This is a genomic window from Pseudomonas sp. NPDC099000, assembly GCF_044759925.1.
Lineage (GTDB): Bacteria > Pseudomonadota > Gammaproteobacteria > Pseudomonadales > Pseudomonadaceae > Aquipseudomonas.
Genome location: NZ_JBIWAF010000021.1, coordinates 1 through 57,671, shown reverse-complemented (window position 1 = coordinate 57,671; position 57,671 = coordinate 1). Strand labels below are relative to the sequence as shown.

Genomic DNA, 57,671 nt, shown 5'->3' with positions numbered 1-57,671 from the left:
GAGAAACAGGTGCAACTGATCAAGGATTTCCAGCCAGACATCATCATGGTCACGCCGTCGTACATGCTCAACATTGCCGATGAAATCGAGCGTCAGGGCATCGACCCGCACAAACTGGCCCTGCGCCTGGGCATCTTCGGCGCCGAGCCGTGGACTGCCCAACTGCGCAGCGCCATCGAGAACCGTTTGGGCATTACCGCGCTGGACATCTATGGCCTTTCAGAAATCATGGGCCCGGGTGTCGCCATGGAATGCGCGGAAACCAAGGACGGGCCGACGATCTGGGAAGACCACTTCTACCCGGAAATCATTGATCCAATAACCGGCGAAGTGCTGCCGGACGGGCAGATGGGTGAGCTGGTGTTTACCTCGCTGAGCAAAGAAGCGCTGCCGATGATCCGCTACCGCACCCGCGACCTGACGCGTCTGTTGCCGGGCACGGCGCGGCCGATGCGGCGGATCGACAAGATCACCGGGCGCAGTGATGACATGTTGATCATTCGCGGGGTCAACGTATTTCCGACGCAGATCGAGGAACAGGTACTCAAAATAAAACAGCTTTCAGAGTGTTATGAGATTCACCTGTATCGCAACGGCAATCTGGACAGCGTGGATGTGCATGTCGAGCTCAAAGCCGAACATCAGCATTTGGGGGATGACCAGCAGAAGGCTGTTTGTGCCGAGTTGAGTCGGCACATCAAGACGTACATCGGGATCAGTTCACGGATCGTTTTGCAGCCGATGCATTCGATCAAACGCTCCGAGGGCAAGGCGTGTCACGTGATGGACAAGCGCCCGAAAGCATGACTGCTGCACCCTTTTGAGCCCCGCGTTTGCGGGGCTTTTTTTTGTGTAAACGCCCACCCTCTGTAGGAGCGAGCCTGCTCGCGATGGCGGCCTGTCAGCCGGCCTGACGTTTGCGGGTCCATCCAGCCCCCTGTGGGAGCTGTCGAGTGAAACGAGTCTGCGATCTTTTGATCAGGGATTGCGTGCCAGTGCACCATCGACATCGAAACGCTCATCTGCGCGGTGGAACTGCGCGCGCAAGCTTTCAAGATGCGCCTTCAATCCAATGATCATGCGATTCTTGCGCCGGGCTTCCTCGACGCGTGCAAGCAGGTAAACAATCAATCCCGAGGACAAGCCCCATGCACCAGAAACCCAGGTCGTGACGACGGTCAATATCAGACAGAGCAATAGCATCATGCCTCGGGATGCCGGGTGAATCAGTTGCCCAAACAGCCATTCCGCACTCGCCAAGGTGGCGCTTTGCGAAATGCTGTGATTGTGCACAAGGGTGGGAATGCTTTCCTTGCCGCTGCGCGTTCCGGCATAGACCACGGTGACTTCGTCACCCGGTCGATATCGGAAGTCCGGATTATTGAACACCAGTTCCAGTTCCAGGCCATCAGGCGTTCGTATCCAGTACTCATCCTCAATCTCGTAGGCAACAGGCTCGCTGCGCCGCTCACGGCTCAATATCACGCCACCCTGGGTCCAGAACCGGATAACGATATTGTCGTAGCTGTAGTCGTGCATCTCTATTCCCTTGAAAAATCACGATGCCGTGAGCCGAGCTCGAATCGAGATCAGTTCATCAGAGATTGCGCGACAGCGCCCTGCGCACGCTATCACTGTTCAGCGCAGGGCTTTGAGCCTCGACAGAGGTTTGCGCGGGTGCAGGGCTTTCGAGCTGAAAAGAGAGTTCAACCTGGACGGGGCTTTCAACTTGAACAGGGCTGGGCGCCTGAACATGACTGGCGACCAGAGCGTCCAGCTTCTCGATGTAAGCGTTCAGGTCGCTGACCAGCAGTTTCTTGCGCTGGGAGCCCTGATACAACGCGTAGCAAAGATACCCCCCCGCCGCCAGGAGGCCGAGCCCGGCGGTGGCAATACCGGCGACGCACAATCCCGACACGATCAGCACGGTCTTCCAGTTGAACGGCGTCAGCTCCAGCTCGGTATTCAGCGCGCTGGCGTCACGCAGGATCCAGCGCTTGGACGCCGTGTGGTTCAGCAGGATGGTGTGCAGGGCCGAACCGTCCTTTTTCAAGGCACTGATGAGCGAGATGTGCTGGCCCGTGCGCAACGGAATATCCACGCCGCGCAGCTTCACATCGTGCTCGACGCCATCCGGGGTCTTGACCCAGAACTCATGATTGATGATCGACACCGAACTGACGCGCACCGGCGTGAGATCCCCGTCCTTGCCGTTCACATGAACGCCGCCAGTGGTGGTCACGCGGGTCTCGCTTAGTTTTTCGCTGCCCACTACTTCACCGCTCAAGACAGTGAAAACAACGCTTTTATCGGCATGGGTGAACGTGTGCATTTCGATTCCTTTTTAGACCCACGTCGATCGACGCGCAGGAGAAAAATCCGTATGCCGCGGATGCTACTAAGTAGCCATTACGCTGTCCAGAATTCGACTCAATGTGTGACGCGGAGCGTCACGGGATGCATTGCTTTGCTGCGCGAGGGAACGATCAACGGCAACGGCAAGATCAACAGCTTCGCGAGCAAGCCCACCCCCACATAAAGCAAAGCAGATCGGCGCACAGCTTTTGCTTCTCACCACTCATCAGGCCGAGCGTTAGCTCGCCTGCAGCCTTTGATCTTGACGCACCGCCCCCTCGAGAGCATGCCGAGCCACAGCGAGGCACCGAACGTCAGGGGCAAAAGCGCTTGGTTACTTGGCGCTTTTCCAAGTAACCCGCCGTAAGGGCGGAACCATAAGCCGCCGTTACCGAGCAAACGGATATACACCCAAACCAACCAACCATCCCAAAGCGATACAAAAACACATACGACACGACATTTTCTGTTTGATATTAATTTATGTATCGCTTATAAAGTTCTCCATGCCTTCGAACAGATTCATGGCGGGAGACCCAAAATGTACGCACAGCTCGTAGAAACAGGCGTAAAGCGCATCAAGGACCTGTCGGAAATGTCCGAACAGGAACGCGCTTTCCAGGAAAAAATCGATTCAGAAATAAAGATCGAAGCCAAAAACTGGATGCCTGATGCTTATCGCCAGACCCTGATCCGGCAGATCTCCCAGCACGCCCACTCCGAAATCGTCGGCATGCTGCCCGAAGGCAACTGGGTCACCCGCGCGCCTTCGCTCAAACGCAAACTGCAACTGATGGCCAAGATCCAGGACGAAGCCGGCCACGGCCTGTACCTCTACAGCGCCATGGAAACCCTCGGTGCCGACCGCGACGAAGAAATCGCCAAGCTGCACAGCGGAAAGGCCAAGTACTCGAGCATCTTCAATTACCCAACGCTGAACTGGGCCGACATGGGCGCAGTGGGCTGGCTGGTGGACGGCGCCGCAATCGTCAATCAGGTGGTGTTGCAGCGCACGTCTTATGGCCCCTACTCCCGGGCCATGGTGCGGATCTGCAAGGAAGAAAGTTTCCACCAGCGCCAGGGCTACGAAATCCTCCTGACCATGATGCGCCACGGCAATCAGGCGCAAAAAGACATGGTCCAGGACGCGATCAACCGCCTGTGGTGGCCGTCGCTGATGATGTTCGGCCCCAGCGACGAACACTCCCCCAACAGCGCCCAATCCATGGCCTGGAAAATCAAGCGCCAGAGCAACGATGAACTGCGTCAGCGCTTCATCGACCAGACCATCCCGCAGCTGGAACTGTTGGGCTGCACCTGCCCCGATCCGGACCTGAAGTGGAACGCCGAACGCGGCCACTACGACTTCGGCGACATCCAGTGGAGCGAGTTCTACGAAGTGCTCAAGGGCAACGGCCCGTGCAACCAGGAACGCGTCGCCACCCGCCGCAAAGCCATTGAAGACGGCGCCTGGGTCCGCGGAGCCGCGGTTGCCCACGCGCGAAAAAAACAGAACAAGAACGCCGCCTGATCGGCCACCTGATGTGGAGTCACTGAAATGTCTGAATGGACCCTTTTTGAAGTCTTCGTGCGCAGCAAGCACGGCCTCAATCACAAGCATGTCGGCAGCGTGCATGCCGCCGACACCACCATGGCCATCGAGAACGCGCGCGAGTTGTACACCCGCCGCAGTGAAGGCGTGAGCCTATGGGTGGTGCCCTCCGCGCTGATCACCGCGTCGTCGCCGGATGAAAAAGACCCGCTGTTCGACCCGGCGGACGACAAGGTTTATCGCCACGCCAGCTTCTACGAGTTGCCGGCCGAAGTCGGGCACATGTGAGGTCGACCATGAACAACCAGACTGATCTGATCGAATACCTGCTGCGCCTCGGCGACAGCGCCCTGATCCAGGGCCAGCGCCTGTGCCAATGGTGCGGCAAGGCCCCGGCGCTGGAAGAAGAACTGGCGCTGATGAACGTCGGCCTCGACCTCGTCGGCCAGGCACGCAACTGGCTGGATTACGCCGCCGAACTGCTGGATGACGGACGTGACGCCGATCACCTCGCCTTCCGCCGTGATGAGCGCGCTTATCGCAACCTGCTGCTGGTGGAACAACCCAACGGCGATTACGCGGTGACGATCCTCAAGCAATTTCTCTACGACGCCTGGCACCTGCAAGTCCTCAATGGCCTGAGCCAGTCCACTGACGAACGCATCGCCGGGATCGCCGCCAAAGCGGTCAAGGAAGTCACCTATCACCTGCGTCGCTCCGGCGAATGGGTCGAACGTCTGGGTGACGGCACCGAGGAAAGCCACCAGCGCATGCTCGCAGCGATCCCTGAGGTCTGGCGTTTCACGGTCGAGCTGACCAGCGCCGACGACAGCGAACAACGCCTGTGCGCCGCTGGCATCATCCCGGACGCCGCGCAAGTCGCCGCCGCCTGGCAAGCCAAGGTCAACGAGATTTTCGCCAGCGCAACCCTGCCCATGCCCGCCACACCGAGCTATTTCTACCTCAATGCACGCAAAGGCCTGCACACCGAACACCTGGGCATTCTGCTGGCCGAGATGCAATTCCTGCCCCGAGCATACCCCGATGCAACCTGGTGAGCTGATCGCCAGCGACCTCGGCGCCCGGGCGGCTCAACCGACCGACCTGGCGGCCGCGTGGGCGACGTTGGCGCAGGTCATGGACCCGGAAGTGCCGGTGGTCAGCGTGGTCGACCTGGGCATTGTCCGCGATCTCGACTGGCAGGCCGGGCACCTGCATGTGGTGGTCACGCCGACCTACTCCGGTTGCCCCGCCACCGAAGTGATCGAAAGCGATATCCGCGACGCGCTGGAACTCGCCGGGTTCAAGGCACCGCAACTGGAACGCAAATTGACCCCGGCCTGGACCACCGACTGGATTACCGACATCGGCCGCGAACGCCTGCGCACCTACGGCATCGCACCGCCTGAGGGCAGCACCAGCAAGCGCAGCCTGCTCGGCGAAAGCCCGGTGGTTGTCTGCCCGCAATGCGGCAGCGCCCACACCGAGGTGCTCAGCGAGTTCGGTTCCACCGCGTGCAAGGCGTTGTACCGCTGCGTCGATTGCCGGGAACCGTTCGACTATTTCAAGTGCATCTGAGCGGCAATCGGCCGTCCCAGCAGGAGAACAATAATGAGTAAATTCCACAGCCTGACCATCAAGGACGTGCACGCCGAAACCCGTGACGCCGTGTCCATCGCCTTCGAGATTCCGCAGCACCTGCAGGACAGTTTTCACTTCACCCAGGGCCAGCACCTGGTGATGCGTATTCAGATGGACGGCGAAGAAGTGCGCCGCTCCTATTCGATCTGCACCGGGGTCAATGACGGTGAACTGCGCATCGCCATCAAGCGTGTGGCCGGTGGGCGTTTCTCCGCGTTCGCCAATGAACAGTTGAAGGCCGGGCACAGCCTGGAAGTGATGCCGCCCGCCGGACACTTTCATGTCGAACTCGACCCGACCCGTCATGGCAATTACCTGGCAGTCGCGGCGGGCAGCGGTATCACGCCAATCCTGTCGATCATCAAGACCACCCTGCAAACCGAGCCGCACAGCCGCGTGACGTTGTTGTATGGCAATCGCTCCAGCTCCGGCGCGTTGTTTCGCGAACAACTGGAGGACCTGAAGAATCGCTATCTGCAGCGCTTGAACCTGATCTTCGTCTTCAGTCGCGAACAGCAGGACGTCGACCTCTATAACGGCCGGATCAACGCCGAGAAATGCGAGCAACTGTTCTCCCGCTGGCTCGACGTCAAGGCCCTCGATGCAGCCTTCATCTGTGGTCCGCAGGAGATGACCGAGACCGTGCGCGACAGCCTGAAAGCCAAAGGCATGCCGCCTGAGCGCATCCATTTCGAGCTGTTCGCCGCCGCCGGCAGCCCGCAAAAGCGCCAGGCCCGCGAAGCGGCCCGGCAAGTGGATGCCGCTGTCAGCCAGATCACCGTCATCAGCGACGGCCGAGCCCTGGCGTTCGACCTGCCGCGCAACAGCATGAGCCTCCTTGATGCCGGCAATGCCCAGGGCGCCGAACTGCCCTACTCGTGCAAGGCCGGCGTGTGCTCGACCTGCAAATGCAAGGTCATTGAAGGCGAAGTGGAGATGGACAGCAACCACGCCCTGGAAGACTACGAAGTGGCCGCCGGCTATGTGCTGTCGTGCCAGGCATTCCCGGTCAGCGACAAAGTGGTGCTGGATTTCGACCAACTCTGATGCTTGACGCAGCCCTGTAGCAGCTGTCGAGCCCCAGCGAGGCTGCGTTCGGCTGCGCAGCAGTCGTGAAATCAGGCGATGCAGTACTTCAGGAAAACAGCGTACTCAGGTTTTACGACTGCTTCGCAGCCGAACGCAGCCTCGCTGGGGCTCGACAGCTGCTACAGGGCCGGACGCAGGTTTTGACAACGGTTAACGTTTCACCCCACAACAAAAACAACAACAGAGAGCGCGCCATGACACCTAAAGACGTAGAACTCATCCGCCAGAACCCCGACTTCATCCAGTTGGTACGCCGCAAACAAAACCTGTACTGGTCGCTGTCGCTGATCATGCTGGTGATCTATTTCGGCTTCGTCTTGCTGGTGGCGTTCTCCCCCAGCACCCTCGGGCAATCCCTGAGCGGTGGCGTGACCACCGTGGGCATGCTGGTCGGCGTGGTCATTGTGGTACTGGCCTTCGCACTGACCGGTTTCTACGTCTATCGCGCCAACAACGTGATCGACCCGTTGAATGAAAAGCTGAAGCAGGAGTGCGCCCGATGAGCCGTCTTCTCGCGTTATTGCTGCTGCCGCTGGCAGTGTTTACGGACCTTGCGGTCGCGGCCGACGGCGCGTCCCGCCCGCTGAACTGGAACGCCATCGGCATGTTCCTGGTGTTCGTGCTGTTCACCCTCGGAGTGACGCGCTGGGCTGCTTTGCGCACCCGCTCCGCCAGCGACTTCTACACCGCGGGCGGTGGCATGACCGGTTTTCAGAACGGTCTGGCGATTGCCGGCGACATGATCTCCGCGGCGTCCTTTCTAGGCATCTCGGCGATGATGTTCCTCAACGGTTATGACGGTTTGTTGTACGCGTTGGGCGTGTTGGCCGGCTGGCCGATCATTTTGTTTTTGATCGCCGAACGCCTGCGCAACCTCGGCAAATACACCTTCGCCGACGTGGTCTCCTATCGTCTTGAACAAACCCCGGTGCGCCTGACGTCGGCCTTTGGCACCCTGACCGTGGCCCTGATGTACCTGGTTGCGCAAATGGTCGGCGCCGGCAAGTTGATCGAATTGCTGTTCGGCATCGATTACCTCTACGCGGTGATGCTGGTCGGCGTGTTGATGGTCTTTTACGTAACCTTCGGCGGCATGCTCGCCACCACCTGGGTGCAGATCATCAAAGCCGTGATGTTGTTGTTTGGCACCTCGTTCATGGCCTTCATGGTGCTCAAGCATTTCGGTTTCAGCACCGAAGCGATGTTCGCCGGCGCCACCGCCGTGCACGCCAAGGGCAACGCGATCATGGCGCCCGGTGGTTTGCTGTCAAACCCGATCGATGCGATCTCGCTGGGAGTGGGCATGATGTTCGGCACCGCCGGCCTGCCGCACATCCTGATGCGTTTCTTCACGGTCAGCGATGCCAAAGAAGCGCGTAAAAGCGTGTTCTACGCCACCGGGTTCATCGGCTACTTCTACTTGCTGCTGATCATCGTCGGCTTCGGCGCGATCGTCATGGTCGGTACCGATCCAGCGTTTCGCGATGCCAACGGCGCAATCATCGGCGGCGGCAACATGATCGCCGTGCACCTGGCCCAGGCCGTGGGCGGCAATCTGTTCCTCGGTTTCATTTCGGCGGTCGCCTTCGCCACCATTCTGGCGGTGGTCGCCGGACTGGCGTTGTCCGGTGCCTCGGCGGTGTCCCACGATTTGTATGCCTGCGTGATGCGCAAGGGCCAAGCCACCGAGCAGCAGGAAATTCGCGTCTCGCGGATCGCCACGCTGTGCATCGGCGTGCTGGCGATCATCCTCGGCTTGCTGTTCGAATCGCAGAACATCGCGTTCCTGTCCGGCCTGGTACTGGCCATTGCCGCCTCGGTTAACTTTCCGGTGCTGTTCCTCTCGATGTACTGGAAAGGCCTGACCACCCGTGGTGCCGTGACCGGCAGCCTGGCCGGGTTGATCTCGGCGATTGTCTTGCTGGTGTTGAGCCCGGCGGTGTGGGTCAACGTTCTGCATCACGACAAGGCGCTGTTCCCTTACTCCAACCCGGCGCTGTTTTCCATGAGCCTGGCCTTCTTAAGCGCCTGGGTATTTTCGGTCACCGACACCTCGCCTCGAGCTGCCCTTGAGCGTGGCCGTTATCTGGCGCAGTTCATCCGTTCGATGACCGGCATCGGTGCCTCCGGCGCCAGCAAGCACTAATTAACGACCGATCTGATGTCAGGGAATAAAAATAATGAAGCCCGCGCGTATCGCACCCTACGAATCACTGTTTTCGTTAGCCGCCGCATTGAGTCTGCCCATGGTCGCCCCCAGCGCCATGGCCGACTTTGTCAGCGACAGCAAGGCCCGTATTGAAATGCGCAACCACTACATCAACCGCGATTTCCGTCAGGACAACGCGCCACAATCCAAGGCTGAAGAATGGGCGCAGGGGTTCACTGCGCGCATCGAGTCCGGGTTCACCGACGGCACGTTCGGCTTCGGCCTGGACGCGCTGGGAGAGTTGGGACTGAAACTCGATTCCAGCCCGGATCGCCGTGGCACAGGGCTTTTGCCCTACGGCCCGAACAGTCATGAACCGGCGGACGAGTTCAGCCAACTGGGACTGACCGGCAAGCTGCGGGTGTCCAAAAGCGTGTTGAAGCTCGGCACCCTGCAACCCTTGCTGCCGGTGGCGACCTACAACGACACCCGTTTACTGGGTTCGACCTTTGAGGGTGGCTTGCTCACCAGTCAGGAAATCAGCGGCCTGACGGTCAATACCGGGCGCCTGACCAAGGCCAACCTGCGTGACTCCTCCAGCAACGATGACATCGGCTACGGCGCCACCAGCAGCGAGCACTTCGATTTTGCCGGCGGCAGCTACGCCTTCAGCCCGCAACTGAACCTGAGCTACTACTACGGCCAGCTCGATCAGATTTATCGCCAGCAGTTCGTCGGGCTGGTGCATACCCAGCCCCTGGGCAACGGTTTCAACCTGCGCAGCGACCTGCGTTATTTCGACAGCCGCGGCGACGGTGCCGAACGCGCCGGGCGTATCGACAACCGCAACTTCAACAGCATGTTCACCGTGTCCCACGGGGCCCACAAGGTCAGTGCCACGTACCAGCAGTTGTCCGGCGACAGCGCTTTTCCGTTCCTCAACGGCGGCGATCCGTACGTGGTCAACCTGGTGACCTACAACACCTACACCCGCGCCGACGAGGACTCCTGGCAGCTGCGTTACGACTATGACTTCGCGGCGCAAGGCATCCCCGGCCTGACCTTCATGACGCGCTACACCGACGGTCGCCACGTCAAGGCTGGCAGCGTCGATAACGGCCGCGAGTGGGAGCGTGACACCGACATCAGTTACGTCATCCAGAGCGGCCTGTTCAAGGACGTCAGCCTGCGCTGGCGCAATGTGACCTTCCGTTCCGGCAATGGCTTGACTACCGCCATCGATGAGAACCGGCTGATTGTCGGTTACACCGTGGCGCTTTGGTAATCCCTGCATGGCGCGGTCGCGACCGCGCCGACATTTTTCATCACCAGGAGCAATCGTGATGCCCTCTTCACCTACACTGCATGCCCCTACCCTGCAAAGTTTCATCGCCGGTCGCTGGATCGGCCAACACGGCGCCCAGGTGCTGCGCAGCGCCATCGATGGCCATGAGATTGCGCGTACCCACGAAGAGCGTCCGGACTTCGCCGAAGCCATCGAGCATGGTCGTCGCCAGGGCGTCAGTGGCTTGATGGCGCTGGATTTCCAGCAACGGGCGCAGCGTCTCAAGGCCCTGGCCTTGTACCTCAGCGAACGCAAGGAACAGCTCTACGCGATTTCGCACCACAGCGGCGCCACCCGTGCCGACAGCTGGATCGACATCGAAGGCGGCAACAGCACGCTGTTCACCTACGCCAGCCTTGGTTCGCGGGAATTGCCGTCGGGCAACATCGTCCACGAAGGCCCGGCGATGCAACTGAGCAAACTCGGCACCTTCGCCGGCACGCATATCCTGGTGCCGCGAGGCGGCCTGGCGGTGCACATCAACGCGTTCAACTTCCCGATCTGGGGCATGCTGGAAAAATTCGCCCCGAGCTTTCTCGCCGGCATGCCGTGCATCGTCAAACCGGCCAGCGCCACCAGCTACCTGACCGAAGCCGTGGTGCGCTTGATGGATGAGTCCAGTCTGCTACCGGCGGGCAGTCTGCAATTGATCATTGGCGGCACCGGTGACCTGCTTGATCGCCTGCAAGGTCAGGATGTGGTGACGTTCACCGGTTCCGCCGACACCGCGGCCAAGCTGCGGGTCAACCCGAACCTGATCCGCAACTCGGTGCCCTTTAACGCTGAAGCCGACTCGTTGAACTGCGCGATCCTCGCTCCGGATGTCAGCCCGGACGACGAAGAGTTCGAGCTGTTCATCAAGGAAGTCGCCCGGGAAATGACCACCAAGGCCGGGCAGAAATGCACCGCCATTCGCCGCGCCATTGTTCCGGCCAAGCATATTGATGCGGTTGCCACGCGCCTGCGCGATCGACTGAAGAAAGTCGTGGTCGGCGACCCGTCGGTGGAAGGCGTACGCATGGGCGCCCTGGCCTCCCACGATCAGCAAAAAGACGTCGCCGAGCGTCTGGAAAGCCTGTTGCAGAGCAGCGATATGCTGTTCGGTGCCCGTGATGGTTTCGAGCCGCGCGGTGAAAACGTCAGCCAGGGTGCGTTCTTTGCGCCGACGCTGTTGAAATCCCGCGACCCGCACGCCGAAGGCGGTGCTCACGATATCGAAGCGTTCGGGCCGGTCAGCACCCTGATGGCTTATGACGATCTGGACGAAGCGCTGGCTCTGGCCGCTCGCGGCAAAGGCAGTCTGGTGGCGAGTCTGATCACCAAGGACCCACAGATCGCAGCCAAAGCAATCCCGGTCGCTGCCGCCTGGCACGGCCGTTTGCTGGTGCTCGACCGCGAGTCTGCCGCCGAATCCACCGGCCACGGTTCGCCCCTGCCACAACTCAAACACGGCGGCCCGGGGCGCGCCGGCGGCGGTGAGGAACTCGGCGGTCTGCGTGCGGTGAAACATTACCTGCAACGCGCGGCAGTGCAAGGCTCACCGACGATGTTGGCGGCGGTCACCGGCGAATACGTGCGCGGCGCCAAGGTCATCGAAACCGAAGTCCATCCGTTCCGCCGGTTCTTCCAGGATCTGCAGATCGGCGAATCGCTGCTGACCCACCGCCGCACCGTGACCGAGGCCGACCTGGTGAACTTTGGTTGCCTGTCGGGCGATCACTTCTACATGCACTTCGATGACATCGCCGCCAAGGAATCGCAATTCGGCAAGCGTATTGCCCACGGCTACTTCGTGCTCTCGGCGGCGGCTGGTTTGTTTGTCTCGCCTGCGCCGGGGCCGGTGCTGGCCAACTATGGCCTGGACACGTTGCGCTTCATTAATCCGGTGGGGATCGGCGACACGATTCAGGCGCGCCTGACCTGCAAGCGCAAGATTGATCAGGGCAAGAAGAGCCCGCAAGGGATACCGCAGGGGGTGGTGGCGTGGGATGTCGAAGTCACCAACCAACTGGGGGAGCTGGTCGCCAGCTATGACATTCTGACGCTGGTCGTTAAACGCGAGGACTGACCCCGACGGTTGATCACAAATCCTGTGATCAACCCGCCCCCTGTAGGCGCGAGTCTGCTCGCGAAAGCGGTATGTCAGTCGACATGGATGTTGAATGTCAGTCCGCATTCGCGAGCAGGCTCACTCCTACAGGGGAGATAGGTTGGCGGTTGGATCAGTGCTTGCGTAACCACTCGATGAACAACGCAAACAGTTCCGACTGTGAACCGATCTCCAACTTCAGATAAAGATTCTTGCGGTGCATGCGCACCGTCTCCGGCGAGATGCTCATCAGGCTGGCCGTGGACTTCACCGAGTGCCCCCGCAGCACCATGTGCGCCACTTCCCGCTCGCGCTCGGTCAGCAAATCGCAGCCGAACTGCTCGAAGGCTGACTGCACGCGTTGCTTGAGATCGTCACGCACGCCCTCATTGACGGCGCTGTGCTGCAAGCCCCGGCGTCCAAATTCGCTGATGAATTCGCGCACCAGCGGCTCGACCGCCCGCAGCAGGTTCAGCTGTTCAACCCGCAGGCTTTCCCCGCCAAAGCCTTGAAACAGGCTCACCGACACCTGGGTGTCATGGCCGGTATCGACAATGTAAAAACTGTCTTCCGAACTCCCGGCCTTCAAGTAGTAAGTCTTGTAGTACTCACTGTCGAAGAAGTTGTCCGGGGCGATGTCCTCCAGGTGATAAAACCCTTCGGCCAACCCCTGCTCCACCGCCAGGCAAAACGGGTCGAGCAGGTAGCCCCCGGAAAAATAGCGGTCGATGATCGACTCCCGGTATTTTTCCGGAATGCCGCGCTGATACAACAATTGTGGCGGGCGGTCCTTGTGTTCCAGGCTGATCATCACCGATTCGATGGACACCAGATGCCCGAAGGCCGACGCCAGGAAGCTCAGCGCATCGGGCTCATCGATATGGGCGAATGCCTGGCCCAGGTCGCCGTGCCATTTATGCAAGGCGCCGAAGGGCAAGGCGATCAATGTGTCATCGTTGGGTTTGCTCATGCCCCGCAGTCTAGCGGGTGAACCGGCCCCGGGTAACCGCAGATTCACCGAACTCATTGGCCGAAATACTGGCCGTTCTGCTCAAGTTCGCCCGCCACTTCAAGAATGCACACCCGCAGGATCTCGACGATTTCATCCACCTGGGCGCAAGACAGGATCAGCGGCGGCGACATGACATTAAGGTGCATGATCGGCCGCACCAGCAGCCCCCGGGCCTGCGCCCGGGAATGAATCATTTCGCCGATGTTGATCTCGTCGGCGAACAACGCCTTGGTGCGTTTATCGGCCACGAATTCCACGCAGGCCATGAACTTCTGGCAGCGCACATCGCCTACCAGCGGCAGGTCGCTGAGTGTGGCCAGACGCTGTTCCAGATAGGCGCCGACCACGTCGACATGCTCCAGCAGGTTTTCGCGCTCGATGATCTCGATGTTCTTCAACGCCGCCGTGCAGCAGACCGGGTGGCCGCTGTAGGTGAAGCCGTGGGTAAAGCAACGGCCTTTGCCAGGCTCGGCGATGACCTTCCAGATGCGCTCGGAAAAAATGCACGCGCCCAACGGCAAATATGCCGAGGTCAGACCCTTGGCCGTGGTGATGATGTCCGGCTGAACATCGAACACATCGTATGAGGCGAAGAACTTGCCCAGACGCCCGAACGACGTCACCACTTCATCGGCGACAAACAGAATGTCGTAGCGCTGGCAGACTTCCCACATGCGTTTCAGGTAGCCCTTGGGCGGAATGATCACGCCGCCGGAGCCCATGATCGGCTCGGCAAAGAAGCCCGCGACCTTGTCCGCGCCGATGGACAGAATCTTGTCTTCGAACTCCTTGATCAGAAACTCGAGAAACTGCGCCTCGTCCATGCCGTCCGGCGCCCGGTAAGGGTTGGGGTTGGAGACGTGGTGAATCTTGTCGTTGGCGTAATCGAACTCCGGCACGCGGTCGGCGGCCTTGTTGCCGATCGACATGGTCAAGGTGGTGGAGCCGTGATACGCGTTGAAACGGGCGATGACGTGCTTCTTTTCCGGTTTGCCACGGCAGTTCTGATAGTACTGAATCAACCGGTACGCGGTGTCCACGGCGGTGGAGCCGCCGGTGGTCAGGAACACGTGATCGAGGTCGCCGGGAGCCAGGCTGGCGAGTTTCTCGCATAACTGGATGGCGACGTTGTTGGACATGTCGGAAAACGGATTCGAATACGCCAGTTGACGGACCTGGTCGGCAATCGCCAGTGCCATTTCTTCACGGCCCAGACCTATATTCGTACACCACATGCCGCCGACCGCATCGAGAAACCGGTTGCCCTGGGTGTCGTAAATATAAGCACCATCACCGGCCACAATGTTCAGCGCACCCTGTTCGGCGTGTTCGTCGAACATGTGATAGCCGTGCATGTAGTGCGCTTTATCGGCTTTGACCAAGTGGGCATTATCGACGGTCGACAGCACTTTCTGAGTTGGAGTAGCCATACAAAAACCTCAAACCAAAGGGGTAAACAATCAAATCCCGCTCTTCACCGTGCTCCAGACGCGGGTCATGGCACGCATCTCTTTGGCATCCTGGGTTTTCTGCGGAAACAGGCGCTGGCGGGTTTCGTCATCGGGATAAATCGCCGGGTTGTTGCGCACATCGGCGCGCACCAGTGGCGTGGCCGCCGCGTTGCTGTTGGCGTAGTGAATGAAGTCCGTCACGTCGGCCATGACTTGTGGCTGCATCAAGTAATCGAGGAACTTGTGCGCGTTCGCCACGTGGGGCGCATCGGCGGGGATGTACAGGTTGTCGAACCAGATCAGCGAACCTTCCTTGGGAATGAAATAGGCCAGTTTGATCTTCAATTTGGCTTCTTCGGCGCGGGCCATGGCGGTCGCATAATCGCCCGACCAGGTCATGGCCATGCACACATCGCCATTGGGCAGGCTGGTCAGGTAGTTGACCGAGTCGAACTTGCGGATATACGGCCTGACCGACAGCAGCAAATCCTGGGCGGCTTTGAGGTCCTCGGGCGCGGCGCTTCTCGGGTCGCGCCCCAGATATTTCAAGGCCAGTGGAATGACTTCGGTCGGCGCATCGACCAGGGTCACGCCGCAATCGGCGAAGCGCGAGACGATTTTCGGATCGAAGATCATCGCCAGCGAGCCAATCGGCGCATCCGGCATGCGTTCTTTGATTTTGTCGACGTTGTACGTGATGCCATTGCTGCCCCAGGTATAGGGCGCCGAGTACAACGTGCCAGCATCAAATCCCTGCAAGTCCTGCAGGACTTTCGGGTCAAGGTTGGCCCAGCCGGGCAGCAACTTTTTATCGAGCGGCTGGAACACTTTGGCTTTGATCAGCGGTGGCGCGAGGGAGGCGTTCAACACCACCAGGTCATAGCCGGAATGGCCGGTGAGCAACTTGGCCTGAACCGTTTCATAGGCATCAAAAGTGTCGTAGATCACGCGGATGCCGGTGGCTTTCTGAAAGTCGGCAATGGTTTTTTCGCCGATGTAATCCGCCCAGTTGTACAGCCGCAACGTGTTGTTATCGTCCACTTCGGCGCCGTGGACGACTGCCGACAGCGGCAAAATCAACGCACCAAGCATCACCAAGAAGGCCTTGCGCATAGCAAATTCACCTTATCAAGCGAGTTCCGATCTGGATGAGCGGATGACTCCACTATTGGTCGATTCAGCCAACCGCGCCATACCCCGAATGGGTGTGTGGGCCTTGCGACGGCCCGACATGGCAAAAAGCAGCAGTTTCGTTGACTGGTTTTGTCATAGATCCAGCGCCGGTCCCGCGCTTAGAGTGCGCCCCATAGCGATCACCCAGGGCACGTACATGAACGACCTGATCAAACAAGAACGAAACGAAGGCGTCCTGACGCTCACCTTTGACCGACCCGACAAGCTCAACGCGCTGAATAACCGCATGTACACGCAGTTGGCCGACCTGTTGCTGGCCGCTGATGAAGACGCTGAAATCGGAGTGATCATTGTCACCGGTGGCGACACGTGCTTTACCAGCGGCAACGACCTGGCGGATTTTCTCCAGCATCCGCCGACCGATCTGGACAGCCCGGCATTTCGCCTGATGCGCGTGGTCATCCACCTGCAAAAACCGTTGATCGCGGCCGTGTGCGGAGCGGCCATCGGGATCGGCACCACCCTGCTGCTGCATTGCGATCAGGTGCTGGTCACGCGCAATGCCCGGTTGCGCATGCCGTTCGTGAACCTGGGCCTGTGCCCGGAGTTCGGCGCAAGCCTGTTGCTGCCGCGTCTGCTCGGTCATGCCCGGGCAGCGCGCTTGCTGCTGTGGGGCGACAGCCTGGACGGTGCGGCCGCCGTCGCGTGTGGATTGGCCAACGAACTGTTCGACGACGGGCCACAGTGCCTGGCGGCCGCAGAGCACATGGCTCGTCGGCTGCTAGCGCTCCCCCAGGAATCCCTGCGTCAGACCCGGCAACTACTCAAACAGGCATCGATGCCGGAACTGCAAGCCACCATTCGCCAGGAGAACTTGCTGTTCATCAAACGCCTGACAACCCCTGAAGCGCAGTCAGCGTTGAACGCACTGGTTAATCGCAGCACAGAAAAGAACCCATCCACAGGAAAGCCTTCATGAACACCCCAGACGTATTTGTTGTCAGCGCCGCACGCACCGCCATCGGCTCTTTTGGTGGCTCGCTCAAAGATGTCCCGCTGGCCGATCTGGCGACCACGGCCGTCAAGGCCGCCCTGGAGCGCTCCGGCGTGGACCCGGCGCAAATCGGCCATCTGGTGATGGGCAACGTGATCCCGACCGAAACCCGCGACGCGTACATTTCCCGGGTCGCCGCGATGAACGCCGGCATCCCGAAGGAAACCCCCGCCTATAACGTCAACCGCCTCTGCGGTTCCGGCCTGCAAGCCATCATCAGCGCAGCCCAGACCCTGCTGCTGGGCGACGCCGAGATCGCGATCGGCGCCGGTGCCGAGTCCATGAGCCGCGGCCCGTACCTGATGCCGTCCGCCCGTTGGGGCGCGCGCATGGGTAATGTCCAGGCCATCGACTACATGCTGGGCATCCTGCATGACCCGTTCCATGGCATCCACATGGGCATCACCGCCGAGAACGTCGCCGCGCGCAACGGCATCACCCGCGATATGCAGGACGCCCTCGCCCTGGAAGATCAAAAACGCGCCGCGTTCGCCATCGCCAATGGTTACTTCAGTGAGCAGATCGCTGCGGTCGAAATCCGAGGCCGCAAGGAAACGACGCTGTTCAGCATCGACGAACATCCTCGTTCCACTTCCCTGGAACAACTCGCGCAGATGAAGCCGGCGTTCAAGAAAGACGGATCGGTGACGGCTGGCAATGCGTCGGGGCTGAACGATGGCGCCGCGGCACTGGTCATGGCCACCGGCAGCGCGGTTCAGGTCAACAACCTGCGCCCTCTCGCCCGCCTGGTCAGCTATGCCCACGCTGGCGTAGAACCGGAATTGATGGGGCTGGGACCGATCCCCGCCACGCGCCTGGCGCTCAAACGCGCAGGCCTGACCGTGGCTGACCTCGACGTGATCGAAGCCAACATCGCCTTCGCCGCCCAGGCCTGTGCCGTCAGCCAGGAACTGGACCTCGACCCGGCCAAAGTCAATCCGAACGGCTCGGGCATTTCCCTGGGGCACCCAGTGGGTGCGACCGGGGCGATGATTGCTACCAAAGCCATCCACGAACTGCACCGTATCAACGGTCGTTATGCGCTGGTGACCATGTGCATTGGCGGTGGTCAGGGGATTGCGGCGATTTTTGAGCGGGTTTGAGTGTCAGCACCACGGTGATTGAATATGGGAGCGAGCCTGCTCGCGAATGCAGTGTATCAGACGAGAATTTTCTCGACTGTACTGCCGCTATCGCGAGCAAGCTCGCTACCACAGTGGGGTTTGCGATTTAGATGGTTTTCTCGTCGATCCCAGCCTGTAACGTTTGGCTGTCGTAATGACCACCAAGGGTGACAGGACCGAGCTTGACGCTGTGCTCACCCGGAGTTGAAACAACCGGTTTACCGGCTTCACCTTCTGCCTTTTCAGGCAAATCCAGACCGGCATTGAACCCGTAATCACGGTTGCTCACAGTCGCGGTGCTGACCTCGGAACCACCCAGGTCAACACGGCCTTCAGTGGCCGCAATGCGCGCACCGGTCAGTTGCGTTGCACCGCCTATCTTCAGGTTCACGCCTTGGGTGCCGCTGATACCGGAAGCCTGGCCGACGCTGTTTTTGTGCGCGTAACCGCCCTCCAGTTTCAGTGTCGGCTTGTAGTCAGTCCCGCCCAGCTTGGTGTTCTCGGCCACTTTATCCTTGTCCGCCGGCACAGCCTTCTTGCCCGTCAGGCCGAGGTCAACATCAACCTTGAAACGGGTCTGGCTGTCCTGGCGACTTTCCACGTTCAGGTCCCCGTCGACCTTGCCGCTGACGGTCGTCGCCTCAATCCGTGCCCCCGTCAGATGGGCATCCCCCGCGCTGCTCAACACCACGCCGTCTGCCTTGATCTGGCTGTTCTGCTGGGTCGTGCCTTGCCGGTAATCCACGCCGACCTTGGCCCCGGCATTGAAGCCGTGATCACTCGTGGCGACGTTCTTTTCATCCGCGACGACCGGTGTGCTATTGCTCAGGTTACCGCCAGCATTCAGTGCCACGTTCCAGTTAGTGCGGTTTTGTGTGGACTCGGCCGACTCCTGGAGGATGCCGCCGCGCTGCGCATCGAGGCTGACGTTCGGGGCGTTGACCTGGGTGCCTTGCAGGTGGATCGCGTCACCGCCGAGGGCGATGTTGTCCTGGCTGTTGAGTGTGCCACCGGTCAAGGTCCGGGTCGTTTCATTGACCCGACCGATATTGAAATTGCCGCTCACGTTGCCGCCCTGATCAGCACTTTTTTCCGTGCTGGTTTTGCTGCCGCCCACCTTGAGGCCGCCGCCGAGGTTGCTGCCGGTCGCGGTGTGGGTATCGGTTGCCGCTTGCAGATCGAGTCTGCCGCCAGCCTTCAGGTCAATGCCGCCCAGCGTGTCGACCTTGGTCCCTTGCAGGATCTGATCGCCGCCGCTGCTCAGCAGCACTGGACCTTTGCCCTGAATGCTCGCCACTTGGGCCTGACTGTCCTGAGTCTGTTTGTCGGCGTGATCAAGCTGGAAACCAGCGCCAAGATCGACATTGGTGCCGTTGGTGCCCGGCGCAGTGCCGACGCTCAACGAGCCGTTGCCGCGCAGGCTGGAGGTGTCGCTGCTCTGGCGATCAGTGGCCTGATTCAGCGCCAGTTCACCGCCGGTCTTGATCGAAACACCGCCCTGCCCGCCATCGAAATGGCTGCCTTCGAACTGTCCATCGCGACGCAGGTTGATGGTCACCCCTTCGCTGCCGGCATAGTTGCCGACTACCGCGGTGGACGTGTCCTTGCGCGTCTGGCTGCTGCCGCCCGCACCACTGCCAGCGACGTTCACGTCCTCACCGGTCTTGGTGTAGACCCGCACGTCAGCCTTGGCGTCCAGCGCCTGATCGGCGCTGTTGTGGGTGTTACTCGCGGCGGTTGCCACCAAGGTATCGGCGTTGATGTTTACCTTGCCCGCGCTCGCCTGGTACTGAGTGCCTTGGTCCAGCAGCGTCCCGGCCACGTTCACGTCCACGGTGCCGCCCTTGAACTGGCTGACCACGGCGGTGCTGTTTTGCTCGGTGTGGCTGGCGTTCTGATGACCGATTGCAACGTCGATGCCCACGTTGGGCTGACCGAGATTGGCCAGCGCATCCTTGTCCGGCACCTTGCCGGCCAGCACGTCCTTGACCGCACCGGCAATCGGCCGGGCAATGTCCTTGTACTCGACGTTGGCGCCGATGTCCGCCGACCAGTTGCTGTCTTTATGGGTGCTGCTGTCGGTGTTGTTCGCAGCGCGATTGTCGACCTCAGCGGCAGCGACATTCAGGCCTTTGCCGGCATCCAGACGCGCGCCTTCGGTGGTGAGTGTGCCGGCGTTGATGTTCAGGTTCCCGCTGCTCTGCACACCCGTGGTTTGCGCGGTGGTTTTGCCGGTGGTGTCTTGCGAGGTGGTGTGCGCGAAATCAATGCCACTGCCAGCGCGGTCGAGGCCGCCGGTGTAGTAGAAGCCGCCGCTGGTGCCGGTTTTATCGGTCGAGGTGCTGTGGCTGTCCTGCTCGGCCAGCAGCGAGACGTTCTTGCCGGTTAGCGTTGCGTCGCCGTGGGTGGCGTTGACCTCGGCGCCTTTGAGCGTCAGGTCGCCGCCCGCCGCCAGTTGCACAGTGCCGCCGCTGAGGCTTGAGCCCTGCTGCTTGATGTCGTTGCCGGTCACGGTTTGCTGCTTGTCTTCGTAATGCACACCGGCACGATACTGGCCGGCGTCGGGGCCGTTTTCCCTGGCGTAGGCATCGAAACCGCGCGTCTCGGTGGTCGTGCTGCTGTCGCGAGTGTCTTGTGCGGAATGCACCTTCACATCCCCCGCCGCGTCAGCACTCAGGGTGCCGCCCGCCTTGACCGTGGAACCGGCCACCTCAATGTCCTTGGCGCTCTTGAGCGTAAGGTTGCTGTCCGACGTCAGCTCGCTGCGCACCGTGCTGCTGTCCTTGGCGCTCTGCCGGGCTTCGTCCTTGGTAATGCCGAAGAACTTGCTGTCCTTGTCGTGGCTGTTGGTGTGAGAGGTGTTTTGCACGCCATCGATTACCAGCGAACCCTTGTCGCTGATGACGCTGGATTCGGTGCCGCCGCGCACCTGGCTGCCGCTGATGCGCACGTCGTCCGCCTTGACGATCAGCTTGCCGGCCGCGTTGATTTTACTGCCCTGGTGCTGAGTCTTGCCCTGATCGGCGTCTCCGGTTTTGCCGAAGAAACCGCCGCCCACCAGATCGCCCGAATAACGGTTGTCGCTGCTGCGCTGAGTGCGACTGCCGCTGGTGATTTCCACCTGTTTGCCCGCGAGGTGGATGTCACCGGCGCTGTTCAACTCAGCCCCTTCGGAGCGCAACAACGCGGCGGTCTGCAGGGCGATGTTGCCGCCCTTCAGTTGGCTGGTGATGCTGCGCTGTTCTTCGCTGCTCGTGTCCCAATTGGCTTTCCACAGGTGTTTACGGTGATTGCCCTGATCGGTCTGGGTGTGGCTTTCGGTGGCGGCGCTCAGGCGTAAATCGCCGCTGCTTTGCACGCTCAGATTTTTCGCTGCTTCGACCTTGGCCGCTTTCAGCTCGGTGTCACCGGCGGACGACAATTGCGCGTCTCGGCTGGCGAGAATCTGGCTGCCGTGCTGGCGTGAATCGCTGTCGGTCTGCGTGCGGTCGTAGGTTTCCCAGGTGATGCCGATGGTGCTGTTGTTCCAGTTTTCGCGTTTTTCCTGGAGACGGCGGCTTTCGACGGTGGTCAGGGTCAGGTTGCGTCCGGCGTCGAGTTTGACGTCGCGACCACTGACGTCGGCGGCCGCCAGGGTCAGGTCCTTGCCGCTGTGCAAGTCGACGTCGCCCTGGCTGCTGTGTACACCTGCCCGGACCACCTCGATGCTGTCGGAAACGGCTTGGCCACTGATGCTCAAATCGCCTGCCGAGCGAATCTGCACGCCCTCGCGGCCCGCGACCTGCACCGGCCCGACCCGCACACCCGCGCCTTCGGCGGTGCTGACGATGTTGATGCGTCCAGCCTGCATGGCGCCAAACAGGCTGGCGTCGATGCGTTGATCGGTGGTGTTGCCGGCCGGGTCCACGGTTTTCACCTGGCCCGAGGCGTAATCCACCTGATTGCGGCCGACGGTGAGGTTCAGTTGATCCCGGGCGTTGAGGCTGCCCTGACTGTCGATGCGCGGGGCGATCAGATTGATCGAGCCCTCACGGTTTTGCAGGCCCGCGCCCTGAATCTGCAACGTCCCGGTGGCATCACGGGTACTCAGGGCTTGCAGCTTGCCGTCGTTCAATTCGGGACGCCCGACTACCAGATTGGCGTTCGGTGTGTTGATGAAACTGCCGCCGTTCACCGAAATGCCGTTGGGGTTGGCCAACACATAATCGGCGGCGCGACCGAAGATTTCCTGGGCACCGTTGATAGCCGACGCGTTGCGGCTGACCACTTCGTTGAGGATCACGCTCGCAGCCTGGCCCTGGAGCTGCGGGTTGGCGGCCAGTTGCCCGGCGAGCTGGGATTGCCCGGCCTGCAAGGCGTTGTTCAACACCAGGCCCTGGCGATCGACGTTGTAGTCGAGGAACTGGTTATGCGACAGGCCCGAGCCATTGGGCGCAACGATATTGACGATCGGCACGCCGCCCTGGGTTTGCAGTTGCGCGGTGCCGCCGGGGCCCGGCGCGACCACCACGCCACCCGCGAGGGCGTTGGGCAGATGGGCAATCAGGAACAGGCTGGCAATCGCCCAGCGCAGTTTTCCCCGAGGGGAAAGATGGAACGCAAATGTTTGTTCAGGCATAGGAACCTCTCAATAAAAGTGCGGCATCACGTTGCGCGTTGGGATGAATGCCGAGGCTGTCGCGCACAGGTCCGACGGCTGAATGTGTGTCGGGGAAGTCGGTGGTCATATCTGCAACCCCACGCGCATCAGCCAGGTCTCTGGCTCGTGCCTTAAACCGCTGGGGGTGTTGAGGCTGCGTTGGTAATCGACGTCCACTTGCAGGTTTTTCCAGCTCAGGTTGACCCCGGCGCTGGCCCCGCTCAGGCGTTGCCCCTGGGCGCCGTGGTCGGCCTTGATCCAGCCGTTGTCCAGCCCCAGGCGCGGGGTGACCCGCACCGGCCAATCGCTGCGCAACGGCAGGCGCAAGGTGTTGCGCCAGATCGCGCCGCTGGCACCGGACGCACTGTTGACCCGGTAACCGCGTACGGCGGAATCGTCGGTGCCGAGCAGTTGTTCGATGGCCGGCAGCGGATCGGGGCTGTACTGCACGTTCAACTGGCTTTGCCATTGCCATGTCTGCTGACCGAACCGACCGTTGCGCCACTGGCTGAGACCGGCGCGGTACTTGCGAAACTGCGCCTTGGGCAAGTTGTTGACCTGGCGCTGTGCATCGTCATCGGCACCAAGCCAGCGCAGGCCCTGGGCGTAATTGACGTCCAGGTTCCACACGGCGCTGTTGAGCCAGAACAGGTTCAAACCGGCTTCGGCCACGGTCAGGGTCGGGCTCTGGATACCGAGGCGAATGTTCTCCAGATAACTGTCGACGTCTTTGTGGGCCAGTTGCAGGTTGGCGCTGAGCTGACGGCTTTGATCGCGCCACAACACCCGGTCCGCACGCACGCTGAGCTGGTCGGTGATGCCGCTGCTGTGGAATTTCAGGGTGCTGAGTTTGAACGGCGCGCGGTATTCGGCATGGCTGGCGAATACGCTGTAGGTCCAGTAACCGTAGGGAATGGCGTAATAAACGCTGGCGTTGCGGCTGTAGCGATCGCCGCGATTGAGGGTGTCGCTGACGCTCACGTTGAGGGCGTCATTGAGCTCCAGCGGACTGTCGAGGCTCAGGCTCAAGGTGTCGCGATCACGCCCGGTGCTGGCGCTGCCGAGGTTGTCGACGCCCAGGCCCAACGCCCAGCGAGACTGACCGCTGGTGCGCGAGCGCAGGATGATCCGCGAGGCGCCGGGTTGCGTGCCGGGGGCGATGTCAGCCGTCAGGTCAAGCGAACGCAAGCGGTTCAGCTGATCCAGACCTTGCTCAAGATCGCGCAGGTACAGCGGCTTGCCGAGCATTCCGGGGAAGGCCCCGCCGAGGGACACCGGCAGGCTCTGGTCGGCCAGTTCGATGGACTCGACGTAACCTTCATCGACCACGATATCCAGCGATTGCCCGGCGGCCGGAGCGCTGCGCAGGTAGGGCCGACTGGCGATGTACCCCGCGTCCACATACAGGCCGGTGATGGTCGCCAGCAGATGGTTGATCTGGCCGACGCCCATGCACGACGACAGTTGCGGCTTGATCCGCTCGTTGAGTGTCTGGCTGCTAATCAGGGAAACGCCACCGACGCGCGTGCCACTTAGGGGCCAGCAGCGTTCATCGGCGGGCACACTGGCGGGGACGGCTGGCACGACCGGCGCAGGACCAAAACTTCCGCGTTCCAGTTGCCGACGGCGCTGGTCCAGTTGCAGTTGTTGCAGGTCGCGCTGTTGCTGTTGTTGCTGGCGCAGCACTTCCTGGCCTGGTGCGGAAGGCTCTGCCGCCTGGAGTGCAGAAGCACTCAGGCTCAACAACGAAGCCAACAACAGCGTGCAAGCCGAGGAACTTCGACGAGGCACAACGCGAAACGAATACGGCACTCAACATCCTTGTCATTATCAAATGGCTTAATGCCATCCCATCAATGCGAGTGATAGTCAGATCGTTCCTACGCAAATGCAAGACGCGTCCTACAACGCTTACATTTCTTAAACAATTGGTTTCCTTGCTGACAACGCCAACAACAAGGCGAACGCGCCGCACAGCCACAAGGTCTCGCCCAACGCCTGGCCCCAGGCGGCGAGCATCAACCCACCGCCGATCAACAGGTAATAGAGCAAACCGAACAGCGCACCGGCCGTGCCCAGTCGATCGCCGTAGTGGGCCAACGCAGAGCCGAGGATGTTCGGGATCGCCAGGCCGAACGCCAGCACCACCAGCAGCATCGGCAGTACAAACAGCGCGCTTTCTTCCAGCAGCCATACGCCACTGGCACCTATCCACATCAGCGCACCCGCCAACTGGATCAGCTGCGGACCACTCGCGCCTCGACGCAGCAATCGTTTGTTGAGCCACGCGCCGAGGCCCGAACCCAGGGCCAGGATCACCCCGCTGTAACCAAACCATTGCGCACTCAAACCCAGCCGCTGAAACATGAACGGGCCGAGGCTGTAGTAGCTGAACAAGGCAATGTTGAACAGCGCCACCAACAGCGTCGCGCGCCAGATATCGCGGTCTTGCAGCATTCTCCACAGCGTCTCGAGCAGCGCGGGTGTCGTGACATTTTGCGGGCGGGTTTCCGGCAAGGTCCGCAGGCACCACAGCCATAACGCCGAGGACAACAGCAACAGGCTTACCAGCACGCCTCGATAGCCGAACGCTTGCACAAGACTCGCCCCGGTGAACAGGCCTATTGCAGGGCTGGCCGCCAGCGCGATGCCCATCACCGAAAACACCTGCGCCAGTTCTGCCCCCTTGAAGCGGTCACGCAACAGGGTTTGCGTGACGACCGAGCCTACCGCGGCACCGAACGCGGCCAGCGCCTGGGCCATCAGCAACGCATCGAATGTGCGGGCGTTCAGCGCCAGCACCGAGGCACCGGCATACAACGCCAGCCCGGCCAGCATTGAGGGGCGAAGGCCGATGCGGTCGCACATCCGCCCCCACACCACTACCCCGAAGGCGAATGCCAGAAAATACACCGACAGGGTTTGCGCCGCTTGTTGCGGGGCGACGGCAAAGGTTTGGCCGATATCCGCCAGTGCCGGGCTGTAAAGGGTTTGGGCGATCTGCGGAAACATCAGCAACGCAATCGCCAGAATCAACAGGCTTTTGGATTTCATAACGACTTCACTATTCAAGAAAAACTGGCGAGCAGCTTAAAGAGCGGTGACTGACGTATTATCCGAACCCTGACATTTAATCGTTGAAATCGGACAATCATGGCCTGGCTAGATGCACACACACGATTCAATCCCGACCGTTACTCGGCGTCGGTGGTCGGCATCGCCGCGACTTTGGGCGACCATGATTCCGGACTGCATCGACATGAGCGCGGCCAGTTGCTGTTCACCCGCCAAGGCTGCACGCGCATCACCCTCGCGCAGCAGTTGTGCCTGTTGCCGCCCTCCCGTGCGGCGTGGATTCCACCGGGGGTTGAACACCGCGCCGTGATGCAGCAAAGCGTCGACTACCGCTCCATTTATCTCACCGCGGATGTGTGCGCCGAGCTGCCGCAGCAGGTCTGCGTGATTGAAGTCAGCCCGTTGTTGCGAGCGGTGCTGGAACCGATCGCGCTCGCCGACTTCGACACCGATTGGCTGCAGGGCAAATTCGTTCACTTGCTGGGTCTTTGCCTGAGCGAAATTCGCGATGCGAAGCAGCAATCGATGCTGTTGCCTCTGCCGACGGACAAACGCCTGGCGCCGCTCCTGGCAACGCCCGAGCACCTGCCGCCGGAACTTCAGGTGCTGGAAAAACAGATCGGCGCCAGCGGCCGCACCATCGGGCGAATCTTCCAGCGCGAAACCGGCATGAGTTATCAGCAATGGCGCCAACAGTGGCGGCTGATGCGCGCCATGGAGCTGCTCGCCACCGGACGCAGCATCAGCTACAGCGCGTTCGAAACCGGCTTTGTCAGTGACAGCGCGTTTATCGCGTTTTTCAAGGACATGACCGGCATTACCCCCGGTAACTGGCTCAAGTAAGTACCTGAAGACCGGCAGCAGAAATCATTTGCCACAAAATATTACCTGCGTCATATTACATGCGTAATAAAGACCCGTTTCCCATAGGTATTCACTCAATGACCAGCATGCCCAGCCTCGAACCAGACGTTGCTGTCCCGGTGAGCACACCCAAGCCTCCCCTGCTCAAACGGTTGATCCTGCTGACGGCGGCCATCGCGGCCCTGGTGTTTGCCGGGCTGTACGCGACGCACTGGTGGACCGCCGGGCGTTTCATTGAAGAAACCGACGATGCCTATATCGGTGGTGATGTGACGGTAATCGGCCCGAAAGTCGCGGGGTACATCGAAGAAGTACTGGTCACCGACAATCAGAAGGTCAAGGCCGGCGACGTGCTCATCCGCCTCGACTCCCGTGACTACCGCGCCAACCTGGCCAAGGCCGAAGGCGCGGTGGCTGCCGAAGAAGCGTTGCTGGCCAACCTCGACGCCACCGAACAATTGCAACACGCGGTGATCGGCCAGGCCCGCGCCGGCATCGATGCCGCCGGCGCCGAAACCGCTCGCTCTCGGGACGACAATGCGCGCTACAAAAAACTGGTCGGCAGCAATGCGGTCTCGGTGGAAAGCGCCCAACGCGCCGACGCCACTTTCAAAACGGCTCAGGCCCTCAGTTCACGGGCCCAGGCCGAGCTACTGGCGGCGCAACGGCAGCTGAACGTGATCGCAACGCAAAAACAGCAAGCCCGCGCCGCGCTGATGCAGGCCCACGCCGAACGTGATCTGGCGCAATTGAACGTCAGTTACACCGAACTGAAGGCCCCGGTGGACGGCGTGATCGGCAATCGCCGGGCGCGAACCGGTGCCTACGCCCAGGCCGGTTCGCAACTGCTGTCGGTAGTGCCGTCCAGCGGTCTGTGGGTCGATGCCAACTTCAAGGAAGATCAACTGGCGCGCATGATTCCGGGGCAGCGGGTGGTCATTCATGCCGACGTGCTTTCCGGGCAGGAATTTCACGGTCATCTGGGCAGCCTCGCGCCGGCCAGTGGCTCACAGTTCAGTGTGCTGCCACCGGAAAACGCCACCGGCAACTTCACCAAAATCGTTCAGCGCGTGCCGGTAAGAATCATCCTTGATCCGGCCGATGGCGTGCTCGGCCATCTGCGTCCGGGCCTGTCGGTGACCGCCGAAGTGGACACCCGCAAAGAACCCGAATCCCCGGCCGTGGCCAGCGCGCCATGAGCCGCGCCCTCGCCGCCCCAGCGCAACCGTTCAATGCTGCCAGTATGGCGACGGCGACCAAGGTCTTCGCCTTCGCCACCATGTGCATCGGCATGTTCATTGCGCTGCTGGATATCCAGATCGTCTCCGCCTCGTTGCGTGACATCGGCGGCGGGCTCTCGGCCGGCACCGATGAAACGGCGTGGGTGCAAACCAGTTATCTGATCGCCGAGATCATCGTGATCCCGTTGTCGGGCTGGTTGTCGCGGGTGTTCTCGACGCGTTGGCTGTTTTGCGCTTCAGCGGTGGGTTTCACCTTGGCCAGCCTGCTCTGCGGCGCGGCCTGGAACATCCAGAGCATGATCGCCTTCCGTGCCCTGCAAGGCTTTCTCGGTGGTTCGATGATCCCGCTGGTGTTCACCACTGCATTCTTTTTCTTCACCGGCAAACAACGGGTGATCGCGGCCGCGACCATCGGCGCAGTGGCTTCGCTGGCCCCGACGCTCGGACCGGTGATTGGTGGCTGGATCACCGACATTTCGTCCTGGCACTGGCTGTTCTACATCAACCTGGTACCGGGGATTTTCGTCGCAGTGGCGGTGCCGATGCTGGTGAAAATCGACCAGCCGGAATTGTCGCTGCTCAAAGGCGCCGACTACTTGAGCATGGTGTTCATGGCGCTGTTTCTCGGTTGCCTGGAATACACCCTCGAAGAAGGCCCACGCTGGAACTGGTTCAGCGATAGCACCATTCTGACCACGGCATGGATCAGCGGACTGGCCGGCCTGGCGTTCATCGGTAGAACCCTGCACGTCGCCAACCCGATCGTCGATTTGCGCGCCTTGAAAGACCGTAACTTCGCCCTTGGCTGCTTCTTTTCGTTCGTCACCGGCATCGGCCTGTTCGCCACCATTTACCTGACGCCGCTGTTTCTCGGCCGGGTGCGTGGCTATGGCGCACTGGACATTGGTCTGGCGGTTTTCTCCACCGGGGTGTTCCAGATCATGGCGATTCCGCTGTACGCCTTTCTGGCCAACCGCATCGATCTGCGCTGGATCATGATGATCGGCCTTGGGTTGTTCGCGTTGTCGATGTGGGATTTCAGCCCGATCACCCATGACTGGGGGGCTAAGGAGTTGATGTTGCCGCAAGCACTGCGCGGGATTGCCCAGCAACTGGCGGTGCCGCCAGCGGTGACGTTGACCTTGGGTGGTCTGGCACCGGCGCGGCTCAAACATGCTTCGGGGTTATTCAACCTGATGCGAAACCTGGGTGGCGCCATCGGCATTGCCGCGTGCGCGACCATTCTGAATGACCGCACCAACCTGCACTTCACCCGGTTGGCAGAAAACCTCAACAGCACCAATGAAGCACTGAATCAGTGGCTGTCCCAGGTCGGCAACAACTTCGCCGCCCTCGGCCAAAGCGGTGACGTGGGCGTCACCGCCAGCCTGCATCAGCTGTGGCTGCTGACCTACCGCGAAGCGCAGACGCAAACCTACGGTGACGCGTTTTTGATGATTATGGTCTGCTTCATCATCGCCACGGCGATGGTGCCCTTGATGCGCAAGGTGCAACCACCGGCCGCGCCGTCAGCAGACGCTCACTGATCAGGCTTGAGGCATTTTGCGCAAACCTACCGCCAGACGGTTCCAGGCGTTGATCGTGGTAATGGCCACGGTCAAGTCGACCAGTTCCTTCGGGCTGAACTCGGACGCCGCCAGTTCGTAGTCCTCATCAGGCGCGTGAGTCTGGCTCAGCAGGGTCAAGGATTCAGTCCACGTCAGCGCCGCACGTTCACGTGGGGTGAAGAACGGCGTTTCACGCCAGGCCGACAATGTGTACAGACGGCGTTCGTCTTCACCGCCCTTGCGGGCATCGGCGCTGTGCATATCCAGGCAAAAGGCGCAGCCGTTGATTTGCGAAGTGCGCAGCTTGACCAGTTCGATCAGGGTCTTTTCCAGCGGCAGCTTCGAAACAGCGCCTTCCAGCGCGATCATGGCTTTGAGTGCATCTGGAGAGGCGGTGTAGAAATCGATGCGAGGTTTCACGGTGGACTCCAGTAGCAAGTGGGGGTGGAGCTAAGTTAGTCCCCCCCACGCCTCTCACAAATAGCCAACATCGCAGAAATCGAGGAGGCCATTGGATGTGCCGAGGATGGATTGGCGATCTGTGGTGAGCCTCTCACCAAAAATCCCTACGCCCGATTCCGCAACCACCGTAAAAACCCTTTCTTCTCCACCACCTTCGGCACTTCCTGGGTCAGGGTCTGCGCCTTGTGCAAGCGGAAATCCAGCAACGCCTTCATCGCTTCGCTGATGTCATGGCGCGCATCCAGGCACGGTTTGAGGTAGTCCTTCTCGATGCGATACAAGCTGCAGGCCGTCTTGGCGCTGAACGCCGCCGGCAACGCGGTATCGGACAAAATCCCGCCCTCGCCGATCACCTCGCCCGGCCCCATGCGCCCGGATTCGAACTTGACCCCGCCCCGGCTCAACTGCACCGATACCACACCCGATTCGATGATGAACAGGTGATCGCTGACCTCCCCCGCCGGCAGGATCATGTCACCGGCGCGGAAGGTTTGCAGGGTCATGTTCTGGCTGAAGGTTTCTTTCTCTTCCTGACGCAGGGTCGAGAAAATATTCGAGCTGTCCAGCAACGCCCGGGGCCGTGACAGGCCGGCCGGCGCGTTGGATTCGACGTTCGACAACAGACTGACACCGGACGCCTGTAAGTGCCGGTATGCCAGGTCGAACAGCAGATTGCGCACTATGCGCTTCTGATCCATGGAGACCACGAAGCCGCTGATTTCGTACTCTACACCACTGGCGCTGGAGCCTTTCAACGCGACACATGGCGCCGGTTTGCTCAGCAGATAACGGCAACCCTGCATCGCCCGCTCCAGCGCGTCGAGCACCGTTTGCGGGCGCGCGTGCGGGCTCAGTTGCAGGCTGATCGAGACGCCAAACATATCGCTCGGCCGGCTGAAATTGATGATCTTGGCCTTGGCCGCCAGCGAGTTGGGAATCACCGCCATGCTGCCCTGGGACGTTTGCAGGCGAGTGGCGCGCCAGTCGATGTCGGTGACCCGGCCTTCGGTGCCGTCGATGGAGATCCAGTCATCCAGTTGATAGGGTTTGGTGGTGTTGAGGACGATCCCGGAGAACACATCGCTGAGGGTGCTTTGCAAAGCCAGGCCGACGATGATCGCCAACGCACCGGAGGTGGCGAGCACGCCTTTGACCGGCAGTTCGAGCACATAGGCCAGGGCGGCGATGACGGCGATCAGAAAGATCACCGCACCGAGCAGATCCTGCAGCAACCGCCCGGTGTGCCCGACCCGTTGCATCATCAGCGCACCGATCAGCACCGTCAACGTGCGCGCGGCGAACAGCCACCAGCCTATCTGCAACCCCGTGGCCGCAAGGTGCAGTGGTACGTTGTCGGCCCAGGGTGCCGGCTCCAGCGGGTTCATGCCTTCGTTGAACAACAGGACGCTGAACAACGCAAAAATCACCAGCCGCACGACCAGTTTCCAGTTGCTGCCGTGGGCACTGATCAAGCGCCACAAGCCGAGATCGATCAGGATCAGGACCATTGCGCTGATCAATGGGTGATGGGTAAGCAGTGACAGCATCAAACAACTCCAGCGAGGGCCAATGGCGCGAAGATCTCACAGATTGGGCACAGTGTAGGAGTGTTTGATGCCGGGTTCTGGCAGCACAACAATAAGTTCAATCGCTCATCTGGCCGAAACGGCCGGACTGGAAGTCGGCAAAGGCCTGATGAATCTCTTGCTCGCTGTTCATCACGAACGGGCCGTGGCCAACAATCGGTTCGTCGATCGGCTCGCCGCTGAGCAGCAACACCACGGCGTCGTCATTGGCTTCCAGGCTGAGCTGGTGCCCATCGCGTTCGAACAACGCCAACTGCCCTTCACGCATAAGTTCCTGGCCGTTGACCTCAACCGTGCCGCGCAGCACCACCAGCGCGGTATTGCGACCTTCGTGCAGGTCGAGGCTCAACAACTTGCCGCCATTGAGGCGCAGATCCCAGACGTCGATCGGCGTGAACGTGCGCGCCGGACCGGTGTGTCCCTCAAACTCGCCCGCGATCAAGCGCAGGCTGCCGGCCCCATCCTTGAGCGGGAGGCTCGGGATGTCGCCATCGAGAATCGTCTGGTAACCGGCATCGGCCATTTTGTCCCTGGCCGGCAGGTTGACCCACAGCTGCACCATTTCCAGGGTGCCGCCGGTCTTGGCGAACCCTTCGGAGTGGAACTCCTCGTGGAGAATCCCCGACGCTGCGGTCATCCATTGCACATCGCCAGGGCCAATCTTGCCGCCGCTGCCGGTGGAGTCGCGGTGCTCCAGTTCGCCCTTGTAAACGATCGTCACGGTTTCAAAACCGCGATGCGGATGCTGACCCACGCCACGACGTTCGGTGGTCGGGGTGAATTGCGCAGGGCCAGCATGATCGAGCAGCAAAAACGGGCTGATGTGTTGGCCCAGGTTGTCGTAGGAAAACAGCGTGCGAACCGGGAAACCGTCGCCGACCCAGTGGGTCCGCGGGCTGGTGTAAATACCGATGATGTTTTTCATCCTGCCTCCAAATTCGTTGTGTGACGCAATGGACCCAGCTTAAGACCGAACCCTTTGATCCACTAGACTGCGAAAATCAGCCTGAGCGTTCTATCTGGAGAACGATGGTTAAGCTTTCGTCATTGCTTGAGGACTCGACACACGGAGCTGGCGGAGTTTTTATTTCGGACATAATATCGATCCGGATTACAACCATAATATCCGCTCCCGCCTGAGGACCTCATCATGCAAAGCCCCAACCGCGACGCCACCCTCGCCCAATGGATCGCCCAGGAACAGGCCATGCGCTCGCGCCTGGCCAAGCCGGGCAGCCTGTCCATGGCCGAGGTCAGCGCGCTGTCGCCCGCCGAGTTTTTCGAGGGCATCGGCGACGGAGCACTGCCTTCACCGCCCATCGGCGCCTTGATGGATTTCATCCCCATCAAATGGTCGGCCGGGCTGTTCATTTTCCAGGGCACACCGGATTCGCGGCACTACAACCCGCTGGGCAGCGTGCATGGCGGCTATGCGGCGACCTTGCTGGATTCGTGCATGGGCTGTGCGATTCATACGCAGCTGAAGAAGGGCCAGGGGTATACGACGCTGGATTTGCGCATCAGCTATGTCCGCGCGTTGACCGGTGCCAGCGGACCGGTTCGGGCCGAAGGGAAAATTGTGCATCTGGGCCGTTCCACCGCACTGGCCGAGGGGCGAATTTATGATGTGGATGGGCGGTTGTATGCGACGGGGTCGACGACTTGCATGATTCTTGAGGCTCGGGGATAAGTTCCGAGACCGAGTCGCGGCCTTCGCGGGCAAGCCTCGCTCCTACAAACGCAACGCCGCCCCCTGTAGGAGCGAGGCTTGCCCGCGAAGACGGCAGACCCGACACCCTCAATTCTCCAGGCGCCCCCCCGATTCATGACTTGCGGTAAACATTGCTTTGCCCATCCAGCGGTTTTTCCCAGGAAGGCAGCCGGGGATACTCCTGTCCATTCCCACTGCAACCCCTGGAGTCATTGATGTCTATTCCCGCATTCGGTCTCGGTACCTTTCGCTTGCAAGGCCAGGTGGTCATCCATTCGGTGAGCACCGGCCTCGCGCTGGGCTACCGGGTGATCGACACCGCGCAAATCTACGAAAACGAAGCCGAGGTCGGCGAGGCCATTGCCGCCAGCGGTATCGCCCGTGAAGAATTGTTCATCACCAGCAAAATCTGGGTCGCCAACTTCGCCAAAGACCGGTTGATCGACAGCCTCAAAGAGAGCCTGCGCAAACTGCAAACCGACTACCTGGACCTGACGCTGATCCACTGGCCGTCCCCGGAAGATCAAGTGCCGGTCGAGGAGTTCATGGGCGCCTTGCTCGAAGCCAAGCGACTGGGCCTGACCCGGCAGATCGGTGTCTCCAACTTCACCGTCGAGCTGATGCAACAGGCGATTGCAGCGGTCGGTGCCGAGAACATTGCCACCAATCAGATCGAGTTGCACCCGTACCTGCAAAACCGCAAGGTGGTTGAGTTTGCTCAGCGTCAGGGCATCCAGATCACGTCCTACATGACCCTGGCCTACGGCGAAGTATTGAAAGACCCGGTGATTCAGCAAATCGCCGAGCGCTTGCAGGCCACCCCGGCGCAAATCACGCTGGCCTGGGCCATGCAACTGGGTTACGCGGTCATCCCCTCTTCCACCAAACGCGCCAACCTGCAAAGCAATCTGCAAGCCTGTGCCCTGCAATTGAGCGAAGCCGACATGGTGTTGATCGCAGGCCTGGATCGCGGCCATCGATTGACCAGCCCCAAAGGCATCGCGCCGCACTGGGATTAAGCGTCAGCCCGACTCAAGGCTCTTATCGAGACTTAGCATGGCGTGCTGCAATCGATCGACGGCCTCGTCGATCAATGTCGCGCGCCCTTCGCCGCACGCGCGCTCCAGCGCCTCGCAACACTCGATCAGCCGTTGGGCCCGGACCATGCGCGCACCGCCCTTGATGCGGTGCGCCAGGTTTCGCAGATCAGGGAGATTGTTGCCGGCATGTGCTTCAAGCAGATGTTCACGGTCATCCCGATTGGTCACGGCCAGTTCACGCAGCAATTGATTGATCAACGTCCGGTCTTCACCGACGTATTGCTCCAGCTCGCTCAAGTCGATCGGCGACGACGAAGGTTGTTCGCGCGTCGTCTCTACAAACCTGTCGGCCAACCACCCACTCAGATCCGCCAGCCGAATGGGTTTGAACAGGCAGTCATCCATGCCCGCTTCAAGGCACCGGACCTTTTCCTCGCGCTGCGCATTGGCGGTAAAACCCAGGATCAGCGTCGGCGGCAGGCCTTGCGTGCGCTCTTCATCGCGTATCGCACCGGTCAATTCATAACCGCTGCGGTTCGGCATGTTGCAGTCAGTGATGACCACATCGAACTCGTGGCCACGCCACAGCTCCAGCCCTTGCTCGCCATCCTCGGCCTCCATCACGCGATGCCCCAGATAGCTCAATTGACTCGAGAGCAACAGGCGATTGGGCGGGTAATCGTCAACCACCAGAATAGTCAGTGGCCGGGTGGGTAACGGCGATCCTCCGTCCACTGATTCACAAGGTGGCAACGCTTCCAACACCATCAGCGAAAGACTGATGTCGACTTGCGAGCCCTGGCCGAGGACGCTGTGCAGCACCAGCCGTCCGCCCATCATTTCGCACAACGTGCGACTGATCACCAACCCCAGCCCGGACCCCTTGCGGGCGGATTGCTGGCTGTTGCCGCCCTGAACGAACGGACTGAACAACCGCTTCTGGTCAGCTGCGCTGATGCCAATGCCGGTGTCTTCAATGCGCACATTGACCGCCAGATGCCCCGACAATCCGGGCACCACACTCAACGTCAAACTCACCTCGCCTTCACGGGTGAATTTGATCGCATTGCTCAACAGGTTGGACAGCACCTGCTTGAAGCGCGTGGGGTCGATCAGCACGTCACGATCGCTGCGCGGGTCCAGCTCGACACGCCATCCCAGGTTTTTCTGCCGTGCCAACCCTTCGAAAACCCGGCAGACCGACTCCACCAGTGCCCGCAGATTCGCGCGTTCAGGCGTCAGGGATAAATGCCCGGACTCGATGCGGGCGATGTCGAGGATATCGCCGATCAACGCCAGTAACTGTTGCGCGGCCGCTGACGCGACTTCAAGGGCCGTACGGTCTGCCACGCCCTCTTCTGCCCGCTTCCAGGCCATTTCCAGAAACCCGATCAGGGCATTCATTGGTGTGCGGATTTCATGGCTCATGGTCGCCAGAAACGTGGTCTTGGCACGGTTGGCATCGTCCGCCGCGTCCTTGGCCTCCTGCAATTGCTGCACCCACTGCTGGCGCTGGCGAATCTGCCGACGCTGCCAGGCAATCCAGCCCAGCGCCAGCAACAACAACGCCCCGGCCGCGGCAAATGCCTGCAAAATACCTTGGCGATGACGCAGCCAATAACTGTCCTCGACCACCGCATCATTGCTCCAGCGGGCGACCAACGCATCCATCTCTTCGGGCGAAATACTCAGCAACGCCTTGTTCAAAATCGAGTGCAACTCCGGTTCATCGCGGGTGGTTGCCATGGTGATGCGCGCCGGTTCATCGCCCACGGTGCTGCTGATCCGTAAACGGCCCTGGTAATACCGGGCTATCAGGTAACGGGTGATGAACAATGAGCTGAGCGCGGCATCGGCCTGTCCCTTCGCCACCAATTCCAGTCCTTGAGACGGGTTTTGTACGTCCACCATCTGCACATCGGGTGCCTGTTCCTGAATAAACGCGCGCATCGGGTGACGGGGATAAATCGCCAGTCGTTTGCCAGCCAGATCGTCCAGCGTCTCCGGGCTACCGGAAGTTGTATTACGGACTAGCATGTACGGATTGGTCACATAGGACCGGGTAAAGTGCAGCTCACCGACGCCTTCGGTCGTGGGGATGATGGCGGGCAAGATGTCGATCTCGCCGGCCTTGAGTCGCTCGATCAGCTGATCCAGGGTCTGCCCTCGCACCACGTTGAAGTTCAAACCGCTGCGCTGACTGATCAGCTTCAGCAATTGCGCCGTCAACCCACTGAATCGCCCCCCGTGATCGTAGAACGTCAAGGGCGCAAAACCCTCCACAGCCCCCACATTGACGGTCGGATGCTGATCCAACCAGCGCTGTTCACTCTCACTCAGACTCACGCGCTGCTGTCCCGCCACCTTGGCCCTGCCGGCGCTCCAGCGCTGCTCGATGACCGAGCGCTGATCCATGGGGATCGCCGCCACCGCCTTGTCGATGAGGTCCTTCAGCGCCAGGTTGTCCCGAGCCAGCGCGAAGCCGAACGGGTTAGCGTCGAGGCCCGACGGCCCCATCAGTTGAACGTCATTGAGGTAGTTATTGTTGATCAGGTAATTGGCACTGAAGATGTCTACGAGGGATACGTCAACCTGCCCATACGCCACCGCCCCGAGCGCATCGAGCGTCGAGGGATAACGCTGCAGGCTGGCCTCGGGATAGAACGATTCAACGGTCTGCGCCGGCAGGTAATCATCGGCCATGGCGATGCGCTTACCCGCCAGATCCACGGGCATGTGTTCGTCCAGTCGGGTAACCAGCATCGGCTGATCTTCAGCATAAGCACTGGACAGGATCAGCTCGGGGTCGGCCAGTTCGAAGTTGTTTGAAGTCCCGAGCAGGTCCAGCTCGCCGTATTTAAGGGCTTCCATGGCCGCTTCACGCGTGACGTACCGCAACACCTCGATCTGCACGTCCAGCAGTTGCGCAACGAGCATGGCGTAATCGGCGGTGATGCCTTCCAGCTCGTCGTGATTGCGCGTCACCTCGAACGGCGGGTAATCCGGCCCGCTTACGCCGAGGCGCAAGACGCGCTTTTTGCTCAGCCATTGGCGATCCTGTTCATCCAGAAGGACCTCGTAGCCCTCCACCGTGGAACGCCCCAGCAGCTGCAAGCGCTCAGGCTCGCCGGCGATCCTGGCCGAGGCTGGCAGCACCAGGCACATCATCAGGATCAGCAGAATGCACCGCACGCTCTGGCGCACTCAGATCAGGTGATTGCGTATGGCGAAGTCCCGCAGATGCACCGCCGCCACAACCCCCAGTTTTATGATCAAGCGCGTCTTGTAGGTGCTGACGGTTTTGTGGCTCAGGTTCATGGCATCGGCGATCGCTTTGTTGGGGAAGCCTCGGGCAAGGTATTGCAAGATGGTCAACTCGCGGTTGGACAGTGTATCGATCAACTTTTTTTCGCTGTGTTGCAGCGGGTTCATCGGCCTGGAAAGCAACTGCGAGAAATAGGTGTAGCCCGCCATCAACGCGTGCACAGCCTTGTGTAATTGATCCAGGCTGTTGGTTTTTGAGACATACGCCAACGCGCCGCCGCGCATGCAACGCTCTTGGAAAAACAGCGGATCGAGCGAGGTGAAAACCAGCACCACGCATTTCCAGTCGCAGGACTTGATTCGCTCCAGCAGGTCCAGCCCGTTGCCTTTGGGCATCACCAGATCCAGGATCAGCAGATCGACCCGATGCTCACGGAGTATCGCCAACGCTTCACCCACGCTGGCCGCCTCATAAATCTGCTTGAAACCATCCCGCTCAAGTACAAGCTTGACTGCGGCACGAACCACCGGATGATCATCCACAATCATCGCTGACTTCATGGCAACTCCCTGTGCAAAGACTCGACGAATGCCCGTCGGATAACGCCGGGGCAGACGCAACGGCTGCGCCAAGACTCTTGCATGGGAGCAAGGCAGAATCTACCTGTCAGAAATGACAGTCCCGACGAACGGTAAGCCACAATCACCCGGCGTACCGCTGATAACGCTCCTGCGACGATGGATCAATGATCGTCATCAACATCTGGATACACTCCAGATCAGGCAGCGCCGCATGGCTCACCTCAATCCTCTGTTGTCCGCTGCCCGGGATCAGCGGCAACTGCGCCCGTTGGCCGTCGAAAATCAGTGCGTGGCGAACCTGCCGGTTATTGAGGAAGTAGCCGAGTAAATCCAGCTTGCCTGCCGCCAGCGCGGCATTGACGACCACCAGGTCGAACGGCTCGCAACCGTACTCGACAAGAGTCAGCATTGAAGCAAGGTCCTGCACCGGCGCCACGCGGTAATAATCGAGCTGATTGAACAACCGCTCGATCAGCATCCGGTGAAAGTGTTGCTCGTCGGCGATCAGGATGCGCAAGGCTTTGTTCGGCATCGGAGCCTCTCTGGAAATGGCAGATTCTGGGATGCGCGGAGGCTACGGGAGACGCGCAAGGGTTTCTGTAGGACTTTTCCTAAAAAACCGCATCTTCCGGCCATTACTGCCAACCGAACCGCCGAATGTAGAAACCCTTTACCGCCTGCGTCAGCCCCATGTACGCCCGCAGAATCACCGGCCAGGGTCGAGGTGATGAGCATCGGATGTTGTCGAGGTCCAGCGGATTGCCGGTGCCGCTGTCCTGCTGGTGCGGGAATTTTTCCACCGGCATCGATTCGCCCGTGATCGCCGCATGGCTGACGAAGAGGTCCTTGGCGCTGAGCACCCGGCAATCAGCAGGGATCATGTTACCGGCCGAGAGCACGATCAGATCGCACCTCCCCACTGAGGCTCTCCGCTATTGATGAAAACGCGCGAGGCTTACGCCCCGATTTCTGGAGAGTAAACGAAGGAACGGTGGGTGGCGGGGGAATTGCGGGGTTCTTCAGGAAGGGTTCAGCTTTCAACATTTTTGGTGTCTTTTAGGACCCCATCGCGGGCAAGCCCGCTCCCACAGGGATCTCACTGAACACAGACTTTGTGTACAACAGAGATTAACTGTGGAAGCGGGCTTGCCCGCGATGACGGCCTCACAGCCGCCACACATTTCAGCTGGCAGTGGCCAACAACAAATCCACCACCGAATGGCTATGCCCACGGTGCTTGCCATGGTCATACAAGGAACCTGCAATCTCATCCGCGCGAATTGGCAGGATCGACAACAGCGTGTCGCTCAAACCGTGGCTCGCCTGGCAGAAGCCCTGCATATAGATGCCGGCCTTGCAGCGCTCGTCGGTGATCAGCTTGTAGTTGCGATCCACCTCGAAATCACCCAGGTATTGCTCCAGCGGGGCCAGCAGTTTGCGGTGCATCTGGCGCTCGTAGCCGGTGGCCAATACCACGGCGTCGTACAGACGAACCGTGACTTCACCGGTGGCGTTGTTGCGCACCGCAAGTTCGATGCCGCGTTCGGTGGCGGTGGCTTTTTCGATGGTGGTCAGGGTACGGAAGGTGTGACGCGCGATACCCGAGACCTTCTGGCGATAGAAGGTGCCGTAGATGCGTTCGATCAGGTCGATGTCCACCACCGAATAGTTGGTGTTGTGGTACTCGTTGACCAGGCGCTCACGCTCGCTGCTCGCCTGCTGGAACACCAGGTCGGTGAACTCCGGCGAGAACACTTCGTTGACGAACGGGCTGTCATCCGCCGGCTTCAGCGCCGAGCCACGCAGGATCATGTCGACCTGCACCGATGGGAAGCTGTCGTTCAAATCGATGAAGGCTTCCGCCGCGCTTTGCCCGCCGCCGATGATCGCGATGCTCATCGGTTGATTGTTCACGCACGGCTGCTTGGCCATCTGCGCCAGGTACTGCGAGTGGTGGAACACGCGACCGTCATCCTTCAGCGCCTTGAACGCTTCGGGAATGCGCGGCGTACCGCCGGTACTGACCACCACCGAACGGGTGGTGCGTACCTGTTGATGACCCGTGGCGTCGCGAGAGATCACCCGCAGCGCTTCGACCTGCTGGTTGTGCAGCACCGGCTCGATGGTCAGCACTTCTTCGCCGTAACGGCTCTGGGCTTCAAACTGGCCGGCGACCCAGCGCAGGTAGTCGTTGTACTCCATGCGGCACGGGTAGAAGGTGCCGAGGTTGATGAAGTCCACCAGACGGCCGTGATGCTTGAGGTAGTTGACGAACGAATACGGGCTGGTCGGGTTGCGCAGGGTCACCAGATCCTTGAGGAAGGAAATCTGCAGCTCGCTCTGGGTCGACAGGGTATTGCCGTGCCAGCTGTAGTTGGGCTGCTTGTCGAGAAACAGAACATCCAGCTCGCCCTGGCTCGGCCCGCGCTCTTGCAGAGCGATGGCCAGCGCCAGGTTCGAAGGGCCGAAACCGACGCCGATCAGGTCGTGAACGATGGGCGATGCAATTGCCTGTGTCATTTCCAGTGTCCTCTGGATGAACCCCTCAACAAGGGGAATAAGCCTAAGTGACCTGATGCAGGACAGCAGGTCGTCTGTTGAGTAGGAACGAGGACAATGAAAAAAAATTTAGAGAGAAGGGATCAATGGGCGTCCCACTGGCGCATCCGCACGCGGCAATGCTTCATGGCATTGACGATGTGCTTCTCCACCAGCGCGCGCGAGATGCCCAGGTGCTCGGCAATTTCCGGGTGCGACAGGCCATCGATCTTGCGCAGCAGAAAACTTTCGCGACACAGCCGCGGCAACTCCGCCAGGGCACGCTGGAGCATCTCCAGGCGCTGGCCATGATCGAGGCAGTTGTGCGGGGATGGCGTGAAGTAACGCTCTTCGTTGTCGAGCACGTCCAGCGATTCGACCTGGCGCAAGGCGTTGCGGCGATGATCGTCGATCACCAGGTTCAGCGCGGTGCGATAAAGGAAGGCCCGGGGCTGCTCGATCGGCGTGTCACTGGAGCGCTCCAGCACCCGCAGATAAGCGTCATGCACCACATCTTCGGCCACCTGACGGTTGCCTAGCTTGGCGTTCAGGAAACACACCAGCTCGCGATAGTAGTTTTCCAACATGACTCCCGGCCGCACAGGGTGCGGTTTCTGTCCTTGAGCCACTTCGGCGACTGCCAAAAATGGGCAGTGGCAAGATGGTGGCAGTTCAAGGCGCGTAATTTATAGTAATTCTCATATAGATTTAAAGTGTTGCTTTGACTTACTCGAGAAATAGTCATGTGCTACACCTGTAACGCTATGTGTCCGCGCCTAAATTCCCCAAGACTTTCCTCGTTTACAGGACAGCTCCCCGTGTCTGTCGGCTCCCCGACAGCGTTCGGCTGTCGCCGGTTTATCTGCGCAGGTTGAACGACGGGCCGATACCCATTGGCCGGAACCCTGCATGAAACGTCCCCGACAAACCCGACGCGCCCTGCTTGTAGCACTTTGTCTGATCCCCGTTATCGCCATCGCCGCCTGGCAAGTGATCCCGCCTGGCCGGGATAAATTCGCCACCGTGCAAGTCAGCCGTGGCGACATTGAAAGCAGCGTCACCGCGCTGGGCACCCTGCAGCCCCGGCGTTATGTCGACGTTGGTGCCCAGGCGTCCGGGCAGATCCAGAAGATTCACGTGGAAGTCGGCGACGTGGTCAAGGAAGGCCAACTGCTGGTGGAGATCGATCCGTCCACCCAGCAGGCCAAGCTCGACGCCGGACGGTTCTCCATCGAGAACCTCAAGGCGCAGCTCCAGGAACAACGGGCCCAGCACGAACTGGCCCGGCAGAAGTTCCAGCGCCAGCAGAACCTCAAGGCCGGCGGCGCGACCCGCGAAGAAGACGTGCAAACCGCCCAGGCCGAACTGCGCGCCACCCAGGCGCGCATCGACATGTTCCAGGCGCAGATCCGTCAGGCCCAGGCCAGCCTGCGCAGCGATCAGGCCGAACTCGGTTACACGCGGATTTACGCGCCGATGTCCGGGACAGTGGTCGCCCTCGACGCCCGGGTCGGCCAGACCCTCAATGCCCAGCAGCAAACACCGTTGATTCTGCGCATCGCCAATTTGTCACCGATGACGGTGTGGGCCGAAGTTTCGGAAGCCGACATCGGCCACGTCAAACCCGGCATGACCGCCTGGTTCACCACCCTCAGCGGCGGCAACCGGCGCTGGAGCAGCACCGTGCGGCAGATTCTGCCGGTGCCGCCCAAGCCGCTGGACCAGACCAGCCAGGGCGGCGGCAGCCCGGCCAGTTCGAGCAAAAGCGGCAGCGCGCGCGTGGTGCTGTATACGGTGTTGCTGGACGTCGATAACGCCGACAACGCGTTGATGGCGGAAATGACCACCCAGGTGTTCTTCGTTTCCGATCAGGCGAAAAACACCCTGACAGCACCTGTTGCGGCGTTGCAGGCCGGCACTGAAGCCAATAGGCAAATTGCCCAGGTCGTCGCTGAAAACGGCAGCCTCCAGCAACGCGATGTGCGCACCGGCATCAGCGATCGTCTGCGGGTGCAGATCCTCGACGGTTTGCAGGAAGGCGATCACCTGCTGATCGGCCCGGCCGACGGGAGTGGCGGCTGAATGCAGACGCCTCTGATCGACCTGCAGGACATCCGCAAAGCCTACGGCGGCGGCGACTCACCGCAAGTTCACGTGTTGCGCGGCATCGACCTGTCGATCCACGCCGGGGAGTTCGTGGCGATTGTCGGTGCCTCCGGTTCCGGCAAATCGACGCTGATGAACATCCTCGGTTGCCTCGACCGTCCGACCTCGGGCGAATACCGTTTCGCCGGGCAAAACGTCGCCGCCCTCGACAGCGACGAGCTGGCCTGGCTGCGCCGCGAAGCCTTCGGCTTTGTGTTCCAGGGTTATCACCTGATCCCGTCCGGCTCGGCCCAGGAAAACGTCGAGATGCCGGCCATCTATGCAGGCTTACCGGCCGCCGAACGCCACGCCCGCGCCGCCGCCCTGCTCGACCGCCTCGGCCTCGCTTCGCGCACCGGCAACCGTCCGCATCAACTTTCCGGCGGCCAACAACAACGGGTATCGATTGCCCGCGCCTTGATGAACGGCGGCCACATCATCCTCGCCGACGAACCCACCGGCGCCCTCGACAGCCACAGCGGCGCCGAGGTCATGACCCTGCTCGACGAACTGGCGAGCCAGGGCCACGTGGTGATCCTCATCACCCACGACCGCGAAGTCGCAGCTCGAGCCAAACGCATCATCGAAATCCGCGACGGGCTGATCATCAGCGACAGCGCCCACGACAATCCTGAAGCACAGACCTCGGCCAACCCCGGCGCGCTGCAAGCGGTGGATCTGCGCAAGCGCCTGACCGAAGGCGCCGAAGCGACCGGGGCGTGGAAAGGCGAGCTGATCGATGCGGTGCAAGCGGCGTGGCGGGTGATGTGGATCAACCGCTTTCGCACGGCGCTGACGTTGCTCGGCATCATCATCGGCGTAGCGTCGGTGGTGGTGATGCTGGCCGTCGGCGAAGGCAGCAAACGCCAGGTCATGGCGCAAATGGGCGCCTTTGGCTCGAACATCATTTACCTCAGTGGCTCGTCGCCAAACCCACGAACGCCGCTGGGTATCGTCACCCTGGATGACGTCGCGGCGGTGGGAAGCCTGCCGCAAGTGACGCGCATCATGCCGGTCAACGGCCAGGAGGCCGGGGTGCGTTTCGGCAACCTCGACCACTTGAGTTACGTCGGCGGCAACGACACCAACTTTCCGGCGATTTTCAACTGGCCGGTGGTAGAAGGCAGCTATTTCACCCAAGACGATGAACGCAACGCGGCGGCAGTCGCGGTGATCGGCCACAAGGTGCGGACCAAGCTGCTCAAGGACGTGGCCAACCCGATCGGCCAATACATCCTGATCGAGAACGTGCCGTTCCAGGTGGTCGGCGTGCTCGCGGAAAAAGGCGCCAGCTCCGGCGACTCCGACAGCGACGACCGCATCGCCATCCCGTATTCCGCCGCAAGCGTGCGGTTGTTCGGCACCCACAATCCCGAGTACGTGGCCATCGCCGCCGCCGACGCGCGCAAGGTCAAGGAGACCGAAATCGCCATCGAGCAATTGATGCTGCGCCTGCACAACGGCAAGAAGGATTTCGAACTGACCAACAACGCCGCGATGATTCAGGCCGAAGCACGCACACAAAACACCCTTTCGCTGATGCTGGGCTCGATTGCCGCGATTTCGCTGCTGGTCGGCGGGATCGGGGTCATGAACATCATGCTGATGACCGTGCGCGAGCGCACGCGCGAGATCGGTATCCGCATGGCCACCGGCGCCCGTCAGCGCGACATCCTTCGCCAGTTTCTGACCGAAGCGGTGATGCTTTCGGTGGTGGGCGGCCTCGCCGGGATTGCCCTGGCGCTGATCGTCGGCGGCGTGCTGATCCTCAGCGAAGTCGCTGTCGCGTTCTCTTTGATAGCGGTGCTTGGCGCTTTCGGCTGCGCCCTGGTCACCGGTGTTGTCTTCGGCTTCATGCCGGCCCGCAAAGCTGCCCGACTCGACCCGGTCACGGCCCTTACCAGTGAATGATCTCTCCATGAAGCCGCAACTGAGTTTACTGACCCTCTGCCTGTTGCTCGGCGCCTGCGGCACGCCCGCCCAGCGCCCGGACAGCGGCATCCAGCCGCCCTCCTCCTGGCAATCGCCGCACACGCAAAGCGCCACCCGCAGCAACCTGCAATGGTGGACGCAGTTCGGCAGCCCGCAGCTGGATCAACTGATCGAACAGGCGCGGGTCGGCAGTTACGACCTGGCCGCGGCCATTGCGCGAGTACGCCAGGCGCAGGCTGAAACGGTGGTTGCCGGAGGTTCGCAACTACCCGAAGTCAAGGCTGCCATGAACGCCAATCGGCAAAAACTGCTGCGCGGCAACGGTTACAGCCAGCTCGACGCCGACAGCGACAACAAGGCCGTCGATTACTTCAACGCCAGCCTCAGTGCCACTTACGAAATCGATTTCTGGGGCGGTCAGCGGGCTTCCCGTGACAGCGCGCAATTCGCGTTGCAGGCCAGTGAGTTCGATCAGGCAACCGTGGAATTGACGCTGCTCAGCGGCGTTGCCAACACCTACGCGCAAGCCTTGTCGCTGCGCGAGCAAAGTCGCATCGCCGAGCTGAACCTGGCGAACGCGCAGAACGTGTTGAAACTGGTGCAGACCCGTTTCGACTCAGGCTCGGCAACGGCGTTGGAACTGGCGCAGCAGAAGAGCTTGGTAGCGGCGCAACAACGGCAATTGCCGCTGGTACAGCAACAGGCGCAGGACGCATTGATCGGCCTCGCCGCCCTGCTCGGCCGGCCGGTTCAGGAACTGGCGCTGGGTCAGGAGCGCTTTGATCAGCTGTCATGGCCGACCATCGCGGCCGGCGCACCCAGCGAACTGCTAACCCGCCGCCCGGACATCGCCCGTGCCGAAGCGCAACTGGCCGCCGCGCAAGCCGACGTCACCGTCGCCCGCGCGGCGATGCTGCCGAAGGTGACCTTGAGCGCCGAACTGGGGTCGGGGGCAGATCGGGCCGCCGACATTTTGCGCAGTCCGTTCTACAACCTCTCCGCCGGATTGCTTGCGCCGGTCTTCAACAATGGTCGCTTGGGTGCCGAGCGCGATAAAGCCACTGCCCGCCAGGAAGAACTGCTGGAGACGTATCGCGGGGCGATCATCAACGGCTTCGCCGATGTGGAAAAAGCCCTCAACAGCATTCGCGGGCTGGATGCACAGCGTCAGTGGCAAAGCGAAGAACTGAACCAGGCGCAGACCGCATTCACTATCGCGCAAAGCCGTTATCAGGCCGGGGCCGAGGATTTGCTGACGGTGCTGGAGACCCAGCGCACGTTGTACGCGGCGCAGGATTTGAATGTGCAGCTGCGGTTGTCGCGGTTGCAGGCGAGTATTGCGCTGTACAAGGCGTTGGGTGGCGGGTGGCAGGTTTTGTGATTTGAGTTGATCGTTCCCACGCTCTGCGTGGGAATGCCTCCACGGACGCTCCGCGTTCGGCTCCTGATGGGACGCAGAGCGTCCCGGGCTGCATTCCCACGCAGAGCGTGGGAACGATCATGTGACGATCGGCTTGGCCTTCAAATGCCTTGCATACCAAGGCCGCTGCGGCACTTTGCGGAACAGGTCCGCCAGTTTTTTCTCGTCCTCGCCAAAGGTGATGCGCAACGCCAGTTTCATGGTTTCCGGGTCCATCTCAACCGACTTGCCGGTCTGCAACCCCGGCGTCGTGCTGCAACCATGGGTACTCGGCCCCAGCCACGGATCCGCCACCTCGACCCAACGCCCCGGCGCAAACCACGCCACACCATTGACCTCCAGCCGACTGACCTCCCTCGGATGAAAGCGCTCATGGGCGCGGAACCAGTCTTCCAGACGATCATCGATCCAGCCGTGGAAATGCCAGAACACCGGGTTCACATGAGAGGAAAACGGGTCGCCGAGAAAGTCGTTCTCCGGCGCATACCAGCGCGCGGAAAAGTCCGCCGGATCCCGGGCAAAGGGCACCGGCTGGCCATTGGACGGATCACGCGGCACCGAGGCCCAGCGCATGTGCAGCCAGTCATGCAGCCCCAGCTCGACCTCTGAACCGAACTGACCCAAGGTGAGTTTCGACAGATAACGCGGATCACGGTAGCGCGACTCCCAGACCTGGAAGTTGCTGTGATACGTCTCGGCCGTCTTGATATCGCTGACCCATTGCGAATATTCGGCATCGTCGTCAGCCTGCCAGGTTGGCGGCAGCGCGGTGCCGTCGTGGTTGTCGCAGTAATTGGCGAAGCCGATGCGATCGCGCACCAGCTCCGGCTGCGGCAATGGAAAATGCTGCCACGACGGCAAGTCCTGCATCGACCGCGCCGTGCCCAGCATGTGACGGTGCATGAAGAAAAAGTCCACGCCCGAGCCGTTGCGATCCTTGCGCGCACCACGGGCATCACGCTCCTTGTCCCGTGGGCCGGGCTGCCAGCCAATGCCTCGCAGGGCGTTGCGCTTGTCTTCGGACAGGGTGTGCCATTTGTCCCGCGAGGCATGCCAGAGCTGGTGAAACAGTCGATGTTCGGCGGACACCAGCCACGCCAGCAGCGGTGCATTGAGACCGGCGCGCTCGCGGGCCTCGGGGAACACCCGCTTGACCGCGATGAAGCGATTGTCCTGCGCGGTCATCATCAGCGGCCGATCGAGGTTCAATACGCGGCCACTGAGGGTGCCGCTGCCGGCATTGCCGAAACCGGCCCAGACCTCGTCCAGCGACATGCTGAATTCGTAATCCGGCATGCCGTTGGCAGCGTTGGCACTGACCAGCCGCCAGCTCAACTCGGCCGGTTTGGCCTCTGCCAGATCGCCCAGCACCCGGTAGCGCGGTTCATCGCTGGAGCGCAAACGCTGGGCGGTGTCGAGGAACCCAATCAAGCCGCGCCCTTTGTGACCGACGTCGAGAAACACTTCCAGCCCGTCCCGTGGCAGGCCTTCGATCCCGGCGTCACGCCCTTCGAAACGAATCTGCCAGACACCGCGCAAGGTGTTCGCCAGATGCTGGCCGGCGACATCCGCCACATCGAATGAAGCTTCGCCGGGGGTGATCGTCGGATCCGGTTTCGTCCATTCGCGATGCCCATAAAAAGCCGCAGGCACGGCGGCGCCGGTCAGCGCCAGGCCTGCCATGAACCATCGTCGAGAAATCGTCATTGCCCTACCTGTGTCAGCCATGAAGCAGGCTTTATCCAAGCTAGAACGTTTGTTGCCTTTACAAATTTATGGTGCCCCCGAAAGATCGTTCCCTCGCTCTGCGTGGGAATGCCTCAATGGACGCTCCGCGTTCGGCTTTGGAAGGGACGCGGAGCGTCCCGGGCTGCATTCCCACGCGGAGCGTAGGAACAATCACGTCCAACTAAATTTCTTGGCCAGCCACTCGTTCTTCCCAGATAGCAAAGGCCCCTGCGCCCGCACCGGGGCGGCGAACCTGACTGAGATGGCAATGACAAAACCACGTTCGAAAAAGGCTCTCTACATCGGCCTGCCGCTGGCCCTGGCGATCAGTGCCGGGGCAGGCTTTGCAGCCTGGGATTACGGGTTCAAGGACAACCCCGGTTACCCGGTCAAAGTGATGAAACAGGCCGATGAGCTGCAAGAGCGCATCCTCTCCTTCGACAGCCACGTCACCGTGCCGCTGGATTTCGGCACCGCCGGCAATGAAGCGGACAAGGACGGCACCGGCCAATTCGACCTGGTCAAGACCGGACGCGGACGCCTGTCCGGCGCGGCCCTGACGATTTTCGGCTGGCCGGAAATCTGGAACGGCGCCAACGCCCCGCATCGCCCGACCGCCGGTTTCGTCGACGAAGCCCGGTTCGAACAGGAAACCCGCTACAAAATCATCAGCACCCTGGTTCGCGACTTCCCCAACCAGGTCGCCATCGCCTACACCCCGGACGATTTCCGCCGCCTGCATGGCGAAGGCAAGTTCGCGATCTTCATGAGCATGCTCAACGCCTACCCGCTGGGCAACGACCTGAATGCCCTGGACACGTGGGCCGCTCGCGGCATGCGCATGTTCGGTTTCAGTTACGTGGGCAACAACGCCTGGGCCGATTCGTCCCGACCCCTGCCGTTCTTCAATGATTCGCGCGACGCCCTCGGTGGCTTGTCGGAGATCGGCAAACAAGCGGTGCATCGCCTCAACGATCTGGGCGTGATCATCGACGTCTCGCAAATGTCGACCAAGGCCCTGGAGCAAGTCGCTCAGTTGAGCCGCACTCCGATGGTCGCCTCGCACTCGGCACCGCGCGCCCTGGTGGACATCCCGCGCAACCTCAGCGACCAGGAAATGCAGCTGATCAAAAACAGCGGCGGCGTGGTGCAGATTGTCGGTTTCCCGACCTACATCCGCCCGCTGAGCCAGGCCACTCAGGACAAACTCAACGCCCTGCGCGCACGCTTCGACCTGCAACCGTTGCAAGGCCTGGAGATGGCGCTGATGCCGGGCGACCCGATCATCACCGTCTGGTCCGAACAACGTTTCGGCGAGTACGCCAGCCAGCTCTACGCCATCGTCGACGAAGAACCGAAAGCCACGCTGAAAGATTACGGCGACGCGATCGACTATGCGGTGAAGAAAATCGGTATCGACCACGTCGGCATCAGCTCCGACTTCAACGACGGCGGTGGTCTGGATGGCTGGAAGGATGTCAGCGAAGCTCGCAACGTGACGGCCGAGCTGCTCAGTCGCGGCTACAGCGAGGCCGATATCGCCAAGCTCTGGGGCGGGAATTTCCTGCGGGTCTGGGACCAGGTGCAGAAGTCGTCCAGACCTGTGGCGAAAAACTGATGCCTTCTTTTGCAAAAGCGAACCGAACTCATGACTAACCGTCGTTCATTCCTAAAGCAGGCCGGTATTCTCGCGGCTGGCCTACCCCTGGCTTCTGCCGTGAATCTGCCGGCGCTGGCTGCCACTCCAACGCCGCTATCCAAGGACAAATGGGGGCAGTTGCGCCAACTGTTCGACCAGGATCCGGACTACCTGCACTTCGCCAACTTTCTGGTAACGTCCCACCCACGGCCAGTGCGTGAGGCGATTGAACGCCACCGCGCCAACCTCGACCGCAACCCGGGCCTGGCGATGGACTGGGACCTGGGCGAAACCGAAAAACGCGAGCAAGCGGTTCGCGTCTGGGCCGGCCGTTACCTCAAGGCCAAGCCCGAACAGATCGCACTGACCGGCAGCACCACGGAAGGCCTGTCGCTGATCTACGGCGGCATCCATGTGCGCCCGGATCAGGAAATCCTCACCAGCGAGCACGAACACTACGCCACCAACTACGCCTTGGGTTACCGCCAGCAAAAGGACGGGGTCAAGGTGCGCAAACTCAAGCTGTTCGAGAACAGTCACAAGGTGTCGGCGGATGAGGTGCTGGGCTCGATCGCCAAAGGCATCCGCCCCGAAACCCGTGTGCTGGGCATGACCTGGGTGCAGTCCGGCAGCGGCGTGAAACTGCCGATCGGTGAAATCGGCAAACTGGTGGAGGAGCAGAATCGCAATCGCGAGGAAAAGGACCGCATCCTGTATGTGGTCGATGGCGTGCACGGGTTCGGTGTCGAAGACCTCGATTTCCCCGACATGCACTGCGACTTCTTCATCGCCGGCACCCACAAATGGATGTTCGGGCCGCGCGGCACCGGGATCATCTGCGCCCGTTCCGCCGAGCTCAAGGATGTCACGCCGACGATTCCGACCTTCTCGGAAGCCACCACGTTCTCGACCATCATGACCCCGGGCGGCTACCACAGCTTTGAACACCGCTGGGCCCTGGACGAAGCGTTCAAGCTGCACCTGGAACTGGGCAAAGCCGAGGTACAGGCGCGCATCCACGCCCTTAACACCTATGCGAAAAACCGGTTGCTGGAACACCCGCAGATTGAATTGGTCACGCCAAAGAGCCCGGACCTGTCGGCCGGGTTCACCTTCTTCCGGATCAAGGACCGCGACTGCGAAAAAATCGCCGTCCAGCTGATGGAAAAACGCGTGGTCTGCGACTCGGTGGACCGCGACGTCGGCCCGGTGATCCGCATCGCCCCGGGCCTGCTCAACACCGAGAACCACATCGAGCGCTTCATGGCCTTGCTGAGCAAGATCGCCTGACGCAAAACGCATTCTGTGTAGGAGCGAGGCTTGCCCGCGAAGGCGACCTCAAGATTGCCTTCGCCGGCAAGCCTGGCTCCTACAGGTTTCGTTATCGCCACGCTTTTTATTTTGACTGAGACAACTCATGAACAGCAAACCAATAACCGTGCCCCTCAAGGCACTCGCCCTGACCGCCCTCCTCGCCGGCCTGCTGCCAACCGCCGCCCAGGCGGCCACCGCCCCGCAACCCGGCAAAGTGTTCAAGGATTGCCGCGACTGCCCTGAAATGGTCGTATTGCCCGCCGGCACTTTCACCATGGGCACGCCGGACGATGAGGTCGGTCGCGAACCCGACGAAAGTCCGATGCACGAGGTGACCTTCGCCAAGCCGTTCGCCATGAGCCGCTTCCAGGTCACCGCCGGTGAGTGGGGCAGCTACGTGCGCGAGAGTGGCGTGACCATCGCCAATGGCGACACCCGGCCGGGTCGCGAGTGCGCCGCCAGCAAACCGCGTTACCCGCAAGGCCCACGTCAGCCGGCGGTGTGCATGAACTTCGATGACGTAAAAAACTACGTCGCCTGGCTCTCGAAAAAGACCGGGCAGAAGTACCACATGGTCAGCGAAGCCCAACGCGAATATGCCGCGCGCGGCGGCACCCAAGGACCGTTCCCCTTCCCGTTCGATGAAGGCAAGGAATACAGCATCAGCCAACACGCCAACACCTACGGCCCGGCGGACGGTTACAGCTACAGCTCGCCGGTGGGCAGCTATGCACCGAACGCGTTCGGCATGTACGACATGCACGGCAACGTCTACGAATGGGTCGAAGACTGCGAGCATCCGAACTACGTGGGCGCGCCCACCGATGGCAGCGCCTGGGTAGAGCCCAACTGCGAAGCCGTGCGCATTCGTGGCAACGACTGGGGTGAAGCGCCGGTGTTCTCCCGCTCCGGCAACCGCAACAGCCAGTACCAGCAAGAGCGTGGCGACTGGATAGGGTTCCGTATCGTGCGTGATCTCTAAGCCACACCCCTTTGATCGTTCCCACGCTCCGCGTGGGAATGCATCCCGCGACGCTCTGCGTCACATTCACCAGCAGAACGCGGAGCGTCCCTGGCGGCATTCCCACGCGGAGCGTGGGAACGATCATCTGTGTAGTGACAGTAAGCACCACCAGTCGGCAACCTTGTAAATTAACCCCTCGATCAGACGTTCTACTGGGTATCTGCCTTTATACCCAAGGAACTGTCTTCCATGACCCAGCCTCCCCGTGGCGCCATCGGCGAGTTGTTCGCCTTGTTGAAACCGTTTCGACTCATCGTCTCCGCGTCCATTTTCCTGGGCATGGTCGGCGGCTTGAGCGTCACGGTGCTGCTGGCGACCATCAACAACGCCCTGCATTCGGACACCGGCCTGACCCAGGGCGTGGTCGCGTTGTTTGCCGGCCTGTGCCTGCTGGCGCTGCTGAGCTCGATCTGCTCGGACATCGGCACCAACTACGTCGGCCAGCACATCATTGCCAGGTTGCGTAAACAGCTCGGTGAAAAAGTCCTCTCGGCACCGATCGAACAGATCGAACGCTATCGCAGCCACCGCTTGATTCCGGTGCTGACCCACGACGTCGACACCATCAGCGACTTCGCCTTCGCCTTCGCCCCGCTGGCGATTTCCCTCACCGTGACCCTGGGTTGCATGGGTTACCTGGCGATCCTGTCGTGGCCGATGTTCCTGATCATGGTCGCCGCGATCCTGATCGGCACCGCGATCCAGGCCTACGCCCAGAGCAAGGGCGTGCAGGGTTTCATGGCCGCCCGTGACGCTGAAGACGAGCTGCAAAAGCACTACAACGCGATTGCCGACGGCGCCAAGGAACTGCGCATTCATCGTCCACGCCGCCAGCGCATGTTCGTTTCGGGGATCAAGGCGACAGCCGATTTCATCTGCAAGACCCAGGTGCGCTCGGTCAACACCTTCGTGATCGCCAAGACCTTCGGCTCGATGCTGTTCTTCGTGGTCATCGGCCTGGTGCTGGCGCTGCAATCCTTCTGGCCAAGCGCCGACAAGACCGTGATGAGCGGCTTCGTGCTGGTGCTGTTGTACATGAAAGGCCCGCTGGAACATTTGATCAGCACGTTGCCGATTGTCAGCCGCGCGCAGATTGCCTTCCGCCGGATCGCCGAGTTGTCCGAGCAGTTTTCCACCCCCGAACCGCACTTGCTGCTCAGCGATCAGGGCAACGTCAAACAAGCCGTGCATGAACTGAAACTGGTCGATGTGCGTTTCGCCTTCCCCGCTGTCGAAGGCGCAGCACCCTTCCAGCTGGGCCCGGTCAACCTGACGATCAAGCAGGGCGACATCACGTTTATTGTCGGCGAGAACGGTTGCGGCAAGACCACGCTGATCAAATTGCTGCTGGGCTTGTACACGCCGCAACAGGGCGAGATCCGGGTCAACGGCGAGGCAATCGATGCGAAGAACCGTGATGACTACCGCCAGTTGTTCACCACGATCTTCGCTGACTATTACCTGTTCGATGACGTGGTCCAGGGCGACACGCACATCCCCGAGGACGCGAACAAATACCTGCAACGCCTGGAAATCGCGCACAAGGTCAGCGTCAAGGACGGCAATTTCACCACCACCGACCTCTCCACCGGCCAGCGCAAACGCCTGGCGCTGGTCAATGCCTGGCTCGAAGAGCGCCCGGTGCTGGTGTTCGATGAATGGGCGGCCGACCAGGACCCGACCTTCCGCCGGATTTTCTATACCGAACTGCTGCCGGACCTCAAGCGCCTGGGCAAGACCATCATCGTGATCTCCCACGATGACCGCTATTTCGACGTGGCCGACCAGTTGGTGCGCATGGAAAGCGGCCGGGTCGTCACCGAGCTCGCGCCGGCCTGATAAATCGTACCTGTAGGAGCCAGGCTTGCCGGCGAAGGCGATCTTGAGGGCGCCTTCGCCGGCAAGTCGGATCGCCGCACCGCTGGCTCCTACAAAAGCCACTCTGCCGCATCGTTTCTTCTTTCTGAAATTTATTTGACGGGTTTCTTTCCGGTTTTTGGTTTGTGCCGCGTCTAATAATAATTCTTATTAACAAAAACTCTGCACAACACTTTTCAGGAGCTCAGGTAAGTAATGCGACCTCAACCACGCCGCACACCTCTCGCGCTGGCCGTACAGCGCCCGACATTGCATCGCACCCTGTTCACCAGCGTACTGCTGACCGCCACCTTGCTGGGGAGCTCGATGGCCAATGCTGCACCTGTAAAAGTGAATATCGCCGTGCAGCCGCTTTCCAACGCGCTGACCGAGCTGGGCATGCAAGCCAACCTGCAGATCCTCTACAACCCTGATCAGGTAGCGGGCATCAAGTCCCGTGCAGTGTCCGGTTCGCTGGAGCCGTCCGAGGCCCTGAGCGCCCTGCTTAAAGGCACCGGCATTTCGTTCCAGATCAATGGCAACAGCGTCACGCTGGTGTCCGGCGGCGGTTCGGGCCTACAACTGGGCGCGACCACGATTTCCGGCCAGGCCCTGGGCCTGACCACTGAAGACACCGGCTCCTACACCACCGGCGCCACCACCACCGCGACCAAGCTACCGCTGACCCTTCGCGAAACGCCGCAATCGGTGACCGTGGTGACCCGCCAGCAAATGGACGACCGTGGTGTACAGAGCGTCGGCGACGCCTTGCGCAACACCCCCGGCATCACGTCGCAGAAGTACGACAGTGACCGTACCGAATTTTCCGCCCGGGGCCAGGCCATCACCAACTTCCAGTACGATGGCGTCAACACCATCTACGACGGTGTGTACGGTGAAAACCCGAACAACAGCGACGACTCGGCCAGCCTCGACCACATCGAAGTCATCAAAGGCGCTACCGGCCTGATGACCGGCACCGGCGACCCGTCCGCCACGGTCAACCTGATCCGCAAGAAGCCGACCAAGGAATTCAAGGCCTCGGTCAGCGCCACCGCCGGCCGCTGGGACAAATACCGTGCTGAAGGTGACATTTCCGGTTCGCTGACCGATTCCGGCAACGTCCGCGGTCGCTTCGTGACCACGTATCAGGACGCCAATTCGTACCTGGATCACTACAGCCAGAAGAAAGACCTGTTTTACGGCGTCCTCGAAGCCGACCTGACCGACGACACCCTGCTGACCTTCGGCATCGACAAGTCCAGCGCGACCCCGCGCGGTTCGTCGTGGACCGGTAACCCGACGTACTTCGCCGATGGCGGCCGTACCGAGTTCCCGCGCCACTTCAATTCGGCTGCCGACTGGAGCCGTCGCGACTTCGACAGCACCACCTACTTCGCATCGCTGGAACAAGCGCTGGCCAATGACTGGAAACTCAAAGTCAGCCTGGACCAGAAAACCACCGATCACGACACCCAACTGGCCTCGGCCAGCGGCGGCAACCCGGACCGTGCCACCGGTGAAGGCATGTTCCTTTACTGGGGTCGCTGGGAAGGCCATCGCGTGCAGAACACCGCTGATGTGAACGTCTCCGGCCCGTTCAGCCTGGGCGGTCGCGAGCACGAACTGGTCGCCGGTGTCATGGCGTCCCACTCGCGCCAGACTGGCTCGACCTACGACACCAGTGCGTTCTCCCAAGTGCCAGGCAGCATCTATGACTGGAACGGCGAATTGCCGAAACAGGAGTTCCCGAAAAACGGCAAATACGAACGCACCCAAAGCCAGAACGGCGTTTACCTGGCCACGCGCCTGCGTCCGACCGACGACCTGTCGTTCATCCTCGGCACCCGCCTGAGCACCTTCAAGTACAACGAAGACTACAACTACAACCCGGGCGCCGGCCAGACCGATACCCACGCCAGCTACAAGGAACATGGCGTCGTCACCCCTTACGCCGGTGTGGTTTACGACCTCAACGACACGTACTCCGCTTACGCCAGCTACACCAATATCTACCAGCCGCAAATCTACAAGGACGCCAACGGTTCGACTCTGCAGCCGGTTGAAGGCAACGCTTACGAGACCGGTCTGAAAGCGGCCTACTTCGAAGGCAAGCTGAACGCCAGCCTGGCCTTCTTCCGCATCGAGCAGGACAACGTCGCTGAATCGATCGGCACCAACCCGGTCACCAACGAAGGCATCTACAAAGCCATCGACGGCGCGACCACCAAAGGTGTGGAACTGGAACTGGCCGGTGAACTGGCCGAGGGCTGGAACCTGTCCGCCGGCTACACCTACGCCCGGACCCGTGACCAGGACGAGCAACGGATCTTCGGCTACCCGCTGTCCACCACCCGTCCTGAACACGTCGTTCGTACCTTCACTACCTACCGTCTGCCTGGCGTGATGAACAAGTTCACCGTCGGTGGCGGCGTGAGCTGGCAGAGCGCGTTCTACGGCAAGATCTACAGCGCCAGCGCGGGCGACTACACCCAGATCAAGCAAGGTGGCTACACCCTCGTGGACCTGATGACCCGTTACCAGTTCGACGACCACCTGAGCTTCACCGTCAATGCCAACAACGTCTTCGACAAGAACTACCTGACGGGCCTGGGCAACTTCGATACCACGTTCTACGGCGAGCCGCGTAACGTGCAGGTCACCGCGAAGTATGAATTCTGAATCGTGAGCTGAAATGAAAAATGCCCGTGTCGTGAGATGCGGGCATTTTTTTGGGGGGGCAGATTTGTGTTGAATGTCAGGCCGTCATCGCGAGCAGGCTCACTCCCACATTGGATCTTCAGTGTTCACAAAATCCCTGTGGGAGCGGGCTTGCCCGCGATGGCGATTGCCGAGACAACAAAATGCCCTGAGCCGGACACAAAAAAACCGCCACCCCTGACCCAGGCATGGCGGTTTTTTTCATTTCAACTCAAACCCGCGAACGCACCCACCCCGCCACTTCCGAGTGAATCCCTTCCACTTCCCCCAACAACCCTGCCATGCGCATAAAGTCATGGGTCATCCCCGGCTGCTCCAGCAACGTCACCTCATTGCCCGCCGCGCGCAACAGATCGGCATACGCCCCCCCTTCGTCACGCAGCGGATCATGCCCGGCCAGGTACACCAGCGCCGGCGCCACGCCTGACAGATCCGCCGCCAGCAACGGCGAGCAACGCCAATCCGCCAGGTCATCCGGCGTGCGCCCGTAATGCGCGTAGAACCAGTCCAGCGTCGGCGTCTCCAGCAAGTAGCCCTCGGCGAAATCCCGGTGAGAGGCTCGTTTAGTCGTCGCATCCGTCACCGGGTAAAGCAACACCTGCGCCTTGGGTTTCAACGCCAGTTCCTCAGGTTCACGCACCGCCATGATCGACAACACCGTGGCCAATGTCGCGCCCACGCTGTCACCGACCAGCGCCACCCGTTTCGCGTCCAGCCCCCGCGCTGCGCCTTCACGCACCAGCCAGTTGCCGGCATCGCAGGCGTCCTGCACCGGCGTCGGGAAACGCCATTCCGGCGCCAGTCGATAATCCACGGTCAACAACGCAAACCCGCCTTGCGAGGCCAGTCGCCGGCACAGCGCATCATGGGAGTCCAGGCTGCCGACCACATAGCCGCCGCCATGGAAATACAACATCACCGGCTGCAAGCCATCGGCCGCCTGCCCATCGCGATACAGCCGCGCCGACAGGTTGTGGCCGTCCCGCGCGGCGATGGTGAAGTTCTCGCAGGCCACGTTGTCCAGCGGCACGTCGAGAAACCCGGAGGAAGCTTCAAAATCGATCCGCGCCTGTTGGGGCGACTGCTCATGCATCGCGCGACTTTTGCCGGTCATCCGGCCGAACTCGGCGAGTTCGAGAAATGCTTCAAGTTCTGGCAACACGGCCATGGGACGAATCCTTTAAATAAACAAGTAAAAAAATGCGAGAAGAGCCGTGATCTGTAGGAGCGAGGGGGGGGGGGGCGGGGGGGGGGGGGGGGGGGGGGGGGGGGGGCGGCCCCCCCCCCCCCCAAAAAAAAAAATAGTAGAGATCACAATGGGAAACA

At 61.0% G+C, this 57,671-nt stretch carries 43 protein-coding genes and 1 pseudogene (1 of these 44 running past the window's edge); 25 read left to right on the top strand and 19 right to left on the bottom strand.

Annotated features, from left to right (window positions below):
• Positions 1 to 807: the 3' portion of a phenylacetate--CoA ligase PaaK gene (gene paaK, locus ACIQV9_RS21460; protein ID WP_403105578.1), read on the top strand. Its footprint begins 519 nt before the window's first position; the window shows 807 of its 1,326 coding nt (coding positions 520-1,326); its start codon lies beyond the left edge, outside the window; its stop codon occupies positions 805 to 807.
• Between the two features lie 171 nt (positions 808 to 978).
• Here paaK and ACIQV9_RS21455 read toward each other — a convergent pair whose 3' ends face one another.
• Positions 979 to 1,539, bottom strand: a complete 561-nt coding sequence (locus tag ACIQV9_RS21455; protein WP_403105575.1) for a hypothetical protein — start codon at positions 1,537 to 1,539, stop codon at positions 979 to 981.
• 58 nt (positions 1,540 to 1,597) lie between these two features.
• The gene (locus tag ACIQV9_RS21450) at positions 1,598 to 2,332 is read right to left on the bottom strand and encodes a hypothetical protein (protein ID WP_403105572.1); all 735 of its coding nucleotides are present in this window, start codon (positions 2,330 to 2,332) and stop codon (positions 1,598 to 1,600) included.
• A 564-nt stretch (positions 2,333 to 2,896) separates the two neighbouring features.
• On the opposite strand from ACIQV9_RS21450, the gene paaA reads away from it, so the two are divergent.
• The 9 genes from paaA (at position 2,897) to paaZ (ending at position 12,199) form a co-directional block, all read left to right on the top strand.
• Entirely contained in the window at positions 2,897 to 3,886 is a 990-nt protein-coding gene (paaA, locus tag ACIQV9_RS21445) for a 1,2-phenylacetyl-CoA epoxidase subunit PaaA (RefSeq protein WP_403105569.1), read from the top strand.
• Positions 3,887 to 3,913: 27 nt separating this feature from the next.
• The gene (gene paaB / locus ACIQV9_RS21440) at positions 3,914 to 4,195 is read left to right on the top strand and encodes a 1,2-phenylacetyl-CoA epoxidase subunit PaaB (protein WP_003208899.1); all 282 of its coding nucleotides are present in this window, start codon (positions 3,914 to 3,916) and stop codon (positions 4,193 to 4,195) included.
• Positions 4,196 to 4,203: 8 nt separating this feature from the next.
• Complete coding sequence (gene paaC / locus ACIQV9_RS21435) at positions 4,204 to 4,965, top strand: 1,2-phenylacetyl-CoA epoxidase subunit PaaC (protein ID WP_403105565.1); 762 nt, start codon at positions 4,204 to 4,206, stop codon at positions 4,963 to 4,965.
• Positions 4,952 to 5,485, top strand: a complete 534-nt coding sequence (gene paaD, locus ACIQV9_RS21430) for a 1,2-phenylacetyl-CoA epoxidase subunit PaaD (RefSeq protein ID WP_403105562.1) — start codon at positions 4,952 to 4,954, stop codon at positions 5,483 to 5,485. Before paaC ends, paaD begins: the two co-directional genes overlap by 14 nt.
• Positions 5,486 to 5,518: 33 nt before the next feature.
• Positions 5,519 to 6,595, top strand: a complete 1,077-nt coding sequence (paaE, locus tag ACIQV9_RS21425) for a 1,2-phenylacetyl-CoA epoxidase subunit PaaE (RefSeq protein WP_403105559.1) — start codon at positions 5,519 to 5,521, stop codon at positions 6,593 to 6,595.
• 236 nt (positions 6,596 to 6,831) lie between these two features.
• On the top strand, positions 6,832 to 7,140 hold the full coding sequence (locus ACIQV9_RS21420) for a DUF485 domain-containing protein (protein ID WP_403105556.1): 309 nt from the start codon (positions 6,832 to 6,834) through the stop codon (positions 7,138 to 7,140).
• Positions 7,137 to 8,783, top strand: a complete 1,647-nt coding sequence (locus ACIQV9_RS21415; protein ID WP_403105553.1) for a cation acetate symporter — start codon at positions 7,137 to 7,139, stop codon at positions 8,781 to 8,783. The genes ACIQV9_RS21420 and ACIQV9_RS21415 overlap by 4 nt, the downstream gene beginning before the upstream one ends.
• Positions 8,784 to 8,817: 34 nt before the next feature.
• On the top strand, positions 8,818 to 10,071 hold the full coding sequence (locus tag ACIQV9_RS21410) for an OprD family porin (RefSeq protein ID WP_403105550.1): 1,254 nt from the start codon (positions 8,818 to 8,820) through the stop codon (positions 10,069 to 10,071).
• Positions 10,072 to 10,129: 58 nt separating this feature from the next.
• Positions 10,130 to 12,199 (top strand): phenylacetic acid degradation bifunctional protein PaaZ, encoded by a 2,070-nt coding sequence (gene paaZ / locus ACIQV9_RS21405; protein ID WP_403105548.1) that lies wholly within the window; start codon positions 10,130 to 10,132, stop codon positions 12,197 to 12,199.
• Between the two features lie 154 nt (positions 12,200 to 12,353).
• On the opposite strand, the gene ACIQV9_RS21400 is transcribed toward paaZ, so the two are convergent.
• The 3 genes from ACIQV9_RS21400 to ACIQV9_RS21390 are packed head-to-tail and all read right to left on the bottom strand — an operon-like array spanning position 12,354 to position 15,796.
• Positions 12,354 to 13,247, bottom strand: a complete 894-nt coding sequence (locus ACIQV9_RS21400) for a LuxR C-terminal-related transcriptional regulator (protein ID WP_403105545.1) — start codon at positions 13,245 to 13,247, stop codon at positions 12,354 to 12,356.
• Positions 13,244 to 14,662, bottom strand: coding sequence for an aminotransferase (locus ACIQV9_RS21395; RefSeq protein WP_403105542.1), 1,419 nt, complete (start codon positions 14,660 to 14,662; stop codon positions 13,244 to 13,246). The genes ACIQV9_RS21400 and ACIQV9_RS21395 overlap by 4 nt, the downstream gene beginning before the upstream one ends.
• Positions 14,663 to 14,692: 30 nt before the next feature.
• Complete coding sequence (locus ACIQV9_RS21390; RefSeq protein WP_403105539.1) at positions 14,693 to 15,796, bottom strand: polyamine ABC transporter substrate-binding protein; 1,104 nt, start codon at positions 15,794 to 15,796, stop codon at positions 14,693 to 14,695.
• 217 nt (positions 15,797 to 16,013) lie between these two features.
• Here ACIQV9_RS21390 and ACIQV9_RS21385 point away from each other — a divergent pair, with 217 nt between their 5' ends.
• The gene (locus ACIQV9_RS21385) at positions 16,014 to 16,796 is read left to right on the top strand and encodes an enoyl-CoA hydratase (RefSeq protein WP_403105536.1); all 783 of its coding nucleotides are present in this window, start codon (positions 16,014 to 16,016) and stop codon (positions 16,794 to 16,796) included.
• A complete protein-coding gene (locus ACIQV9_RS21380; RefSeq protein ID WP_403105533.1) occupies positions 16,793 to 17,974 on the top strand; it encodes an acetyl-CoA C-acyltransferase family protein in 1,182 nt (393 codons plus the stop codon). The genes ACIQV9_RS21385 and ACIQV9_RS21380 overlap by 4 nt, the downstream gene beginning before the upstream one ends.
• Before the next feature lie 127 nt (positions 17,975 to 18,101).
• On the opposite strand, the gene ACIQV9_RS21375 is transcribed toward ACIQV9_RS21380, so the two are convergent.
• From ACIQV9_RS21375 to ACIQV9_RS21365, 3 genes are all read right to left on the bottom strand, one after another.
• Entirely contained in the window at positions 18,102 to 22,613 is a 4,512-nt protein-coding gene (locus tag ACIQV9_RS21375; protein WP_403105530.1) for a hemagglutinin repeat-containing protein, read from the bottom strand.
• 105 nt (positions 22,614 to 22,718) lie between these two features.
• Positions 22,719 to 24,446, bottom strand: a complete 1,728-nt coding sequence (locus ACIQV9_RS21370; protein ID WP_403105527.1) for a ShlB/FhaC/HecB family hemolysin secretion/activation protein — start codon at positions 24,444 to 24,446, stop codon at positions 22,719 to 22,721.
• 108 nt (positions 24,447 to 24,554) lie between these two features.
• Positions 24,555 to 25,688 carry an MFS transporter gene (locus tag ACIQV9_RS21365; protein ID WP_403105524.1) on the bottom strand — a complete coding sequence of 378 codons (1,134 nt, stop codon included), beginning with the start codon at positions 25,686 to 25,688 and terminating at the stop codon, positions 24,555 to 24,557.
• A gap of 99 nt (positions 25,689 to 25,787) precedes the next feature.
• Here ACIQV9_RS21365 and ACIQV9_RS21360 point away from each other — a divergent pair, with 99 nt between their 5' ends.
• The 3 genes from ACIQV9_RS21360 to ACIQV9_RS21350 all read left to right on the top strand — a co-directional run bounded on the left by ACIQV9_RS21360 (position 25,788) and on the right by ACIQV9_RS21350 (position 29,361).
• Positions 25,788 to 26,552 carry an AraC family transcriptional regulator gene (locus tag ACIQV9_RS21360; RefSeq protein WP_403105521.1) on the top strand — a complete coding sequence of 255 codons (765 nt, stop codon included), beginning with the start codon at positions 25,788 to 25,790 and terminating at the stop codon, positions 26,550 to 26,552.
• A gap of 98 nt (positions 26,553 to 26,650) precedes the next feature.
• A complete protein-coding gene (locus tag ACIQV9_RS21355; RefSeq protein ID WP_403105518.1) occupies positions 26,651 to 27,772 on the top strand; it encodes an HlyD family secretion protein in 1,122 nt (373 codons plus the stop codon).
• Positions 27,769 to 29,361 carry a DHA2 family efflux MFS transporter permease subunit gene (locus ACIQV9_RS21350; RefSeq protein ID WP_403105515.1) on the top strand — a complete coding sequence of 531 codons (1,593 nt, stop codon included), beginning with the start codon at positions 27,769 to 27,771 and terminating at the stop codon, positions 29,359 to 29,361. The genes ACIQV9_RS21355 and ACIQV9_RS21350 overlap by 4 nt, the downstream gene beginning before the upstream one ends.
• Here ACIQV9_RS21350 and ACIQV9_RS21345 read toward each other — a convergent pair whose 3' ends face one another.
• From ACIQV9_RS21345 to ACIQV9_RS21335, 3 genes are all read right to left on the bottom strand, one after another.
• A complete protein-coding gene (locus ACIQV9_RS21345) occupies positions 29,362 to 29,802 on the bottom strand; it encodes a carboxymuconolactone decarboxylase family protein (RefSeq protein WP_403105512.1) in 441 nt (146 codons plus the stop codon).
• A 146-nt stretch (positions 29,803 to 29,948) separates the two neighbouring features.
• Positions 29,949 to 31,391: a mechanosensitive ion channel domain-containing protein gene (locus ACIQV9_RS21340; protein ID WP_403105510.1), complete on the bottom strand. Its 1,443-nt coding sequence runs from the start codon at positions 31,389 to 31,391 to the stop codon at positions 29,949 to 29,951.
• Positions 31,392 to 31,488: 97 nt separating this feature from the next.
• The gene (locus tag ACIQV9_RS21335; RefSeq protein ID WP_403105507.1) at positions 31,489 to 32,355 is read right to left on the bottom strand and encodes a pirin family protein; all 867 of its coding nucleotides are present in this window, start codon (positions 32,353 to 32,355) and stop codon (positions 31,489 to 31,491) included.
• A gap of 225 nt (positions 32,356 to 32,580) precedes the next feature.
• Between ACIQV9_RS21335 and ACIQV9_RS21330 the strand changes: the two genes are divergently transcribed.
• Positions 32,581 to 33,120: a PaaI family thioesterase gene (locus tag ACIQV9_RS21330; protein ID WP_403105504.1), complete on the top strand. Its 540-nt coding sequence runs from the start codon at positions 32,581 to 32,583 to the stop codon at positions 33,118 to 33,120.
• A 236-nt stretch (positions 33,121 to 33,356) separates the two neighbouring features.
• Positions 33,357 to 34,160, top strand: a complete 804-nt coding sequence (gene dkgB / locus ACIQV9_RS21325) for a 2,5-didehydrogluconate reductase DkgB (protein WP_403105501.1) — start codon at positions 33,357 to 33,359, stop codon at positions 34,158 to 34,160.
• Positions 34,161 to 34,163: 3 nt separating this feature from the next.
• On the opposite strand, the gene ACIQV9_RS21320 is transcribed toward dkgB, so the two are convergent.
• The 6 genes and pseudogenes from ACIQV9_RS21320 to ACIQV9_RS21295 form a co-directional block, all read right to left on the bottom strand.
• On the bottom strand, positions 34,164 to 37,349 hold the full coding sequence (locus tag ACIQV9_RS21320) for a transporter substrate-binding domain-containing protein (protein ID WP_403105677.1): 3,186 nt from the start codon (positions 37,347 to 37,349) through the stop codon (positions 34,164 to 34,166).
• 36 nt (positions 37,350 to 37,385) lie between these two features.
• Positions 37,386 to 38,006: a response regulator gene (locus tag ACIQV9_RS21315; RefSeq protein ID WP_403105463.1), complete on the bottom strand. Its 621-nt coding sequence runs from the start codon at positions 38,004 to 38,006 to the stop codon at positions 37,386 to 37,388.
• A 142-nt stretch (positions 38,007 to 38,148) separates the two neighbouring features.
• The gene (locus ACIQV9_RS21310; RefSeq protein WP_403105460.1) at positions 38,149 to 38,559 is read right to left on the bottom strand and encodes a response regulator; all 411 of its coding nucleotides are present in this window, start codon (positions 38,557 to 38,559) and stop codon (positions 38,149 to 38,151) included.
• Between the two features lie 205 nt (positions 38,560 to 38,764).
• A pseudogene (locus ACIQV9_RS21305) lies at positions 38,765 to 38,935 on the bottom strand (hypothetical protein); the annotation flags it as partial.
• A 274-nt stretch (positions 38,936 to 39,209) separates the two neighbouring features.
• Complete coding sequence (locus ACIQV9_RS21300; protein ID WP_403105457.1) at positions 39,210 to 40,547, bottom strand: lysine N(6)-hydroxylase/L-ornithine N(5)-oxygenase family protein; 1,338 nt, start codon at positions 40,545 to 40,547, stop codon at positions 39,210 to 39,212.
• Between the two features lie 122 nt (positions 40,548 to 40,669).
• A complete protein-coding gene (locus ACIQV9_RS21295; RefSeq protein WP_403105454.1) occupies positions 40,670 to 41,152 on the bottom strand; it encodes a sigma-70 family RNA polymerase sigma factor in 483 nt (160 codons plus the stop codon).
• A gap of 322 nt (positions 41,153 to 41,474) precedes the next feature.
• Between ACIQV9_RS21295 and ACIQV9_RS21290 the strand changes: the two genes are divergently transcribed.
• From ACIQV9_RS21290 to ACIQV9_RS21280, 3 genes are read left to right on the top strand one after another with little or no spacing between them, the layout of a single operon-like run.
• The gene (locus tag ACIQV9_RS21290) at positions 41,475 to 42,647 is read left to right on the top strand and encodes an efflux RND transporter periplasmic adaptor subunit (protein ID WP_403105451.1); all 1,173 of its coding nucleotides are present in this window, start codon (positions 41,475 to 41,477) and stop codon (positions 42,645 to 42,647) included.
• Positions 42,648 to 44,621: a MacB family efflux pump subunit gene (locus ACIQV9_RS21285; protein WP_403105448.1), complete on the top strand. Its 1,974-nt coding sequence runs from the start codon at positions 42,648 to 42,650 to the stop codon at positions 44,619 to 44,621.
• 7 nt (positions 44,622 to 44,628) lie between these two features.
• Positions 44,629 to 46,023, top strand: coding sequence for an efflux transporter outer membrane subunit (locus ACIQV9_RS21280; protein ID WP_403105445.1), 1,395 nt, complete (start codon positions 44,629 to 44,631; stop codon positions 46,021 to 46,023).
• Between the two features lie 117 nt (positions 46,024 to 46,140).
• Here the strand turns inward: ACIQV9_RS21280 and ACIQV9_RS21275 are convergent, their stop codons facing one another.
• Positions 46,141 to 47,769, bottom strand: coding sequence for a PvdJ/PvdD/PvdP-like protein (locus tag ACIQV9_RS21275; RefSeq protein ID WP_403105442.1), 1,629 nt, complete (start codon positions 47,767 to 47,769; stop codon positions 46,141 to 46,143).
• A gap of 289 nt (positions 47,770 to 48,058) precedes the next feature.
• On the opposite strand from ACIQV9_RS21275, the gene pvdM reads away from it, so the two are divergent.
• The 5 genes from pvdM to ACIQV9_RS21250 all read left to right on the top strand — a co-directional run bounded on the left by pvdM (position 48,059) and on the right by ACIQV9_RS21250 (position 56,306).
• On the top strand, positions 48,059 to 49,408 hold the full coding sequence (pvdM, locus tag ACIQV9_RS21270) for a pyoverdine-tailoring dipeptidase-like protein PvdM (RefSeq protein ID WP_403105439.1): 1,350 nt from the start codon (positions 48,059 to 48,061) through the stop codon (positions 49,406 to 49,408).
• 30 nt (positions 49,409 to 49,438) lie between these two features.
• The gene (locus ACIQV9_RS21265; RefSeq protein WP_403105436.1) at positions 49,439 to 50,719 is read left to right on the top strand and encodes an aminotransferase class V-fold PLP-dependent enzyme; all 1,281 of its coding nucleotides are present in this window, start codon (positions 49,439 to 49,441) and stop codon (positions 50,717 to 50,719) included.
• Positions 50,720 to 50,846: 127 nt separating this feature from the next.
• Positions 50,847 to 51,725: a formylglycine-generating enzyme family protein gene (locus ACIQV9_RS21260; protein ID WP_403105433.1), complete on the top strand. Its 879-nt coding sequence runs from the start codon at positions 50,847 to 50,849 to the stop codon at positions 51,723 to 51,725.
• 231 nt (positions 51,726 to 51,956) lie between these two features.
• The gene (locus tag ACIQV9_RS21255; RefSeq protein ID WP_403105430.1) at positions 51,957 to 53,606 is read left to right on the top strand and encodes a cyclic peptide export ABC transporter; all 1,650 of its coding nucleotides are present in this window, start codon (positions 51,957 to 51,959) and stop codon (positions 53,604 to 53,606) included.
• A 234-nt stretch (positions 53,607 to 53,840) separates the two neighbouring features.
• A complete protein-coding gene (locus ACIQV9_RS21250) occupies positions 53,841 to 56,306 on the top strand; it encodes a TonB-dependent siderophore receptor (protein ID WP_403105416.1) in 2,466 nt (821 codons plus the stop codon).
• A 250-nt stretch (positions 56,307 to 56,556) separates the two neighbouring features.
• On the opposite strand, the gene ACIQV9_RS21245 is transcribed toward ACIQV9_RS21250, so the two are convergent.
• Positions 56,557 to 57,513, bottom strand: coding sequence for an alpha/beta hydrolase (locus ACIQV9_RS21245; protein WP_403105414.1), 957 nt, complete (start codon positions 57,511 to 57,513; stop codon positions 56,557 to 56,559).
• Between the last annotated feature and the right edge of the window lie 158 nt (positions 57,514 to 57,671).

What these genes read in the sequence shown, in the direction of transcription:
- ACIQV9_RS21400 (WP_403105545.1), bottom strand. Translation starts at nt 13,247, where the DNA reads ATGAGTTCGGTGAATCTGCGGTTACCCGGGGCCGGTTCACCCGCTAGA.
- pvdM (WP_403105439.1), top strand. Translation starts at nt 48,059, where the DNA reads ATGACAAAACCACGTTCGAAAAAGGCTCTCTACATCGGCCTGCCGCTG.
- dkgB (WP_403105501.1), top strand. Translation starts at nt 33,357, where the DNA reads ATGTCTATTCCCGCATTCGGTCTCGGTACCTTTCGCTTGCAAGGCCAG.
- ACIQV9_RS21285 (WP_403105448.1), top strand. Translation starts at nt 42,648, where the DNA reads ATGCAGACGCCTCTGATCGACCTGCAGGACATCCGCAAAGCCTACGGC.
- ACIQV9_RS21295 (WP_403105454.1), bottom strand. Translation starts at nt 41,152, where the DNA reads ATGTTGGAAAACTACTATCGCGAGCTGGTGTGTTTCCTGAACGCCAAG.
- ACIQV9_RS21360 (WP_403105521.1), top strand. Translation starts at nt 25,788, where the DNA reads ATGGCCTGGCTAGATGCACACACACGATTCAATCCCGACCGTTACTCG.
- ACIQV9_RS21310 (WP_403105460.1), bottom strand. Translation starts at nt 38,559, where the DNA reads ATGCCGAACAAAGCCTTGCGCATCCTGATCGCCGACGAGCAACACTTT.
- ACIQV9_RS21280 (WP_403105445.1), top strand. Translation starts at nt 44,629, where the DNA reads ATGAAGCCGCAACTGAGTTTACTGACCCTCTGCCTGTTGCTCGGCGCC.
- ACIQV9_RS21255 (WP_403105430.1), top strand. Translation starts at nt 51,957, where the DNA reads ATGACCCAGCCTCCCCGTGGCGCCATCGGCGAGTTGTTCGCCTTGTTG.
- ACIQV9_RS21265 (WP_403105436.1), top strand. Translation starts at nt 49,439, where the DNA reads ATGACTAACCGTCGTTCATTCCTAAAGCAGGCCGGTATTCTCGCGGCT.
- paaZ (WP_403105548.1), top strand. Translation starts at nt 10,130, where the DNA reads ATGCCCTCTTCACCTACACTGCATGCCCCTACCCTGCAAAGTTTCATC.
- ACIQV9_RS21315 (WP_403105463.1), bottom strand. Translation starts at nt 38,006, where the DNA reads ATGAAGTCAGCGATGATTGTGGATGATCATCCGGTGGTTCGTGCCGCA.
- ACIQV9_RS21300 (WP_403105457.1), bottom strand. Translation starts at nt 40,547, where the DNA reads ATGACACAGGCAATTGCATCGCCCATCGTTCACGACCTGATCGGCGTC.
- ACIQV9_RS21290 (WP_403105451.1), top strand. Translation starts at nt 41,475, where the DNA reads ATGAAACGTCCCCGACAAACCCGACGCGCCCTGCTTGTAGCACTTTGT.
- ACIQV9_RS21415 (WP_403105553.1), top strand. Translation starts at nt 7,137, where the DNA reads ATGAGCCGTCTTCTCGCGTTATTGCTGCTGCCGCTGGCAGTGTTTACG.
- ACIQV9_RS21330 (WP_403105504.1), top strand. Translation starts at nt 32,581, where the DNA reads ATGCAAAGCCCCAACCGCGACGCCACCCTCGCCCAATGGATCGCCCAG.
- paaA (WP_403105569.1), top strand. Translation starts at nt 2,897, where the DNA reads ATGTACGCACAGCTCGTAGAAACAGGCGTAAAGCGCATCAAGGACCTG.
- paaC (WP_403105565.1), top strand. Translation starts at nt 4,204, where the DNA reads ATGAACAACCAGACTGATCTGATCGAATACCTGCTGCGCCTCGGCGAC.
- ACIQV9_RS21320 (WP_403105677.1), bottom strand. Translation starts at nt 37,349, where the DNA reads ATGATGTGCCTGGTGCTGCCAGCCTCGGCCAGGATCGCCGGCGAGCCT.
- ACIQV9_RS21275 (WP_403105442.1), bottom strand. Translation starts at nt 47,769, where the DNA reads ATGACGATTTCTCGACGATGGTTCATGGCAGGCCTGGCGCTGACCGGC.
- ACIQV9_RS21245 (WP_403105414.1), bottom strand. Translation starts at nt 57,513, where the DNA reads ATGGCCGTGTTGCCAGAACTTGAAGCATTTCTCGAACTCGCCGAGTTC.
- ACIQV9_RS21260 (WP_403105433.1), top strand. Translation starts at nt 50,847, where the DNA reads ATGAACAGCAAACCAATAACCGTGCCCCTCAAGGCACTCGCCCTGACC.
- ACIQV9_RS21390 (WP_403105539.1), bottom strand. Translation starts at nt 15,796, where the DNA reads ATGCGCAAGGCCTTCTTGGTGATGCTTGGTGCGTTGATTTTGCCGCTG.
- paaB (WP_003208899.1), top strand. Translation starts at nt 3,914, where the DNA reads ATGTCTGAATGGACCCTTTTTGAAGTCTTCGTGCGCAGCAAGCACGGC.
- ACIQV9_RS21395 (WP_403105542.1), bottom strand. Translation starts at nt 14,662, where the DNA reads ATGGCTACTCCAACTCAGAAAGTGCTGTCGACCGTCGATAATGCCCAC.
- ACIQV9_RS21380 (WP_403105533.1), top strand. Translation starts at nt 16,793, where the DNA reads ATGAACACCCCAGACGTATTTGTTGTCAGCGCCGCACGCACCGCCATC.
- ACIQV9_RS21410 (WP_403105550.1), top strand. Translation starts at nt 8,818, where the DNA reads ATGAAGCCCGCGCGTATCGCACCCTACGAATCACTGTTTTCGTTAGCC.
- ACIQV9_RS21250 (WP_403105416.1), top strand. Translation starts at nt 53,841, where the DNA reads ATGCGACCTCAACCACGCCGCACACCTCTCGCGCTGGCCGTACAGCGC.
- ACIQV9_RS21340 (WP_403105510.1), bottom strand. Translation starts at nt 31,391, where the DNA reads ATGCTGTCACTGCTTACCCATCACCCATTGATCAGCGCAATGGTCCTG.
- ACIQV9_RS21450 (WP_403105572.1), bottom strand. Translation starts at nt 2,332, where the DNA reads ATGCACACGTTCACCCATGCCGATAAAAGCGTTGTTTTCACTGTCTTG.
- ACIQV9_RS21350 (WP_403105515.1), top strand. Translation starts at nt 27,769, where the DNA reads ATGAGCCGCGCCCTCGCCGCCCCAGCGCAACCGTTCAATGCTGCCAGT.
- paaE (WP_403105559.1), top strand. Translation starts at nt 5,519, where the DNA reads ATGAGTAAATTCCACAGCCTGACCATCAAGGACGTGCACGCCGAAACC.
- paaD (WP_403105562.1), top strand. Translation starts at nt 4,952, where the DNA reads ATGCAACCTGGTGAGCTGATCGCCAGCGACCTCGGCGCCCGGGCGGCT.
- ACIQV9_RS21420 (WP_403105556.1), top strand. Translation starts at nt 6,832, where the DNA reads ATGACACCTAAAGACGTAGAACTCATCCGCCAGAACCCCGACTTCATC.
- ACIQV9_RS21385 (WP_403105536.1), top strand. Translation starts at nt 16,014, where the DNA reads ATGAACGACCTGATCAAACAAGAACGAAACGAAGGCGTCCTGACGCTC.
- ACIQV9_RS21455 (WP_403105575.1), bottom strand. Translation starts at nt 1,539, where the DNA reads ATGCACGACTACAGCTACGACAATATCGTTATCCGGTTCTGGACCCAG.
- ACIQV9_RS21335 (WP_403105507.1), bottom strand. Translation starts at nt 32,355, where the DNA reads ATGAAAAACATCATCGGTATTTACACCAGCCCGCGGACCCACTGGGTC.
- ACIQV9_RS21355 (WP_403105518.1), top strand. Translation starts at nt 26,651, where the DNA reads ATGACCAGCATGCCCAGCCTCGAACCAGACGTTGCTGTCCCGGTGAGC.
- ACIQV9_RS21365 (WP_403105524.1), bottom strand. Translation starts at nt 25,688, where the DNA reads ATGAAATCCAAAAGCCTGTTGATTCTGGCGATTGCGTTGCTGATGTTT.
- ACIQV9_RS21375 (WP_403105530.1), bottom strand. Translation starts at nt 22,613, where the DNA reads ATGCCTGAACAAACATTTGCGTTCCATCTTTCCCCTCGGGGAAAACTG.